Below are 50,891 nucleotides of genomic sequence, written 5' to 3' on the forward strand. Positions count from 1 at the left end.
GTCGCCTGACCTGCCCCATAAGACCGAGGCGGGCGTCGTGCGTTTGAACCTGTGCAGTCGCGCGGACTTGGAGCGCGCGTACGCCGAGGTGATGCAGAACGCGAACAAGGTTGTGCCGGCGCCGCGCATCAACGGCGTGCTTGTGCAACCTATGGTGGCGTCGGGCGTAGAGATCATGGTCGGCGGTCGCGTCGACCCACTCTTTGGGCCGCTAATCGTCGTCGGGATGGGCGGCATCCTTGTCGAGCTACTCCAGGATAGTGTGGTGCAGCAAGCGCCTGTCGATGCCGTTCAAGCGTTGCACATGCTTAAACGTCTCAGCGGTTATCGGCTGCTCCAGGGCTTCCGTGGCGCAGCAGCAGTCGACGAAGCCCAACTGTGCGCAATCATTCAACGCGTGTCGGAACTGATCTCTGACCACCGCGCAACCTTGTCTGAGGTCGATGTCAACCCGCTGATCTGCACTGCGGAGCGCATCCTGGCGGTCGATGCTCTGGTCGTAAAGTGCTGACCCCACAGCCGAGTTCGCTGCCACATCAAATCGCGGGTTCCGCGGCGTGGCATGGCCTGCACGCAGGTGATCCAGGTATCGGCACTGGCGGGTAGATCCTGGGTGTCCGTGTCGATGATGTGCGGAGCGGCGGCGCGCAGGCGCCATTCTCGACCACCGCGTCGTGGTACCGGCGCCCGAAACGCTCGGCGAGCCACGCTACCAGCGACCTTGTTGACCTGGACGTTGGGCGTGCTGCAATCCATCATGCGTCTTCGAAAATGCTCGAGCGGTAGGCAGGGCGCGGCTGCGCTGATACCCGACGCGGATGGAACCGCTGGGTATGGAGCCTGCCGGGCTTTATTTCTGGCTGGAAGGCGTTCATGCGGCGAGCGCGGCTGCGCCCGAGGGTTTCCAAAGGTTGATGATCTTCGTGGGGGCAGGGCGTGCCTGGCGCTCCCTGTAAGCCGACGAGGGAAGGTTCTGAAAATGGAAAGCGGGGCGATCGTCCAGGATGGCGTAGCTGGCGGCGAGGTTGGACGGATCCGGAGCAAGCCACTGAGCGACGTTATCCCGCTTGATCGCGACGGGGCACCAGTCTTGGCCGGCCGCGCGTATTTCCGGCGGCGCCTGGTCGATGATCATGGCAAAGGAGTGCAGATCTTCTTGCCCCGGGCGTTGCCAATGCGACCAAAGGCACGGTACATAGAGCGTTTGCTCGGGGACAGGAAAAAACTCCAGTTCAAGCGCGGAGAGGCCTTCGCCAGCAACCAGCGTGCGCTGCCGCAGACGATGTAGCGACACCGATTCGAAGAACGACTCGACAGCAATGACACCGTGCGTGTGACCAAACTCGCGCTGCCACAGTCCCTCGAGTTTGTCGCGCCGCGCGTGATGCGGGCTTTCTAACAAGGCTGCCATGCGGCGCTCGATGTGCGCCGGGCGGCACTTGTAGCGCATCGGCTTGACCTCCAACTTTCCCTCTTGCAACGTCAACAGCGGCACGAAGTGCCCCGGGAACATGCGCCCGAGCTGCGATTGGTCTGCGCCTTCCACCAGAACTTCTCGGCGCCGCCGCGCCGCGCAGATCTTCTGCTTGGCTATTCGAATGCTGTGACTTGCAGCCTTGGAAGGCTTGCTGCCCAGGCGTTGCTGCGCGTCGGCCAGGCGTGCCGACTGCGACACGATCTCTGCCTCGGCTGCCCGCAACTGCGCAAGTCGATGGCTCATCACCATGTCTCGGATCGGTTCGAGTGCTGGCCCGCGCGTTTCAAGAAGTGCCTGGTCCAGCTCGAACGGGACGACTGTGCCGTCTCCAGCAGCGCGTCGCCGAAGTACCTGCAGGAACGCCCCGTGGTGAACATCGCCGCCGAAATGCGACGCATAGAGGGTGGGGTCGGTCCAGACCGTGGCTGAGTACATGTGGGGAAACTACTGCGCGGCTGAGACCGCAATCCGGGACTGGCTCCCAAGGCCCCAAAGAATACCGCTCTCCGGTGCGCGTAGCCTCTTGGAGGCCTGCGAAGCGAAAGGTGCCAGCGATGCGGTGGGAGGTGCTTGAAGCACGATGTCAGGCCGGTTCCAAGTGCTCCACCCATGGCTTGTCCCGAGCCTCAATCCAATGTGCGTTTTCCCATGCACGGAGGCGCCCGCATTCTGGGAAACTGTGCCAGTATGGCCGGCAGAGTTGCCGAGGGCCTTTCGGGCGTTTGCGCCGCGCCCGGCACACGGAGGGGGTAGGTCGGCTTTGCACGTGTCGCCGACCAGTTCGAATGCCACGCCGGTTGACGCGGGCCGCTCGCCTTGGCAGTTTGCCCGGAACGAACCAGGGGCCTGCTCCCTGATGAGCTCGGCGGCCGAATGGCCGCTGCTGCCGCAAAGTTGCCATCACGTTCGAATCGCATCCCTTTTGGCCCTGCGCTTGCGCAGCCAGATGACCACCCCGGTGCAGGACAGGACCGCCACGGCCACGCCAAACAGGCCTATGGCGGCCTTCATGGGCCGGCCACCGACCGCTGCCATGTGCAGCTGGGTCAGCCAGGTCGTCACGGTGTCGCCCGCTGCGGCGGCGGTGGGGAGCCAGATGCCGACCAGGCCGCCCGTGTCGGCGTCCAGGAAGATGCGAGTGCTGCCACCCTTGTCCTTGACGTCCAGGCTGCTTCGCACGTCGTAGCGGTACAGCCCGCGCCGGAAGTCATACGACAGCGAACTCTCTTGCCTCACGACAAAGCCCCGTCGCGTTGCTTCCTCTCCCATGAGCGCGCGGGCCCGGACGTGCGCCTGCTCCCATCCCAACCCGGGTTGCCCGAGGGGGGGGCGCGCGGGCAGCGCCTCGGTGCTCGGCTGGCGCGCGGCCAGGCGCTGGATCACGGGGTCGTAGACCTGGGGTAGATTGAGCGCCACGCTGCTAAGGGCCATGGCCAGCAGCGCCACCCACAGCCACAGGCCGCCCGCGCGATGGACATCGAACACCATGCGAAAGCGCGAGCGCATGCTCAGCTTCCAGGCTGGAGACCAGCGTGCCCAGAAGGATCGCCCTGCTGCCGCGGCATGGCGCCGACGAGCCGGCAGCGTGAGGTACAAGCCCACCATGCAGTCCAGCGTCCACAGCACGGCGGCGATGCCAAGCACCGCCGTTCCCACCGGCCCAAGCGCAAGCGAGTAGTGCAGGCGGTACACGAAGGGCATGAGGTTGTGAACGCCCTGGGTGAGATCGCCCCACCGCCGCGTCCCGAGGATCCGGCCGGTGTACGGATCTATGAAGACTTGGTCGTCGGCCAGAGGCGGGCTGCCCGGCTTGCGCCGCAGCAGGAACGAGGCGGCTTTCCCCTGCTCCTGAGCCAGCGGCACCCGTGCCACCAGTGCGTGCGGGAAGCGCTGCTGCACCGCAGCGCGCAGCGCCAGCGGCGACCACATGGCAGCGTCGAGTGCGGGCGGCACGGCCCGCAACAGGCCTGGATTGAGCGCCTCGTCCAGCTCCGCATTCCAGGCCAGCATGGCGCCGGTCAGTCCTGTCAGAACCAGGAAGCCCGCCAGCAGCAAGCCGACGTAGCGGTGCATGCGCAGCAAGCCGCTGCGCAAGCTCACCACCGGTAGCTCAGGGTGCCGAGGGCTTGCCGTTCATCACCGTAGCGGCAGATCGCGAACTCGCAGTGGGTGACCTTCTTGTTGGCCAGGTTGGCCACGTTCAGGCTGAAATCCCAGTGCGGGTCGATGCGGTAGCGGATCAGGGCGTCGAGCAGGGCGTAGGCTGGCAGCGCCGTGGCGATGCCGGACGCCCGGGTCGTGCCCTTGTAGCGCGCGCCCAGTCCGACCGTTAGCCCCGGCAGGCCCCAGGGCGCGAAGCCGTAGTCCAGCCACAGCGCGGTCTGGTGGTAGGGCGTGTCCTCGCTGCGCTGGCCGATCTCGGCGGCCACCGTGCTGCGCGTGATGCGGGCATCGATGTAGGCGTAGGAGCCGATCAGGTTCAGGCCGCGCGCCAGCTCGGCCTTGGCTTCGAGCTCCAACCCGCGCGAGCGCACCTCGCCGGCCTGCCGGTACACGTCGCGGCCCGCGTCGTACTTCAGCACATCGGTCTGGGTGAGTTCGAACACGGCCGCGCTGAGCAGCATGTTGCGGCCCTGCGGCTGGTAGCGCACGCCGGCCTCGAACTGCTTGCCACCGGTCGGTTTGAACTGCTGGCCGTTGGCATCGGCGGCCGACACGGGGTAGAAGGACTCGCTGTAGCTCAGGTACGGCGCCCAGCCGTTGGCGAACTTGTAGACCAGGCCCGCGCGCCAGGTCGTGGCCTCGTTGTCCTGCGTCAGCCTGGCCTGGTTGCGGTGCAGCGTTTGGTCCTGCTCGGCCCAGTCATGGCGCAGGCCGACCAGCACGGTCCAGTGCTCGCCCAGGTTGACCTGGTCCTGCAGGTACAGGCCGGCCTGCTGCGTGTCGATGCGCGAGCCGCGGTCCAGGGCCGGATCGCGCACCACGTTCACGGGCTGGCCGTAGGCATAGGTGGCCAGGTTGAGCGACGGCGCGCTGGCGCGGAAGTTGGTCGAGTCCCACTCGGTCTTGTACGCGTCCAGGCCCAGCAGCACGCGGTGCTCGACCGCGCCGTGCTGGACCGTCCATTCCAGCCGCGTGTCGGTCGCCAGGCCTTCGGGGCGTTCGCGGCGGTCGCTGTACTGGCGCTGCAGCACGCCCGTGGTGGCGGCCGCTCGGATCGCCGCCGCGGAGGTCTGCGCCTGCAGGTAATTCCAGTTCACATCGGACTTGAAGTAGCGCGCGCGGTGGCTCAGCTTGAGGTTGTTGCTGAAGGCGTGCTCCAGCTCGTAGCCCAGCGCGTACATCTCGCCGCGCATCTCGTCGTAGCCGGGCTCGCCGATGAAGGCGCCGCGGCCGATGCGGAAGGGGCCCGTACCGAATCCCTCCACGAGCTGGTAGGGCAGCGGCGCGGCGAAGCGCGTGCTGGTCTTCTGGTAGAAGGACAGCAAGGTCAGGGACGTTGCCTCACTGGGGCGCCAGGTCAGGGACGGCGCGATGTAGACCTTGTTGTCGAGGATGTAGCTCTGCGCGCTGTCGCTGTCGCGGCCCAGGAAGGTCAGGCGGTAGTCCACCGTCTCGCTGAGCGGCCCGCTGAAGTCCGCCGTGAGCTGCTTGCGACTGTTGCTGCCGAGCTGTATGCCGATCTCGCGCAAGGGCGTGGCGGTCGGGCGCTTGCTGACCGCGTTGACAAGCCCGCCCGGCGAGAGCTGGCCGTAGAGCACGGAGGCCGCGCCGCGCACCACCTCCACGCGCTCCAGGCCATAGGGTTCCTGCACACCGTCGTAGGAGTTGCTCTGCAGCCGCAGGCCATCGCGCAGCGAACCGCCCGTGGCGGCCTCGACATCCATGCCGCGGATGCGGAAGCGGTCGGCCGTGCGGTTGAAGCTGGTCGGCTCGCTCGTCACGCCGGGCGTGTAGCCGAGGGCCTGGGACAGCGTCTCGACCTGGCGGCTGCGCAGTTCGTCCTGGGTCACGACCGACACGGACTGGGGGATCTCCACGAGCAGGGAGTCGGTCTTGCTGCCGGCGGTGCTGCGCTTGGCCACGTAGCCTGCCACGGGGCCGGTGGCGCTTTCCGTGTCCGCCTGGGCCGTCACCGTCACCGCGGGCAACGCCACGCTCGAGCCGACCGGTGGCCGCGCCTGCACGGAGATGGCCGATGGCCCGCTGCCGATCGCCATGAGCCCGGTGCCGGCGAGCACCTGGTCGAGCGCTTCCTGCAGCGTGATGCCGGCGCTCACGGCGGGCGCCGCCTTGCCGGACAACAGGGCGGCATCCGCTCCGATCGCAATGCCGGCTTGGCGCGACAAGGCATTGAGCGACTGGGCCAGCGACTGGGAGGGAACGGCTGCCTGCAGCCGGGCGCCGGCCTGGGGCAGTTGCACCTGGGCGTGCGCGCCGAGCGCCATCGCGGTGGTCAGCACGGATGCGCTCAGCACATGAGCGCAATGGAAGAAGGGTCGGGTCATGGACGTTGTTCTGGGGTTGGTTTCCTGCGGAAGACCAGCCAGGCGGCTCAAACCTGACAACTCATTTGTAACTTAATGCATCCAAAGGGCGGCTACCTTGTGGCGCCGCTTCATCTGGCCTCGATGACGGTCGTGCCGTGATCGCCACGCCGCAGCCGGACCGGCAGCATGTCCGGCAGCCCACGCAGGAAGGCCTGCGGTTGCCGCAACGGGAAGCTGCCGCTCAGGCGCATCGTGCGCAGCCTTTCCTGCGGCCCGAGTTGCAGGCGCTGGGGCACGTAGTCGTTCCAACGGTCGACCACCTCTGGCAATGGGGTGTCGTCGAACACCAGCCAGCCACGGCGCCAGGCGCCGACATCGTCCGGCTGCACCGCGACGCGCCGGCCCAGGCCCCGGCTGTCCGTGCGCACGCTTTCACCGGCTTGCAGGACCAGGGCAGGAGGCGCATCGAGGGCCCGGTCCCTGTGCCAGACACCGACCCGTCCTTCAGCGACCGCGACCTGCATGCCCGTGGCACGCGCGCTCACGGTGAAAACAGTGCCCAGGACGCGCACCAGGCCCCAGTCGGTGTGGACGGTGAACGGCGAGGCCGCATCGGGCGCAACCTTGAGGCGAACCTCGCCCTGGATGAGGCGCACCTCGCGGCGGTCTCGGTAGTAGCGCACCGACAAGGCCGTGCGCGCGGCGAGGCCGAGCTCCGTGCCGTCGGACAGCACTTGTTCACGCAATTGGCCATGGCCCGTTGCCAGCGCCAGTTCGAGCGTGGGCCGCTGCCACCACCAGCGCGCGCCTCCAGCGGTGAGCAAGGCCACACCGGTCCCACCCAGCAGCTGCATCGCGCGTCGGCGGGCTTCAGGGTCGGTGCGGCCGGGGATCGGGATTTCCTCGCGCAGCGCGCTGCCATCGGTGGCGTCCCAGAGCCGCTGGGCCATGTCGATCGCATCGGCATGCCGCTGGTCGACCGCACGCCATTGCTGCAGGCGTGCGCGTGCGGCGTCGGCGCTGGCGGCGTCGCCCTTGTGCGCGCGGCCGACGAGCAACAGCGCCTGCTCCACCAGAGGTAACGGGAGGGAGGATGGATACCGAGACATGTTTGTTCAGCGCCTGGATGGTGCCAGCCCGGCGCAGTCGAGGATGCCACGCATCACATGCCGTTCGATGGCCTCGACCCTGAGCCCCATGTAGGCGGCGGCCTCCGCGTAGCTGCAGCCATGGATGCGTACGAGGATGAAGGCATCCCGCCGCTTCCTTGGCATGACAGACAGGCGCCGCACCAGTGCGTCCAGCTGCTGGCGCGCGATGACGGTGCGCTCGACGGACGGTGCGGCGTCTGCTGTGACCAGGCCCAGGGTGTCGAGCATGCGCTGCTCGGCCGCGCGCCGTGTGGCCTGCGTGGCCGCGACGTTGCGGCCGACGTGGTACAGCAGCGCGCGTGGATCGAGGATCGCATTGCCCTTGCGCTGCAGCGCGAAGATGCGCACGTACGCCTCCTGGACCACATCGGCCGCGGTGTCGCGGTCGCCGAAGGAACGGGTGAAATAGCGCAGCAGTTCGCGGTAATAGCGCTCGGGCAAAAGCACACCTCGGCCAGGAATGACACGCTCCCGAGGTGGCTGAGACGGTGCCCTAGGGGCACGAGACTGTGGCGTTGGGAGTAGTAAGGAATTGTAGGGCCTCGCCCGCAGACTCTCGCTCGCCCAAAATAGGAACTATTCTTATCTTGGCTCTGCCGCCCACCGGGTGAGGGGTCGGCCGTCGGCCCGCAAAGGGGGGCGCAAATGGCCGATGTGAGCAAGCAGTTCTACGGGCCGCGACACTCGACCAAGCATATTCTTGGGGCACGACTCGACGCTCATGGCTAACGGCCTCATGCAGATTGAGGAGATGTCGGCGTTTCGTCATCTTCCATGGCTATTCTTTTTACCGCTGGGTTTACGCCCCCTGTCCACTAGGAAGTGTGGGCTGTCGGAAATCAGGCCTTTCCCGCCCGCCTCGGAGCGACATCCGGGCACCGATTCTCTGCGGCAGCGCAGCTTCGCGGGGCAAAATTGGTGCGTCGCTAAGAGACGCCCGGCGGCTCATCGAAGAGGATCCGCGGTCGGTGGCAGCAATGAGGCCGGCCGATCTGGTCACTTCGCTTCAATAGGAGCAACCGTTTTTGCTGGACCGCTTGTATGCATTGAAGCTGACCGACTTCCAACTGGCCGTCGAGGTCATCGCGGACTGGCGATTGGCCCGCTACTCCGCGAGAAAGGGACGCCGGTTGGACTTGGCCCTGCAGACCCGCAACCTGGACGCGCCCACTGAGGCGGCGTCGCGCCGAGGCGCTCAGTTCCGTGCGGGTCTTGCCGGCTCGGCCCGCCAGCATGAGGGGATTTTCTCGATCAGCACGTAATCGTCCTCGCCAGAGACATGCGCTTCCTTGGCGATGGCTTCGACCAACTTCGCTACCCGCAGCAGCCGTACGCAAACGATTTCTTCGAAATCGCCGTGGCGCAAAGGCAGCACTCCGGGTCATCAGACCCAACTCTTACGGAGACTTTATGAATACGGTGTTGGCTTTGAGTGGACCTAGCAATTGCGGGAAGAGCACGACCTTGAAGCTTGTGATCGACATGCTCAAGGATGCGTATCCACAGGCGGAGATTGACGAGCGGTCTTACAAGGTCGATCGCACGCTCGTCATGGACATCGACGGGTGCAAGGTGGGTATCGAAACGCAGGGTGACCCTGGCAGCCGGCTGCCCACCAGCTTGAAGCGGTTCGTGGATGCTGACTGCGAGATTATCGTTTGCGCTTGCCGCTCGTACGGAGCCACGAGGACATTGGTGGAGGACTTGTCCAAGAACGGATATGTCATCCAATGGTTCGACAAACACCGCAGCATTGAGTTCGCCCACCAAGCTCGCGATAACGAAAGCGTCGCACGGAGGGTTCTGGCCGCGATCGGGGAGGCGTTGAAGGCACGAGAGGCGCCAGCCGCGTGAGCGGGTCGCTCGGCCAAGTGTTCGCCGTGGGCCTCAACCGCCACCATGACCAGCACCATGCTTGCGAGCACAGCGCCGTGTCTCGCCGGATCAGCGTGCGGGCAGCGTCCTCGTCCACTTCCACACGCTTGCTGGCGAGCGCGACCACCTTGTCGATCGCGGCGCCGTGCGCCTCGTACGCCGCGTCCAGCCGCGGGCATCCTCATCAGCCCAGAGGCCCGGTATCTGGTTTGTCTACTCATATGCGGTGCAGACGGAACCAGCGGCATCGTGACGCAAGAGAGTTGCACTGGCCCTTGGAGAAGGGCAAGGATGAGCGGGGAACGTGAGACAGGTATCCGATCGCACCTGTTTTCGTTCGAGGCCTGGGACTGAGAGGAGGGCATTCCCGCCGCCGATCGCGCGCCCATGGCGAGAACGCCGTTTGGCCATACGAAGCGTGGTCAGGCAGCGTCTTCAGGGCGGCGATACGCCAGTTCCCGGCTCGTCAGCTCATTCCGTTTCCAGATCACATGGCAAACTGGGCACTCCGATGGAGCATCGTTTGGGCCCTCAAGTCGCTGGTGCGTGAGCTGATCGATGCTGGCGTGGGTTGCATCTTGAGTGGTGTCCGCAAATGCAACGGTGCCGTTGCAGCCGGATGTGGGGCAGCTGAATGAAAGCATAGGACTTGGGAGAGGGTCAGATCGGCGGGAGTTCACCAGGAAAAGTGCTTCATGGCGAGTGGTGGCACACCACCGAGCAGGCACATCAGCTCCTGCTGAGAGCGAACTCCTAGCTTCGCGTACAAAGAGGCGATCTGTGTCCTCACCGTAGCGATGGTGACCTGGCGCTCATGAGCGATGCGCGAGGGCTTACGCTGTGCCGCCATATCGGCGAGCACTTGTCGCTCGGCGGACGTGAGCCCGGCGTTGATGCCAAGGAGCTCGATGCTCAGCTCTGAGGAGGATGATCGTCGACCAAGCAACACGATGACAATACGCTCGCCAGTGCTGGATCGCAGCGGGCTGACCACCGCATGCAGCCGGTCGTCGCCGGTGCGAAGTTCGACGATGTGTCTCGTCCCTTTCGCTGCGGCTGCTGTCAGAGCACTACCAAGTCCGCTGGTTCCCACGCCATCAAGCTTCGCGTTCACCATGCGCAGCAGTCTTCCCGAAGAGACCTCCTGCCGAGCGGCGAGGTTGGAGAACAGAACGTGGCCCTGGGAGGAGCAGATGATCACTCCGGCGTCGATAGCATCCAGAATTGCGTCGCGCAGTCTTCGGTCGAGGAAGCCAGCCTCACGGACTGAGACGGCTCCTGCCGTCACGGCGGTGGTTTCGGTTTCGACGAACATGGCGGTCCTTAGAAGTCGCGGTGTGCCACCACTTTCGCGTGGGTGGCCCGGCATGTTCCTAAACGTTGTTAATAGAAACCTTAAATTGCCTGAAGGGCGCGAACGGCCGGTTTCACTGGCCCACCGCCGAGAACGTGTTGGTAAGCATGTGCACCAGTTCGGCTTCCCCAACATCTGAGCCTTGGCGACCCCAGTGCTGACGGTCGTCATCCGGCATGCCGGCTTCGATCAGTTCGAGGGCTCGGACACGGGCCAACGCCGAAATAGGGTCCCGTTCCGTTTCCGAGCTCCGCAGGAACGATTCGCCGACCCCTAATAGGATCGCTGCGGTCGCCATGTCTCCTAAAGCGGCTGCCAGCCAGGCGAACACCTCGCTGCGCGAGCGCAGCAGGTTGGCTTGTTGCAAAGTCCGCACGGCACGCAACGCGGCGTGCGAGGCGTCGTCGATCCGGCCCGCTGCAATCAAGGCGACGGTAAGGCCACAGGTCGCATGCGCACGGGCCAGACCCTGACGGACCGTGTCATCCAAATGAAAAAGGAGGTCATGGAACGACGTTACCGCCGTTTCCGCTCTGCCCATCTGATGGGTCCAAGCCATGTCGGACATGATCAGAAGCCGATAGCGATCCACCGCACTCGCTTCGGCAAGGGTGAGCGCCATCTGGCAATGCCTCAGCGCGGCCTGATGCTTGCCTTGAGCGTCGGCAACAAGGGCCTCCACACGCATGCGCCGCATGCGGTCGGCGGAGGGCGTTGCCGAGTGCTCCAGCGCTCGAGCCTGGGCAAGGTGGTCCTCGGCGGCTGCCAGGTGGCCTGAGCGCAGCTCGGCTTCTGCCAGATGCCGCTGACAGGCATGCCGGTGACGTGACTCTCCCATGTCCCCTGTTCGGCTTTGGCGACAAAGGTCAAGCAATCCAATTCTTGTCAGTGTTGACAATAAGTCGCGAGGTCATTTCGAGACGACGCAGGGCCGACGCGCTGACGTCCGCTCCGCCGAGGGATCCGGCAGGATGGCTTGGGCGCTCAAGCGGGCCGTACCATGCCGGGACTTGCTGCCGTTTGCGGCGAGCCAGCATTTGACGACCAACGTGACGACAGAACTACTTCCCTTCTTCCGACGCAGATCCGAGATTGCCGGCGTGCGCGCCTGGCGGCACTGCTTGGCGCATCCGATCAAGGTTGGAGCACAAGTCACGTCGATCTTCGGCGTGCTCCTGTTGGCGATGGTCTTCTGGGAGATCGGTGAGATGCCTCAAGTGGACGTCGCCAGCATCGGGCCGCTTCTTGGAACCATCGCCCTCGGAGGGTTGGCGATGACGGTGGCCCTGTCGGTGTTCGCCATCGTAGGTGGCGCAGTTGCTCGCTTCGCGTTCACCGTGCCAGAGTCGATCGGCGACCGGTGGGTGCTGGTGACCTACCTTTTGCCAGCGTCCCTTGTGGCAGCGAGCCTTAGCATCTTCGCGTTGGCCTATCCCGCATGGCCGAAGTACCACGGTTCGATCCCAGGATGGCTGACGGCGACGGGGCCGGTGTTGGCAGCAGTTGTTGTGGCTCTTCGGTGGAAGGCCCTGGCCAGTTGGAAGCAGGCGGCCGGGGCTTGGGTTGCGCTTAGCTGGAATTCGTCCGCGCTGACCGTCGTCGCAAGCCTCTTGCTCGTGAACGTGATGCCGGCAACAACGTACGAACGAAGCTCCATCCGGCTCGCGGGTGTCGCATTTGCGCTTTGGGCGATCTACTTTGCCATGTTCGTGGCTTTCGCGAGGCGCATCCAAAAACCGCGTCAGTTCGGAAACTTGATGGTTTGGGCCTTCGTTGCCGCCACGTTGGTCATGACGGCCAGCAATGGCTGGATGGCAGTGGCCCATTTGATGCTCAAGCGGATCGGATGGGGAAACTTGCCCGCAAAGATGTTCGTCACCGACCGCGGATGCGAGATCTTGAACAGAGGGCTTGGCAACGAGGTTTGTCGGCGCCAGCCGGGTTCGCTGGCCCACCTCGTCTGCCCGGTATGGGTCCGTTCGCGCATCGGAACGCCGGTGTTCGTGTCGGTGTCCGCGTTGTCGGCGTCGGGGTCATGGCCTGATCACGAGAACCTTCGGCACGTGTCTCTGCCCAAAGAAGACGTGATCGTGGTTCAGCGCATCGCAGCGAAGCCGCCGCAGTCGGAGGGGGAGCCGCAGCATGACGGGCTTTTGAAGTACTTGGATCAGCAAGCTAGCGCGAGCGGGCAATGGCTCCGCGTTCAATGCGGCGTGTGAACGCTGGCCCGGGTGCGCGCTCAGTCAACGTGAGCGCGCGTAACCTCGACCGGGGCGCTTCACTGGTCACCAACGACTGCGCCCCTTGTTTTTCTTAGAAACGGCGACGACCCTGAACAGCGAAAGCTCCTGTTGCAGCCGCATGCAATTCTCGATGTCTCCGTCAAAGCTAACGAGGGTGGTTTTGCCGGGTTGAAATCCGTAGGGCGAGTCGTAGGGACTTTGTATTCCTTGATGTTTTGGGCCCTGCCTAGCCGTCGTTCAGGGTGGTTCTCAAGAAATGGGCAGGGAACCAGAAGGCGTCGGATCAACAGGGCGAGCGGCCCAAACTGGCATGACCTATCTGCGCTTTGCGAGACGTGATGAGCTGTCCTCCCGCGCAGCCAGATCCGCCCTGGCGAGCCTTGGCCCCGCCGCTGGTCTCTTTGATGGGCATCCTCAATATGAACGATGCCGGCGCACCTGCTCGCCGATACCTTCGGAGCGCGCAATGTGCACACGACCTACAAACCGTTCGGAGGCTCCATGCGAGACGAATCGACCTTGCTCAGGACAGCGCTGCTGTTGCTCCTGCCAGTCGTAGGGGGATGTGCGTCCTGGCGAGCCTCGTTCAATGAGGCTGTGACGGCCGAGGCAAGCGAACAGTACGAATCCGTGGACCGTCACAGCTCTTACCCTGCTTTGCGGCGTAAGAATTTCGAGCAAGTGAACCTGCTTGAGCTGATCGATCCGAAACACGAACTTGTGGCTAGCGGAATGAAGACTTGGGACGTAGATGACACGGAAACGAACTACGGTCGCAAGTACGATCTGGCTTTTGCCTGGTTTCGAACCAACGGTCATCCGCCTGAGGCCAAGCGCCTGCAGCGCAACAGCGTTCAGGATCGGATCCTGGCCGTCTCCACCTCTCGGTGCAACGTCTACAAGACGTTTCTCCGTCGCCAGCAAAGCGATGTCAACTTCGGTCTCGGGTCCTTGACGACGTTTGCAGGGGTGCTTGGTGCAATCCTTCCGGGCGCTACCGCCGCTCGCAGTCTGGCTGGTACCGCAGGCTTGTTCAGCGGTGTGCAAGCCGAGTACAACCAAGCCTACTTCAGCAACCTTGCCGCGCACGTTGTGGTCCAGGCAATCGAGCTGCGGCAGAACCGGCTCCGCAAGGAACTCGTCGAAGCAAGGCAAGGCAAGGGGATCGATGACTACTCGCTGGAGGCAGCGATCAGCGACGCCATAGCCATCGACGGCAACTGCTCCGCCCTTGCCGGGCTGATCGAGGCGCAGGACTCGATCAAGGAAGTTGAGACGCCGGGCTTGAGAATGGCCGCGCGTGCCATCACAGGCGCTCGTGCCTTGCAGGAACTTGGGGGGAGCAGCGTCAGCGACCTGCAAAAGAACGGAACTTACGAAGCGCTAATGTCGGTTGCGAGTGGGAGCGTACCGTCTTTGCTTGTGACGTCGGTGCAGACCGGGGGCGTGTCAGGTTCCTTGGGGGTGACCGTCACTGGCGCCGCCAACGTCGTGGACGCCGTGGCGGCTCAGGCCGACTTGCAGGGTGGCTTCCTCGCGAAGGCGTTCGACTTGCGAAACAAAGCTTCCGATGAAGACAAGCGTAGCAAGCTGATGCCCGCCGAAGTGGGCGATGCCCTTCGGAGCAAGCTGGTTGAAAAGCTTGATCTGTCGAACGCCAAGGAACCTTTCAAGACGTGCGCAGCGAAGCTGAAAGCAGCTGCATCCGATCTGGGCGCGAAAAACGCGAACCTCATGGTTTCGCAGGGCGACAAGGTGGAGTCGGCAAAAGCGTTGCAGGAGGTCGAGGTTGCGCAGTCCAACGTGCGTCTGGCCATGACACGGTTGGACTTGGTAAGGGACGAGGCCAGATCTCGGGTGTTGGCTTTGGGAACCGCTGCGCAGAAATCGCTTTCGCATGCCGACCTTGCGGTGCTCGACAAGAGCGCACTGACGGCACTCATCGCCAACTTGCCATTCGATCAGAACAAGGTCAGCAGCAGCTGCGTCTGATCGCCAAAGTTCGGTATGCGCAACTTGAGAGCTTTGCATGCGAACCGCGATTCCGGGCGCGAAGCGCCCAGACCGATGGAATCGTGCGCCGCTGAGTGCGCGTTTCGACCCATGCACGGTTGGCCGACAGGCCACGCGTCGGATGAGGCGCTGGGGTTGCTGTGGCGTTGGTCGCACTGCCAAGCGAGGGCGCTGCCACTCGATTGCTCGACGTGCGCCGATGGCGCAAGGCGTAGCCGTGCGCCCTGGAGGGCCCTACCAAGAGGCATTCGCATGACCGGGTCCATCCCATAAACGTTTCACTTCGGTTGGAGACCGCATGCCATCTCTCAGATTGAACCAAAGCGGACCGCTCGCTGCCTTCTTCAATCGTTTTCTTGTCGAGCGCGGCTTTCCGGCTGGCGGCGGCGACGTCTTCGACGCCGTGTCGCACGAGGGTACGAAGCAGCTTCAACGCTGGATCAGGGATCAAACAAAGTCCAAGGCCGTGCAGGTCGACGGGCTCCCTGGAAACCAGACGTTCGGCTACGCATGCGCAATCAGCGACTCCGATGATTTTTATCCGGCGGGCATCGCTGCGGCATTGGGCATCGCGTACCCCGAGCGTCTGCTTGGATTGCCACAGCCCCCCACGGTCGACACCCAGAAGACGACGTTCGGCGCGATCGTCTTCGATCGTGCACCGACGGTTTCGAATCCGGAACGGATTGTCATCACCAACACGTTTGCCACCAACATCGTCGCCGTGACGATCCCTCAGCTTGTCGGAAAGGTGGGGGCTCCGGCGTCTGGCCAAGTGAAGGCGCACAAACTGATCGTGCCGCAACTGCTCGCGCTCTGGAAGGCGTGGGAGCAGGCGGGAGTGCTTGGGCTGATCACCGACTTCGGTGGTCTTTGGGTACCCCGACTTGTGCGCGGGAGCACCACGACCCTCAGCAACCACGCGTGGGGCACGGCCTTCGACGTAAACGTCAGCGCGAACTGGCTAAATCATCTCCCCGCCTTTCCAGGAGAGAACGGGAGCTTGTTCAAGCATGTGCCCATCGCACAAGACTACGGCTTCGGGTGGGGCGGCCACTACAAGCGCCGGCTTGACGGCATGCATTTTGAAGTCGTAAAGGTACTGCCAGCTGTGGAGTTGGTGAACGTGAACGAAAAATACGGCGTCGGTTGATGACCTGATGCTTCATCTGGAACCGCGGATTAGGAGCGGCCAATCTATAGCGCTCACTTCGCTGCCGCATGGCGCAAGCACACATCCATTTGGAGATGAATCGCTGTGGCCTGCTGGGGTAGTGAACAGATTGGGGAGAAGTGCATGAAAGCGAACTGCACTTGGTGAAGTGCGTGGCGATCGCGTCTTGAATAGAGAAAATGGTAAGTCTCGCCTTGCCGCTTTTCACCTGAAAACACGGGGGGGGATTTCTCATGAATCGGTTACGTTGGCAGAGAATGCGCACGGCACTCCTTGTGGCACTTGCCGTGCCGGCCGTTTGGGGTTGCGCAGCCAACCGGAGCCAACCCGCACCGGTGCCAACGGAAGCAGCGATAGCCTGGAATGGGGAGCAGGCCTTGGCCCGCTTCTACTGGCCTTACGCCGCGATGGCCGCAAACGTCTATCAGTCGCAAGGATTGACGCACGCAGAGATCGCTCCTGTCGTTTCATCTCCCATTTTGCAAGGCCTAGCAGAACGAGCAGCTGAAGACGGTCGAGGGGACACGCTCATCGGCCATGCCGAGTCCTTCTACCGTCAGCGTGTCGCGCAGCTGTGCATGCATGAGCTTGCTCAGGCCGGATCGTCTTCGCCGAAGGACGCAGCAAAGGACGGGGCGGCGTCAGCCAACTGCGAGCAGAGCTGGCGGCTGTGCGTACTTGCTTCTACCGAAGCCGCCTGGACCGGAGACACCGACAACAAGCACCCCGCTTGCCTCGTGACCCGCGAGATGTGCCTGGGCGGTCATCGGGGTGCCTGCTCCAGCGCCGACGCTGCGGGCATCATGAAGAATGAGGAGTTTCCCAAGTTTGATATGCCCATCCGTACCACGTTTGAGGCGAATTTCCTCGGCGGGGACCAGCGGCAGAAAGACGACGAGAAGCCGCTGTTTGTTTTCAAAAGGCCCGTCGATGACGATGACTGCAAATACAAGTCAGGGCAGGGCGAACCTAAGGTACCTGTCCAGCTGATTGGAGACGGATGGCAAGCGGTGCCAGAACTGCACAAGCAGACGCATCCAAGTGCCTGGCGGCTGTTTGTCCCGGAGTTGGCCATCGACGTCTGGCGCCGGCAGTCGAGCGCACGAGGCGATGGACAAGGAAAGGATTCATTCGAGTACGCGATTGTCTTCAGAGGAACTGCTGGCGGCGGGGGATTGCTCTCGAATTTGCGCGGACTCTTGTTCGTAATGCAGCCGTTGTTCTGGGACCACTACCGTCAAGTTCGACGCGCAGTCGGATCCATCTTCGAGCAGATCGACCGGCTGCATAAGGTGGCAGACGTCTTGCACCTTCGATCGCCTGAAGAGTCGACCGAGCTTCAGTTCACGGCGGTTGGGCATTCGTTGGGAGGAGGACTTGCTACCTATCTGTACCTGAGAGATCCACGCGTAACACGAGCCGTCGTATTTAATGCCTCACCAGTGGATGGCTCTGGAACTGTTTCGCTCAAGGACCGGCAGAGCGATTTCAATGCTGCAGCGCGGATTACCAGTACAGGCTCGTTCGCGCCCGCCGCCGCGGTCTACAGCCTTTTTGAACGAGGCGAGATTCTGACAGGCGCTTTCCCCTGCCAGACCGGGCGCATGTGGGGCGCCGAAGGTGGGCCTCAGGTGCAGTGCGATCGCGTCGACCTGAGCAATGGCAGCGTGGTGGACCAGCACAACATGGCGCAGCTGGCGTGCAAGCTGTTTTTGCGTAGAGGCAGCTCATCGTAAGGGGCTTTTCAAAACGGAGGTCTTGAATGTTGGTTAAGAGAAAAAGTGCAGTCGCCACTATTCTGGCCGGCGTAACTGCCGTTGTCTCCGCTGCGATGCTCGTCGGTTGTGCAGGCCGACCAACTGGATACTTGTCGATCGAGGAACGCATCACCGCAAGAGGCGGTGTAGGAGAGAACGGTGTGTTCCACGACGCGCTATACAACCCTGAGGCCATCGCTCTTCAATTTCCAGGATACATCGTTGGGCTGGACAAAGGACGTCGTGCCTCCGTTCTCAACGGCGCCGAGCTCCCTCCAGACGATCCGAGCGACTCGGAAGGTCTGAAAAAGGTAAAGAGCAGGGTGAAAGGGGACCCGAAGGTCCATTATGTATCTCACGTGCTGCGGAGCAGCGGGCAGCCTTTCGGTCAAGGGAACTGCACGCTTTACTCGATGTACGGAAAGTGGGGCAACGCGGCGGATGCGGACCCGTCCGATCTCAGCGAGACGCCTGGAGAGCCCTGCAAGTCGCGGTACGTCGTCGGAAGCGCTGACCGCGCATTTCAGGACTCCCGCTTGGCGATCGGCGCTTTGCAAGAGGAGATCGGGCAGCAGCTCGCGTCGGGAAAGGCCAATTACACCCACCTGCTCGTGGTGGTGATGGGGTGGAACACGGAGCAGATCGAAGCGGTGCGCAATTTCAACTCCGTCGTTTCCCACATCAAGACCGCCTCGCGCGAGGCCGATTTCAGGCCGCTGTTCATCGGAGTCACCTGGTCGAGTTCTTGGAGCGCGAACTGGTTTGAGCCTGCGGTCAAGGGCATAAGCTACGTCGCGAAGGCTCACGACGCCGACGAGGTCGGAGCGACTTGGATCGCGGAGATTCTCGACGCCGTGCGGCCTCATGTGCCGTTGAACATGCCGATGATTGCCATCGGTCACTCGTTTGGATCCCGCACTTTGGTGTCTGCCTTGTGTGCTGGGTCCGCATTCAAGTCGGCAAAGGATCGCCAACCACGTCGTTCATGGGACCTGTTCATTGCCTGGCAGGGGGCTTTCTCGATCCATCGCATGGAAAAAGACGGCTCTGGCGACGGCTTCAGCTACCAAGAGAACTGTCAGAACGATGTCCGTTCGATCGTCATGACCGCAAGCCAGCATGACAAAGCCAACGATCAGGCGTTTTGGGCCGATATGGCCGGCTCCATCAAATCCTGGCGGGAGACGTGTCCGCCCGAGGGAGGGCTTGCAGGCAACGGATTCCACTGCATCAGTTCGCGCAGTGTGCGCAACACGTCCATTGCAGCACTGCCGCTTGACGGTCATGCCGTCACGTATTTGGACGCGTCAAACGTTGTTTTCTTCAATCAGCCGAATACGGGGGGCGGCGCGCACAGCGACATCTACAGAGCAGTGCACGGGCGCTTGAACTGGCAGCTCATCCAGAGCGCTACACTCAAGAATCAGGCGACGCCATGACCTGTAGCGATCCATCGGAACTGGCGATGCGGGCAATGCTTCAAGAGCACGCGCTGCTGCGCGCAGAGATCAACGATCGACTGAAAACGGCTTTCTCGTACGTGGCCTATGCGGGCGCGCTGCTGGCGTTCGCGATGCCAATGATCGAGAAGTGTTGATTTCCGGGGGGTGCGGCAGAAAACTTGGACGGTTTAAGCAACGAGCCCAAGGTCGCGCCTGTACTCGATGGGGCTGCGCGCTCCCAGCGAGATCTTGATCCGATCCTCGTTGTACCAAAGGATGTACGCGTTCAACGCTGCGATGAAGTCCTCGATCGTCGTCGGCAGCCAGTTGCGCGCATAGAACAGCTCGATCTTCAGGCGGCCGAAGAAGCCTTCACACGCGGCGTTGTCCGGCGAGCATGCCTTGCGAGACATCGAGCGCGCAAGCTTTGCTTCAGCGATCCGAGACAGCCATCCAGGCCATCGGTAGTGAGCGCCGCGATCGGAGTGCACAACGGGCCGCTCGTTGCTGGCTGTGACGGTCTCGATGGCCGCGTCCAACATCGTGTTGACAAGCTCTGCGTCCGGGCGCGTTCCGATCGTCCAGCTGACGACCATGCCATCGAAACAGTCGATCATGGGCGACAGGTACACCTTGCCCGCTGGGATCTGGAATTCCGTGATGTCGGTGAGCCACTTCTCGTTCGGCGTAGCTGCGCCGAAGTCGCGCTGCAAGAGGTTGTCCGGCGCAGGGCTGATCTCGCCCATGTAGGAGCCCCGTATCGCCGGCGTTTGGGCGTGGCGGCAACCAGGCATTCCTGCTTCATCAGCCGCTGCACGACCTTCTCCGAGATGTTCAGGCATTGCCAGGTCAACGAGGCCTGCATTCGACGGTAGCCGTAGCAGTGGGAGCCGGGTTGAGCACGCCTTCATGTGCCCGAGTTCCGTGCAGCCGTCGAGCCGACCTAAAGTTGACACAGGCGTGAGCCCCATTTTCAACGCGGTACGCAAGGGCAAGTGCGAGTCGCCGAGCGCGCGTCAACTTAAGACGATGGCGGCGCCCTTGTAGATCCACGCGGGCCAGCCTTGGACGGCGTGGCATGCTCGCCAATCGAGAATGGGGGCGTCGGGTTCATTCCGGCTCGCCCCGTCAAGGTCAACTTGCTACCTGCTCTTTCGGAGCTGGGGCCAGATCCTCTTGCAGCCAAGCCGAGCCCGCGAGGTCCGTTGGTGCTCTGCAAGTCGGGCAGAGAACTGCCAAGTAGTCCAAATCTAGAACTGAATGGCCACCATCGATGTCGACCTCGGCTTGCAGGTAGGCCCAGTGCGGTTGCGCCATATCCACGGGACTGGAGCATCGAGCGCAGGCCTCGAAAGGTCTAATACCTGGTGCTTCGTTAGGCAGATCGAACTTCTCTGGTTCCAGCAGAACTGGCATGTGGTTCGCCCGACATCGAGGCGAACAGTAGGTGCCAAGCCCCTCTCCCCAGCGGGTGGAGACTTCGATTTTCAGCCCGTGGGGATTTCCGCTGTCGTCTCCCTCGATCACTTGCTCGACGCCCCTCGATACCTCGAAGAGGCGGCGCTCGATCGGCTTTTCGCAACAGTAGCAGTAGTATCGGTCGTCAACAGGTTCACTCATTTTTAAATCCAGATTAAGGGGGGTCAACTTTATTCCAGTCGCCATGTTCGCTCAATGATGTTGTGCGTGAGTTGAATGCCGATAAGAGGGCTAAAACTCTGCTTCTTCGGTTTCTCTGGCGAAGGCGTGTGGATAATGGATGCCTTTTGGGAGGATGGGGCCGGGTTATAGGACCAGTCGGAAGCGGATTCGAGCCTGACATCTCAAGACTTCGCCATGGAAAAAAAGCCCGCCGGCCTAAGGCTGCGGGCTGCACCAGCAATTCAAAAATAGAATTGACTAGTCTGGCCAAAGGGTGACGGCAAGCAGTCGCTGGTACTCCATCGCGCCTCCGAACTCGGTCATGAACGTTTCCAGTGCTGGCGTCAAGCGGATCAAGGCCTCAGGCGGATCATCAAGTTCATCGGGCATCCATGCCAAATCAAAAAACTTTCTTCCGCGCTCGGGCCAGACGGTCATCATGTTCGAGAGCGACGGATCGGTAGGACGTCTTTGGCAACCCGACGCCACGAGAACATTGATGCCGTCGAACTGCAGCACCCAATGTTCCGGGGCGCCATGCCTGCTCGGCACGTGCTTGCCTTGCGCTTTCACCCGTTCCGGCACGGTGCGAATGGCCCAGTTCGCGATGTCCTGCACCGCCATCTGTTTTTTGATTTTCGTTTTTGGTTGGGCACGAGGTGGCTTAGGTCGAATCACCTTGATCCCGTCGAGTGTCACCATGTGAATAGTCGGGCCGCTCATGGATGGCTTCCTTCCACCACGCGCAACCCGCCGCGACGCTCGTGTACCGCGACAAGGCGCATCAACTCCAAACTGTAAAAGTCTCGGCCTCCGTCGGCGATGACAGTGCGATTGACGGACCCGTGGCGTCGTACGTACTCGCGCAGAAGGCGCATTTGCTGAGTGCCGAGAGGGTCCGGGCTTGATACGACAAGCTTGAGGGGCCCGCTTCTTGCGTTGCGGGGAGCGGGCTCTTTGGGGCGCCCGCTCATTGCTCACCCCTCAGGGTGAGCTGGCTTCGTGGCCGGTGGGTGGCAGGCGACGAGTTCCGCATGGGCAACTGCGCTTGCTCGGCAGTAGCCGTACGCTTGCGGACGAGGATGATCGGGGTTGCGTGCTTGTCGTACAGCGCGTGCAGCTCCGAGGGAGACTTGTCTGAGGTGGTGACAGGGGGAGCGGGCCAATCGATTTCAAAATTCTCAGGTTCGCGGGCGCGCTCGTTGGACGGCGCCGTTGAATGAAAATCAGATTTTGTGCTGCGACCAACCGTCGTACTCCGCCGAAGAGCTGAGCCTTGCCGTCCAACCATCCCGCGTCGGATTGCCCCACCCCGAAACTCCAATGCGCCGTAGTGGAGAGGATCGGGCTCAAAGGGGTGTGCATTGGAAAAATGGATCAAAGATTGCCAATCGGCGAATCCCTCCTCTCTTGCGATCGAATCCAATGCGTGGGAGTGGATCATGCCACCTTCGCGGCGGATGGCTTTGGCGCGGGAGCGAAACTCACGCAATTCGGTTACTGAAAACATCCTCATGGTTGAGTCCTGGTTTCGGCGGCAGCCCCAAGCCGGGAGCTGCATCGACCGTCCCGATGCGAATGCATTTCCGGGAAGTTTTAAGTATAAAACTGTTTTCACGGTAAATGCAAGAAGAAACTGACGGCCAGAGTTGGAGAGAAGCGGCGTAAGCGAGTGGACGGCCCATTCTCATCAATGCATTCTTTGCAAAACCGAACGTTGGTGAATTCGAGGGGGCGAAATGGCGCAAGCAGGAGGAATCTGGATGCCGCGCCTCCTCATTTCGTGTGGGTGGTATCACAGCGTTATTCCAGCGCCGTTCTCGGAGATTTGGATGCTCATCGCCAGCGCGAACCGGACTGGTGTTGTGAAAATGACGAACAAGGCCCCTTAACTTCCAAATCGACAAAAAAACTTCCGAAATTCGCGGATAACGCCCCTATACTTCCAACCGCTCTTTAACAATTTCAATGACTTGCAGCGCTCTGCAAATTCGGCGCGGATGTGGCTATCCGCGTGCAAGTGCGGAGCATATGTGGTTCACGACCGTCTTCAAATGGCGGTTATTTTCTGGAAGTGGCGGCAGTTATGTGGCTCACTTCCAGCATTTCTTTGTTTAACTTCTCACCAGCACTTGGGCTCGGGCAGGCCCTTCTTCTTGAGCAACTCGGTGTTGTAGCCAAAGCCGATGGTGCTGGTGTAGAAGCCGCCGACCTGGTTGCCGCTCATGGCGTACTGGCGCACGGCCCATTCGTGCAGGTCGTTGATGTAGGCGGGGCGGTAGGCGTCGAGCAGGCCGGCCTCGGCGGCCTGCAGGAAAGGGTCGCCCGTGCCACCCCACCAGATGTCGGTCTTGGGGTTCTGCGCCTCGGCGCGCAGCTGGGCCCCGATCTCGCCCGTGCCCTTGTGCGCCTGGTTGACCTTGATGCCGGTCTGGCGCGTGAACGCGGCGGCCGCGGCCTCGCACCAGGGGGCGTCGGTGCTGCACAGCGCATTGACCACGCCTTGGGCCCGGGCCCCACCGGTGGTTGCGGCGAGCGCGGCGATGGCCAGGGCGTGGAGGGAGCGGGTGAAGACGGGCATGCGATCTCCTGTTGTTGTGTCGGTGCGGGCCATTGTGGGATGGCCCGGCCGCGCATGCCCTTCGGGTTTTCAGCCAGCCCTCAGCCCGCCTGCGGCACCAGGTCGAGGAAGCCGCTGACCTCGGCCAGCCGGCCGTCGCCCGCGAGCACCGCGAAGTCCGTGCCCTTGGCGACGGCGGTGGCCGCGTCGGGCCCCAGCGTCCAGCGAAAGCGCAGGCGCTCGCCATGGCCGTCGGCCTGGCCGTCGAGGTGGAAGCGCAGGCCGCCGAACTGCTGCTGTGCGGCGCCGATCATCTGGTCCAGTGCCGCGTGGCCCTGGGCCTGCATGAGCGGGTCGGTGTAGCGCGCATCGGGCGCGAAGGCCTGGGCGATGGCGTGGGCGCGCTCGGTGCCACTGGCGTTCCAGGCGGCGATGTACTGCTGGGCGATGGCCTGGTAGTCGTTGACGGTGTTCATGGACAAGTTCTCCTAGGTTGCAGCGTTCCCCTGTGGAACGCATGGCGCAAGAGTAGGGCGCGGCCTGCGCGCGGGCCATGACCTGGCAGGTCATGGCGGCGTGGCTACATGGCCCAGATGCGCGGCGGCGTGGCCGGCAGCTGCCAGCAGGCACCGCGCCAGGCGGCCCAGATCTGCTGTAGGAGGCCCATGGCCGGCTCGACCACGGGCGCCAGCGCGCGCACCACGACGACCTGCGCGTTCGGGCACGTGGCGCCGGCCGTGGCGCGCAGTGCGTGGCCTTCGATCACGGCGCGCGCCGCGTCCAGCACCTGCTCGCGCCGGCCACGTGTGAGCTTGTCGCCGCAGGCGAAGAACAGCGTGGCGATGCAGCGCTGGCCGGCCATGCCGAGCGGGCTGTCCATCAGCAGCGCATCGTCGGCCGCGATGCGCGCGCGCTCCAGCCAGACGCCGGGCAGTTCCAGGTGCTGGCGCAGCGCGCCCTGCGTGAAGGGCTTGCCGGCATGCGGCAGGCCGAAGGCCGTGATGTCCCAGCCGATGACTTCGGCGCCGGGCGCCAGCTGCAGGCCGAGCCGGTTCTCGGCCTGGCACTGGTCGTAGCAGAGCGTCTCGGCGGGCAGCCATTCGAAGCGCGCGCCCGGCGCCAGCGACAGCTGGGTGTGCTGCGCGGCCGCCTCTCCCGCGCTGCGGTAAAAGCGCGCGGCGCCGGGCGTGGTCACGAGGCCGTGCGCGCCTTCGCCCACGTCGACTCGGATGTCCAGCAGGTCGCCGCCCACGAGCCCGCCGGGCGGGTGCACGAGCACGTTGTGGCAGATGTTCTCGCGCTCGGGGTACAGGCTCTGCAGCACGCGCAGCGGCCCCTGGTGGCGGTGCCGCGCGACGCTGCGGCCCGCTTCGAGACGGTAGTCCAGCGCCAGGCTGGCATGCCAGGCCATCGTGCTAGGCGAGCAGTTGGTACAGCCAGGTCTCGGACAAGGTCTGGTCGCCGAGCTTGAGGAACAGCCGCAGGTCCACCGGTCCATTGCCCTCGGGCGTGTAGTCGAACTGGGCGCGCCAGTGGCCCGCCACGTTGTTCGGCACGGCCTCGGTGAACACGTAGGAGAAGCTGCCGCGCGCGGCGCTCAGCACGGCCTCGGGTTTCACGCCGAAGGGCACCTTGGCCAGCGGCCCGCCCAGGAATTCGACCATGAACTTGCGCACGCCCTGCGGCCGCGGCTGGCCCGGCACGCCGCCGCGGCCGATGCGCGTGGCCACGCAGCGCGCCAGCGGCGAGGGGAAGGGTTCGTCGGCCACCCAGTGCAGGCGGTAGCGCATGTCGTAGCTGCTGCCGGCCACGGCCTTGGCCTTGGGCACCCAGAAGGCGCCGATGTTGTCGTGGATCTCGTCGTCGGTCGGGATCTCGACGAGCTCGACCGCGCCCTCGCCGAAGTCCGACAGCGGCTCCACCCACAGGCTGGGCCGCTTGTCGTAGTTCACGCCGTCCAGGTAGTGGTCGAAGTTGCGGTCGCGCTGCATCAGGCCGAAGCCCTTGGGCGACCTGTCGCCGAAGGCCGAGATGCCGGTGGACGCGGGGTTGTTGAGCGGGCGCCAGATGCGCTCGCCGCCGCCGGTCCACAGCGCCAGGCCGTCGGAGTCGTGCACCTCGGGGCGCCAGTCGATGCCGGTGGGCTTGAGCTTGTCCGAGTACCAGTACATCGAGGTCAGCGGCACCAGGCCCAGGCGCGCGACGTCCTGGCGCAGGAACAGCTTGCTGTCGATGTCCATGGTGACGGCCTGGTCGCGCCGCATCTGGAAGCGGTAGGCGCCGGCGATGCTGGGGCCTTCCAGCAGTGCGTAGACCACCACCGTGTCGCTGCCGTCGGCCGGCGGCTCGAACCAGACCCGCGTGAAGGCGGGGAACTCCTCGTTCTTGCCGGGGACGGCCACGTCCAGCGCCACGCCGCGCGCCGACAGGCCGTACTGGTACAGCCCGCCGATGGCGCGGAAGTACGAGGCGCCCAGGAAGGCCACCCAGTCGTTGCCCTGCCAGGGCAGCTTGGCCTGGTCGCCGAGCCGGCTTTCCTGGAAGCGAAAGCCCGCGAAGCCTGCGCCCTGGGGCAGGGCCTTGGCCGGGCTGTCGGCCGGCATCTCGAAGTAGGCCGGGTCGTAGAGGATCTCGCGGCCCCGTGCGCCACTGCCGGCCTTGTCCAGCACATGCATGTGCACGGGCGTCTGGAAGTAGCGGCCCATGTGGAAGAAGGTCACCGGGAAGCGGCCGGGCCCGTCCTTGAACAGGGCGAAATCGGTCCTGTACTTGAGCTTGCCGTGCGCGTCGTAGTCGATGCGCTCGAGCACGTCGGCGGGCAACGGTGGCGGCGGTGCGTAGGGTTTGGCGGCCAGTGCGCGGGCCTGGGCGACGAGGGCGTCGAAGTCGAAAGGCTTGGCCGGTCCGAGCTTGAGGCCGGCTTGCGCCAGCGCCTCTGGAGACAGCCCCAGGGCGGCCAGCGCCGCCGCGGTGCCGCTTGCGGTCAGGAGGGTTCTGCGGTGCAACATCGGACCGAATGTACCGGAGCCGAAAGCCCCCGCTGAAGCGCCTGTTGCACTGGGGCCATTGGGCGACAGGCGGTGTCGGCCTTGGCCTACACCAGTGTGAACGGGCCCTGGACAGCGGGTGGTGGACGGTCCGCCACGCGGGCTTGCGGGCCGTCGTCGATGGTCGTCAACGGCAGCGCCGGCATGGGCCGGCCGTAGATGCGGCGCACGCGCTCGGCCAGCGGCGGGTGCGCGTCGAACCAGTTGGACCCGCGGCCGCCATCGCTGACCAGCAGCAGGTGGTGCAACGCCGGATGCAGCGGGCGCTGGCGCTCGCGCCGTTCGCGCGCCAGGCACTGCTCGGTCATGGCCTTGCGCAGCACGCCGCCCAGGCCGTCGCGGCTGCGCGTCCACTGTACGGTGCGCGCGTCGGCCAGGAACTCGCGCTGGCGCGACACGGCCGCCTGCAGCATGCGCCCGGCCAGCCAGCCGAACGAGCCCATCATCCGCACGGGCCAGCCCACCAGCAGCGCGAGCCCGCCGCGCTCGCTGAGCGTGATGCCGAAGTCGTGCACCAGCTCCAACCCGCTGACCATGCCGGCCAGCTGCATGTTCAGGTGCGTGTCGCCCTCGTGGATGTGGCTGCACTCGTGCGCCACCATGCCCTGCAGCTCCTCGCGCGTGAGCTTCTCCAGCGCACCCTGGGTCACGGCGACCACGGCATCGTCCTCGTGCCAGCCCGTGGCGAAGGCGTTGATGCCTTGCACGCGCGGGAGCACCATGGCCTGAGGCCGCGGCATGGCAGCAGCAATCGCGATCTCGTCGACCACGTTGCACAGGCGCTGCTCCGCATGCGAGAGGCCCGGCCGGGCCTCGCGTGCACCGGCGCGGTGTGCCAGGCGCTGGGCTGCGCCGGCGTGCAGGGCCGAGGTTTGGATCCACCAGCCGCCCAGCACCAGCAGCAGCGTGACGCCCACGTTGACGCTGAAAAAGTAAGCCGGGAAGGGCAGGTCGCCGCCGAACAGCACGCGCAGCACGAGCCAGCCCAGCGCGAGCGCGGTGTGCACGCCGGCCACGGTGGCCAGCACCGCGAGCACGAAGCCGGCGACCAGCTTGCGCGTGGCGCGCCGCGCCTGGTCCTGGTACTCGAAGAAGCGCACGCGCGCAGAGGTTTAGAACGCCACCCTGGGCGCAGCGCGCTCGGCGGCCGACTGGGTGGACTGCAGCATGGCCGCCGGCGCAAAGCCCGCCAGCCGCGCCACCAGCAGGTCCGGAAAGCGCGTGGCCGCGTCGTTGAAGGCCAGCACCTGGTCGTTGTAGGCCTGGCGTGCGAAGCCGATGCGGTTCTCGGTGCTGGCCAGCTCCTCGCTGAGCGAGCGCATGCTGGCGTCGGCCTTGAGTTCGGGGTAGTCCTCGGCCACCACGAGCAGCCGGCCCAGGCTGCCGCCCAGGGCCTGCTCGGCGGCGGTCAGCGCACCGATGGTGGCGGCATGGGTGGGCGCGACGCGGGCCGCGTCGGCGGCGCCCAGCGCCGCACCACGGGCCTGCGTGACGGCCTGCAGCGTGGCGGCTTCATGGGCCAGGTAGCGCCTGGCCACTCGACGAGATTGGGCACGAGATCGTGGCGGCGCTTGAGCTGTACGTCGATCTGGCCGAAGGCGTTGGCGATGCGGTTGCGGTGCTGGACCAGCCGGTTGTAGACCCTGGCTGCCCACGCCGCCGCGACCACCAACAGGGCCACCACCACCCATCCTTCCACTGCCATGCATGCCTCCCGTGTTGGACCGGCCACACGGCCGGCGCCCGACTATGGCACAGGGGGTAGGTCAGTCGTCCAGGCTGTCGCGCCGGCCGCGCTGCAGTGGGGCCTCGGGCGGCGCCATCGCACCGCGCAAGGCCGACTCACCGCGTTCGGTGAGGCCGAAGATCACGGCCTCGCCCTCTTCGCCGAAGGCGGTGTTCAAGGGTCCCAGCGGCACCGATGCGGTGATGTATTCAGCGGCCTTGAGCACGCGCACCTTGTCGACATCGCTGGCCTTGCGCACCAGCAAAGGGAAGCGGGCCCGCTCGAGCCGGGCGAGATAGTCCAGCGGCATGGGTTACTCCGTAAGCACGACGTCAGCTGATTGTGGCGAGGCAGTCCCCGCACTGGGATTATTTTGTGTAACGACCCTGCCGGACACTTGGCTAAACCACGATGCAAATGCCGCAACGTTCGGCTCAGCGCTGCTGCCAGAATCCTTGGTGCGTGGCCACCATCTCGGCCGCGACCTCGGAGACCGGCCCGGTCACCACGACCGGGCGCTGCCCGCGCGCGAAGACCTCGCGGCAGGGCAGGGCCAGCGTGGGGTTCTCGGGATGGTCGCCGGTCAGTGCGAGCAGGTCGGTTTCCTCGGCGCCGTAGACCACGCTGCCGATGCCGGCCCAGTAGACCGTGCCCGCGCACATGGCGCAGGGCTCGAAGGTGGTGACCAGCGTGCACTGCGCGAGGTAGGCGCCGGGGTAGTTGGCCGCCGCGTGCCGCGCGAGCGTGGACTCGGCATGGTTCACGGTGTCGATGTTGCCCTGCTCGGCCAGCACGGTCTCACCGTCGGGCGCCACCAGCAGCGCGCCAAACGGATGCCGGCCCATGGCCATGGCGCGCCGCGCGACCTGGTCTGCGCGGCGCAGCTGGCGGACGACCTGGTCGTCGTTCATGCGTTCTGGCTGCCGCGGTGCGCCCAGCCTGTCGTGTGCTTCTCGACGAAGCTGAACAGCTCGTACATGACCATGGCCATCGCGCCCACCACGAGCAGGCCGGCGAAGGCCAGGCCCATCTGCATGGACGAGCCGGCCGAGATCAGCAGGTAGCCGATGCCCTCGTTGGCGGCCGTCATCTCCGACACCGTGGTGCCGACGAAGGCCAGCGTGATCGCGACCTTGAGCGAGGCGTAGAAGTAGGGCATGGAGCGCGGCAGGCCGACCTTCATGAGCACGTCCCAGCGCTTGGCGCCCAGCACGCGCAGCACGTCTTCCAGTTCCGGCTCCAGCGTGGCCAGGCCGGTGGCGATGTTGACCATGATGGGGAAGAAGCTGATCAGGAAGGCTGTCAGGATGGCCGGCCCGATGCCGATGCCGAACCACACCACGAGGATGGGCACGAAGGCGGCTTTGGGCAGCGCGTTGAAGGCCGTCATGAGCGGGTAGACCGCGGCATACGCCAGGCGCGAGGAGCCGATCACGAAGCCCAGCAGCACGCCGACCACGATGGCGATGCCGAAACCCGCCATCGTCACCCAGAAGGTGCGCCAGGCATGTCCCGCGATGATGGCCTTGAACTCCCAGAACTGCTCCCAGATCCGCAGCGGGCTCGGGAAGATGAACTCGGAGACGTTGAAGGCCGCGCACAGGATCTGCCACAGCGCGACGACGACGAACAACAGCAGCCAGGGCGACCAGGCTTCGACGACTTTCTTGTTCATTGCGGCAGTGCGTTCTCGGAGGGTTTGGCGGCGCTCCCCGCGTTGGGATTGCGGATCGCGCCGATGTGGCTGCGCAGTTCCAGCACGATGTCGGTGAACTCCTTGGTGTAGGTCACCTCGAGTTCGCGCGGGCGCGGCAGTTCGATCTCGCGCTTGACAACGAAGCGGCCCGGGCTCTTGCTCATCACGTAGACCGTGTCGGCCAGGAACACCGACTCGCGCAGGTCGTGCGTGACCAGGATCACGTTGAAACCCTGCTCGGCATGCAGGTCGCGCAGGATGCACCAGAGCTCCTCGCGCGTGAACGCGTCGAGCGCGCCGAAGGGTTCGTCGAGCAACAGCATCTTGGGCTCGTGGATCAGCGCGCGGCAGATGCTGGCGCGCTGCTGCATGCCGCCCGACAGCTGCCAGGGGAACTTGTCCTCGTACCCGGCCAGGCCGACCTTCTGCAGCAGCCGGCGCGCACGCTCCTCGTACTGCTTGCGGTTCTTCTGGAAGGTCGAGCGGTAGGGCTCGACGATCTCCAGCGGCAAGAGCACGTTGTCCACCGTGGTGCGCCAGGGCAGCAGCGAGGAGGCCTGGAAGGCCATGCCCGAGATCTTGAGCGGGCCCGTGACGGGTTGGCCGTCGATGAAGATCTTGCCCATGGAGGGCATCTTCAGGCCGGTGGTCAGCTTCATGAAGGTCGACTTGCCGCAGCCCGAGGGCCCGACGATGGCGATGAACTCGCCCTTGCGAACCTTCAGGTCGATGGCCTCGACGGCGAAGTGGTTCTCGCGCAGCAGTTGCTCGTTGTAGGCGAGCCAGACGTCTCTGAAGTCAACGAACGGGGTGTCGTCTGCCATCACTTCTTGGCCGGCGGCAGCACGTTGAGCTCGGCGGCGCTGGGCAGGAAGCTGGCGTTCCACACCGCTTCGGGGTTCACGCGGGTCTTGGTGGCGAAGGCGTCCGAGACCTGCGACGCCATCAGCGACAACCGGCCCGGGTTCACCTGGCCGAAGCCCTCGGCGCGCGCGTTGGGGCTGGCGACCACGGTGTCGATGGCCAACTGCAGGCGGCGCGTCTCCAGCGGCACGTTGACGATGCCGTCGCGCGCCTTCACGTGCTCGATGGCGGCGGACGGGTTGGCCATGACCTCCTTGGCTCCTTTGGCGAAGGCCGCGAGAAAGGCCTTGATGGCGGCCGGGTTCTCCTTGACCATTTTGGGCGAGGCGATGACGACGTTGCCGTACAGCTTCACGCCGTACTGCGGGTAGGGCAGGATCACCACGTCTTCGGTCTTCACGCCGCGTGCTTCCAGGTTCAGCAGCGAGGTGAACGTGAAGCCCGTGATGGCGTCGATGTCGCCGCGCACCAGCATGGTCTCGCGCAGCGGCGGGTCCATGGCCGTCCACTGCACGTTGCCGACGTTGTTGGCCTTGGCGAAGATCGGGAAGGCGCGGCGGCCGGCGTCGAACACCGGGGCGCCGAGCTTCTTGCCGGTCAGGTCGGCGGGGCTCTTGATGCCGCTCTTCTTGAGCGCCATGACCGAGGCTGGCGTGTCGTTGTAGACCATCATGACCGCGACCGGCTTGTTCGGTGCGTCGGGGTTGTTGGCGTGGAACTCCATGAGCGCGGCCAGGTCGGCGAAGCCCATGTCGTAGGCGCCCGAGGCCACGCGCGTGACCGTGCCGCCCGAGCCGTTGCCTGCGTCGATGGCCACGTCCAGTCCAGCGGCCTTGAAGTAACCCTTGGCGGCGGGCTGCAGGAACAGCGCTGCGGGGCCTTCGAAACGCCAGTCGAGCTGGAACTTGATCGGCGTGGTCTGCGCCTGCGCGGCCGGCAGGCCGAAGGCGAGGGCAGAGGCGGCGAGGAAGGACTGGAGCAGGTGGCGCTTGTTCATCGAAGTCTCGGAGTGAAAAGTCCGGGATTTAAGCAAGTTGGGTGCCTGCACGCCATTGGTGCGACTCCCGAGCCCGTCCATGAAAACGCCCCACCATGGTGTCCCATGGTGGGGCGTGCTGCGCGAAAGTGGTGCGTTATGCAGCGGTCACTTGGCGATGTTCGCGTCGGCCACCGCCAGCGCCGTCATGTTGACCACGCGGCGCACTGTGGCGGACGGCGTCAGCACATGGGCGGGCTTGGCGGCGCCCAGCAGGATCGGGCCCACCGTCACACCGTTGGCGCCCGTCATCTTGAGCACGTTGAACAGGATGTTGGCCGCGTCCAGGTTGGGGCAGATCAACAGGTTGGCTTCGCCAGTCATCGTGCTGCCCGGCAGCGTGCTGCGGCGCACTTCCTCGGACAGCGCCGAGTCGCCGTGCATCTCGCCTTCGGACTCGATGTCGGGCGCCAGCTGGGCGAACAGCTCGCGGGCCTCGCGCATCTTGCGGGCCGAGGCGCGCTCGGAGGTGCCGAAGTTCGAGTGCGAAAGAAAGGCCACCTTGGGCGGCAGGCCGAAGCGGCGCACCTCCTCGGCCGCCATCAGCGCGATGTGGGCCAGTTGCTCGGCCGTGGGGTCGTCGTGCACGCTGGTGTCCGCCACGAACAGCGTGTACTTGTCCAGCGTGAGCGCGTTGACGGTGGCAAAGCCGGGGCCGCCCTTCTGCGTGCCCAGCAGCTGGTCCAGGATCTTCAGGTGGCTGTCGAAGCGGCCGACCAGGCCGCACAGCATGGCATCGGCATCGCCCAGGTGGACCATGAGCGCGGCAATGGTGGTGTTGGAGCGGCGCACCATGGCCTTGGCGGCCTCGGGCGTGATGCCGCGCCGGCCCATCAGCTGGTGGTAGGCCTCCCAGTACTGGCGGAAGCGCGGGTCGTTCTCGGGGTCGACCACCTCGGCGTCGATGCCGGGGCGCAGGTGCAGACCGGCCTTCTTGACGCGCGCGGCGATGATGTCCGGGCGGCCGATCAGGATGGGCTGGGCCAGGCCTTCGTCCACCGCCAGCTGGGCCGCGCGCAGCACGCGGTCGTCTTCGCCTTCGGCGTAGGCCACGCGCTTCTTGGTCGCCAGCTTGGCGGCCGTGAACACCGGGCGCATGAACATGCCCGTGTGGTAGACGAAGCGCTGCAGGTGCTGGGCGTAGGCTTCGAGGTCCTCGATGGGCCGCGTGGCCACGCCGGAGGCGGCGGCGGCCTTGGCCACGGCCGGCGCGATGCGCAGGATCAGGCGCGAGTCGAACGGCGTGGGGATGATGTAGTCCGGGCCGAACGAGAGTTCCTTGCCGGCGTAGGCGGTGGCCACTTCCTCGCTGATGTCGGCCTTGGCCAGCTCGGCGATCTCGCGCACGCAGGCCAGCTTCATCTCCTCGGTGATCTTGGTCGCGCCGCAATCGAGCGCGCCGCGGAAGATGTAGGGGAAACACAGCACGTTGTTGACCTGGTTCGGGTAGTCCGAACGGCCGGTGGCGATGATCACGTCGGGCCGCACGGCCTTGGCCAGCTCGGGCCGGATCTCGGGCTCGGGGTTGGCCAGCGCCAGGATGATGGGCTTGTCGGCCATGGTCTTGACCATGTCCTGCGTGAGCACGCCCGCGGCCGAGCAACCCAGGAACACGTCGGCACCGGCGACCACGTCGGCCAGCGTGCGGGCGGAGGTGTCCTGCGCGTAGGCGGCCTTGGAGGCATCGAAGCCGCCCGGGCGGCCCTGGTAGATCACGCCCTTGGAGTCGACCGCGTAGACGTTCTCGCGCTTGACACCCAGGCCGACCATCACGTCCAGGCAGGCGATGGCCGCGGCCCCGGCGCCCGACACGGCGATCTTGACCTTGCCGATGTCCTTGCCCACCAGCTCCAGGCCATTGATGAGCGCGGCGGCCGAGATGATGGCCGTGCCGTGCTGGTCGTCGTGGAACACCGGGATGTTCATGCGCTCGCGCAGCTTCTTCTCGATGTAGAAGCACTCCGGCGCCTTGATATCCTCCAGGTTCACGCCGCCCAGCGTGGGCTCCAGCGCGGCGACGATCTCGACGATCTTGTCGGGGTCGCGCTCGGCCAGCTCGATGTCGAACACGTCGACGCCGGCGAACTTCTTGAACAGGCAGCCCTTGCCTTCCATGACCGGCTTGGAGGCCAGCGGGCCGATGTCGCCCAGGCCGAGCACGGCGGTGCCGTTGGTGATCACGCCGACCAGGTTGCCGCGCGAGGTGTACTCGGCCGCCAGGCTCGGGTCGGCCTCGATGTCCAGGCAGGGGTAGGCCACACCGGGCGAGTAGGCCAGCGAGAGGTCGCGCTGGTTCAGTAGCGGCTTGGTGGGCGTGACCGAGATCTTGCCCTTGCTCGGGAAACGGTGGTAGTCACGCGCGGCGTCGCGCAGGGCCTGCTCGGCAGGGGACAGTTCTTTGCTCACGGGGAACTCCTCGGTATGTAACGCTGGCCGGCGGCGGCAGGCCCGGTGTCCTGCCGCAACGCGGGGCGCTAGCCTACCCCAAGCGCGTGGTGCCTCCGGCGCGGCGTTATAGGGAATTACCAGTTGCCCCTATACGAAATGGATGATGTTGCGGCGCCGGCGCCGGCGCAGAATGGCCCGCATGACGCTGCTCTCCGCGCTCGACGACTGCCTGGACCGCCTCGCCCGCGAGGACGGCGTGCTCGTGCAGGTCGAGGCCACGCAGGGCTCGGCCCCGCGCGAAGCCGGCACCTGGATGGCGGTCTGGCGCAACGCGCTGACCGGCACCGTCGGTGGCGGCCAGCTGGAGTACCAGGCCATCGCGGCCGCCCGCGCGCTGCTGCAGGGCCAGGCCGGCTCGGTCGCCCAGAACGCCGTGGTGCGCTATCCGCTCGGCCCCACGCTGGGCCAGTGCTGCGGTGGCGTGGTGTTCCTGCGCTACCGGCGCATCGGTACGGCCGACGCGCCGGCGCTGCGCAGCGCGCTGACCGACCGGCTGGCACCGGTGGCGCTGTTCGGCGGCGGGCATGTGGGCGGCGCGATCGTGCGCCTGCTGGCCGGGCTGCCGTATGCCGTGCGCTGGATCGACAGCCGCGACGGGGTCTTCCCGCCCGCCCTGCCAACCCAGGTCGAGACCGAGCACAGCGAGCCCGTGCAGGACGCCGTCGCCACACTGCCCGCCGGGTCGCGCGTGCTGATCATGAGCTTCAGCCACGCCGAGGACCTGGACATCGTGATCGCCTGCCTGCAGCGCCTGCGCGCGCGCGGCGACCTGCCGTTCGTGGGCCTGATCGGCAGCAAGACCAAGTGGGCCACGTTCCGGCACCGGCTCGAGGCGCGCGGCTTCACGCCCGGGGAGATCGCGCGCATCACCTGCCCGATCGGCGTGCCCGGCATCACGGGCAAGGAGCCCGAGGTGATCGCGGTTGCCGTGGCGGCGCAGCTGCTGCAGCTGGCGCCGCCCCAGGCCGTGCCGGCCGCGGCCCCGTTTCAGGCGGCCGGCGCGCGGTAGGCCAGCACCTTGAGGCTGCGCTCTTCGTCGGCATCGGCGAAGGCCGGCGGGTTGGCGACACGCTCCACGAACTGCAGGTCCGGCGCCTGCTCGGCCATGTGGCCGGTCAGGAAGTCCACGCCCAGTTCCGGTGCGTTCAGGCACAGCAAGGCGTGCCCGCCCGGCATCAGCAGGTCGGGCAGCCGGCGCATCACGCGCGCGTAGTCCTTGGTCGCGACGAAGCTGCCCTTCTGGTAGCTGGGCGGGTCGACGACGATGAGGTCGTAGGCGCCGCCGCGGTTGATCTTGCCCCAGCTGCTGAACACGTCGTGCGCCGCGAAGCTGGCGCCGGCCGCCACGCCGTTGAGCTGGTGGTTCTGCTGACCCGTGGCCAGCGCGGCGCGGCTCATGTCCATGTTGAGCACCTGGCCGGCGCCGGCCAGGCGCGCGACGACCGAGAACGCACAGGTGTAGGCGAACAGGTTCAGCACGCGCATGCGCTGCGGCTGCGGGTGTGCCGCCACGGTGCGGCGCACCCAGGCGCGGCCCGCGGCCATGTCGGGAAACAGGCCGTGGTTCTGCCCGCGCAGCAGGTGCACGCCGTAGCGCACGCCTTGCTCCGTCACCACATGCGGATCGGGCACGCTGCCGGCCATCAGCCGGGTCTCGGCCGGGCCGCTGGACGGCCGCGTCTGCAGCACCCAGTTGAGCGGCTGCCCGGGCGCGATGGCGTGCCAGCGTTGGGCCAATGCCGCGCCGATGGCCGCCACCTCGGGCTCCGGCAGGGGCGCGAAGCTGGTCAGCAGCAGCACGGGCGGAAAGGCGTCGAGTACCAGGTGCTCGCAGCCCGGGTGGCGGCCGCCGCGGCCGTGGAAGATGCGCTGGACATCGGTGCAGGGCGCCATCGCTGCGATGGCCTCGAGAAGTGCTTGCATGGTCGTGAAAAGGTGGGCGCCAGACCGGTTTCGGCGGTGGCACAAGTGTTGCTGCGGACGCTTGCGGGTTTACCCGGGGCATTCATAACGCGCTCCGCATATGCACTATGGTGATGTTGGTATGCCGCAAAGCGTATGAACCGTGACCATCCCGTACCGGGCGAGACCAGCGAGGATCGCCGCCGAAACCATCCCACGAACATGCACATGAACAGCCCCCACAGCGCGCAGGAAGCCGCCAGCCAGCCGATCCGCTTCTACCACCGCGGCGAGGTCGTCGCGGTCGAGGGCGTGCGCACCACGCGCTCGGTGCTGGACTGGCTGCGCGAGGACGCGCACTGTACAGGCACCAAGGAGGGCTGCAACGAAGGCGATTGCGGCGCGTGCACGGTGGTCGTCGGCGAACTCGATGCACAGGGCGTGCTGCAGCTGGAAAGCCGCAACGCCTGCATCCAGTTCCTGCCCACGCTGGACGGCAAGGCGCTGTTCACGGTGGAAGACCTGCAGCCCCAGTGTGCAGGGGCCTGCGCCGCGCCGGCACATGGCGAGGCCGAGCCGCTGCACCCCGTGCAGCAGGCCATGGTGGAGTGCCACGGCTCGCAGTGCGGCTTCTGCACGCCGGGCTTCGTGATGTCGCTGTGGCAGAGCTACGAGCTGCACCAGCAGGCTGGCACCCGGCCTTCGCGCCAGCAACTGGCCGACGACCTCTCGGGCAACCTGTGCCGCTGCACCGGCTACCGGCCGATCCTGGACGCCGGCCAGCGCATGTTCGATCTGCCGGCCGTGCGGCTGGACCGCGCGGCCGTGGCGCAGGCGCTGCAGGGCCTGCGCCGTGACCAGGGCCTGACCTACGCCGCGCCCCAGGCACTGCCCGAGGGCCAGCGGCTGGACCAGTTCCATGCGCCCACCACGCTGGACGCACTGGCCGCGCTGCGCGAGGCGAAGCCGCAGGCGCGCCTGCTGGCCGGCTCTACCGACATCGGGCTGTGGGTCAACAAGCAGTTCCGCGATGTCGGCGAACTGATCTACCTGGGCAACGTGTCCGAACTCCAGTGCGTGGGGCAGCGCGGCGACATGCTCTACATCGGCGCCGGCGCGTCGCTGGAGTCGGCCTGGCGCGCCCTCGTGCAGCGTGCGCCGACCTTGGCCGATGTCTGGCTGCGCTTCGCCTCGCCGCCGATCCGCCATGCCGGCACCATGGGCGGCAACGTGGCCAACGGTTCGCCGATCGGCGATGCGCCGCCCATCCTGATGGCGCTGGACACCGAGATCGAGCTGCGCCGTGGCGCGCGCGTGCGGCGCATGCCGCTCACCGACTTCTACCTCGACTACATGAAGAACGCGCTGGAGCCCGGCGAGTTCGTGCAGGGCCTGGCGGTACCACTGGCCGCCTTCGCGCGCCAGGTGCGCGGCTACAAGATCAGCAAGCGTTTCGACTGCGACATCTCGGCCCTGTGCGCCGGCATGGCCGTGGCACTGGACGGCGACACGGTGGCCAGCGTGCGCCTGGCCTACGGCGGCATGGCCGCCACCGTCAAGCGGGCCGCCCAGGCCGAGGCCGCGCTGCTGGGCAAGCCCTGGACCCAGGCCTCCGTGCGGGCTGCGCAGGCGGCGCTGGCGCTGGACTTCAAGCCGCTGTCGGACATGCGCGCGAGCGCGGCCTTCCGCCTGCAGGTCGCCCAGAACCTGCTGCAGCGCCTGTGGCTGGAAACCCGGCCCGGCGACCCGCTGCCGGCCAGTGCCACCAGCGTCTTCAGCGTGCTGCCGCACGCCATGGCTTGAGCGCGACCAGGAGTCCACGATGAACAAACCCATTGCCGAGCATCTGCTGGGACCGGCCACGGCCTTCGCCAGCTACCAGGACAACACCGCCGCGCGCATCGATCCGCAGGCCGAGGCGCGCGCCCAGGACGCCGGCGCCCGCGTGGGCATCAGCCGCGCGCACGAATCGGCTGCGCTGCATGTGGCGGGTGCCGCCACCTACATCGACGACATCCCCGAACTGGCCGGCACCTTGCACTGCGCGCTGGGCCTGTCGCCCGTGGCGGCGGGCCGGCTGCTGGGCATCGACCTGGCGGCCGTGCAGGCCATGCCGGGCGTGGTGCGCGTGCTGGTGGCGGCCGACATTCCGGGCACGAACGACTGCGGCTCCATCGTGCACGACGACCCCATCCTGTGCGATGGCGAGATCCGCTACCTGGGCCAGCCCGTGTTCGCCGTAGTGGCCACCACGCGTGACGCCGCACGCCGTGCCGCGGCATTGGCCAAGAAGGTGCTGCAGGTCGAGCCGGCCAAGCCGGTGCTGACGCCGCGCGACGCCCATGCCGGCGGCCACTACGTGGTGCCGCCCATGCACCTGGTGCGCAGCACGAGCGGCCGCAATGCCGAGGGCATCCGCGACGCCATCGCGGCCGCGCCGCACCGTCTCACCGACAGCCTGGACGTGGGCGGCCAGGAGCAGTTCTACCTGGAAGGCCAGATCAGCTACGCGATCCCGAAGGAGGGCGGGGCCGTGCACGTGCACTGCTCCACCCAGCACCCGAGCGAGATGCAGCACCTGGTGGCGCATGCGCTGCACCTGCCGGCCCATGCCGTGCACGTGGAGTGCCGGCGCATGGGCGGCGGCTTCGGCGGCAAGGAATCGCAGTCGGGCCTGTTCGCCTGCGTTGCGGCGGTGGCGACGCGCGCGCTGCGCAAGCCGGTCAAGCTGCGGCTGGACCGCGACGACGACTTCATGGTCACGGGCCGGCGCCACTGCTTCTGGTACGAGTACGACATCGGCTACGACGACGAAGGCCGCATCCTGGGCGCGGAGATCAGCATGGTCTCGCGCGCCGGCCATTCGGCCGACCTGTCGGCGCCCGTGATGACGCGCGCGCTGTGCCACTTCGACAACGCCTACTGGCTGCCCGAGGTGGCCATGCACGGCTACTCGGGCCGCACCAACACGCAGAGCAACACCGCCTTCCGCGGCTTCGGCGGTCCGCAGGGCGCCATCGCCATCGAGAACATCCTGGACAGCATCGCGCGCCGGCTCGGCCGCGACCCGCTGGCCGTGCGCCGCGCCAACTTCTACGGCGTCAAAGAGCGCAATGTCACGCCCTACCAGCAGACGGTGCAGGACAACATCCTGGAAGACCTGGTCGGCCAGTTGGAAGCCAGCAGCGACTACGCCGCGCGCCGCGCGGCCGTGGCGGCCTTCAATGCCACGAGCCCGGTGCTCAAGCGCGGGCTGGCGCTGACGCCGCTCAAGTTCGGCATCAGCTTCAACGTCAAGCACTTCAACCAGGCCGGTGCGCTGGTCCATGTCTACACCGACGGTTCCATCCTCGTGAACCATGGCGGCACCGAGATGGGCCAGGGCCTGAACACCAAGGTCTGCCAGGTCGTCGCGCACGAGTTGGGCGTGGCCTTCGAACGCGTACGCGCCACGGCCACCGACACCACCAAGGTGGCCAACACCTCGGCCACAGCGGCATCGACCGGCGCCGACCTGAACGGCAAGGCCGCGCAGGACGCGGCGCGCCAGATCCGCGAGCGCCTGGCCGCCTGCGCCGCCGCGCGCCATGGCGGCACCGCCGAGCAGGTGCGCTTTGCCAACGACAAGGTCTTCGTGAATGGCCGCGAGCTCGGTTTCGACGTGCTGGTGGGCGAGGCCTACCTGGACCGCGTGCAGCTGTGGTCCGACGGCTTCTACGCCACGCCCGGCCTGTCCTGGGACCGCGAGACCATGACCGGCCGGCCGTTCTACTACTTCGCGTACGGCGCAGCCGTCAGCGAGGTCGTCATCGACACGCTCACGGGCGAGTGGAAGCTGCTGCGCGCCGACATCCTGCAGGACGCTGGCACGTCGCTGAACCCGGCGGTGGACATCGGCCAGGTGGAAGGCGCCTTCATCCAGGGCATGGGCTGGCTCACGACCGAGGAGCTGGTCTGGCATCCCGAGAGCGGCAAGCTGACCACGCACGCGCCCAGCACCTACAAGATCCCCACGGCCAACGACTGCCCGCCCGTGTTCAACGTGCGGCTGTTCGACCGCGCGAACGTGGAGGACTCCATCCACCGCAGCAAGGCCGTGGGCGAGCCGCCGCTGCTGTTGCCGTTCTCGGTGTTCTTCGCGATCCGCGATGCGGTCTCGGCCGCGGGCGACCACCGCGTGGACCCGCCGCTGACGGCACCCGCCACCGGCGAATCCATCCTGCGTGCGCTCAGTGCGGTGCAGGCCGGCTGACGCGTGGCCCACCGGAGCAGGCCATGGCCAATGTCGTCCCGATCCAGAGGACCGTTGCATCCGGTGCCACGGCCAAGAGCGCATCCGCGCCCGGCCAGGCGCTGTTCGACCGCATCGACCTGCACCTGATCCGCGTGCTGCACGTGGTGCTGACCGAGCGCAGCGTGTCGCGTGCGGCGATCCGGCTGGGCATGCACCAGCCGGCGGTGTCGGCCGCGCTCAAGCGGCTGCGCGTGCTGTCCGGCGATCCGCTGCTGGTGCGCACCGGCGGGCGCATGGTGCCCACCGATGCCGCGCTGCGCATGGTGGAGCCGGCGGCCAGCATCCTGCGTGCGGCCGAGATGCTGTTCGCCGATGCGCGCAGCTTCGATCCGCAGACCGCCACCGACACCTTCCGCATCGCCGCCAGCGATTACCTGGACCCGCTGTTCCTGCCCACGCTGGTGGCCGACATCAAGCGCCAGGCGCCCGGCGTGCAGATCGAGATCCACCCGCTGTCGTCCGATTCCGACTACCAGGCGCATCTGGCCCAGGGCGATGTGGACCTCGTGATCGGCAACTGGATGGAGCCGCCCGAGGACCTGCACATGGCGCGGCTGCTCGGCGACGAGGTGGTGTCCATGGTCAGCCGCGACCATCCCGCCGCCCGGCGCGGCTGGGACCTGGACACCTGGCTGGCGGCCGAGCACATCGCGCCCATGCCCACGCACCCGGGTGCGCGCGGCATCATCGACCAGATGCTGGACCGCCAGGGGCATCGGCGCAACGTGGTGGCGCGCTGCGCCTACTTCGGCCTGATTCCCGACATGGTGGCCAACAGCCTGCTGGTGCTGACCACCGGCCGCCAGTACTGCGAGCGCGTGGCCGAGCGGCTGCCGCTGACCATCCTCGAATGTCCGGCCGGCCTGCCGCGCCTGCTGTACTACCAGCTGTGGCACGCACGCAGCCACAGTTCGATCGCCGCACGCTGGCTGCGCGAACGCACCAAGGACGTTGCCGCCGCGCTGCGCACGTCCAGCGACCGCTGAATTTCACACACACACACACAACATTTCCAACGGAGCGGAGACCCCATGAACTGGACAGAACGCGTGTTCAAGCTGAAAGAACACGAGACCACGGTGCGCACCGAGCTGATGGCCGGCCTCACCACCTTCCTGACGATGGCCTACATCATCTTCGTCAACCCCTCGATCCTGGGCGATGCCGGCATGCCCAAGGACGCGGTGTTCGTCGCCACTTGCCTGATCGCGGCACTGGGCACCACCATCATGGGCCTGTACGCCAACTACCCGATCGCGCTGGCGCCGGGCATGGGGCTGAACGCCTACTTCGCCTACGTGGTCGTGCTCAAGATGGGTTTCACCTGGCAGGCCGCACTCGGGGCCGTGTTCGTTTCGGGCTGCCTGTTCCTGCTGGTCACGCTGTTCGGCCTGCGCGGGCTCATCATCCGCGGCATCCCGCTGTCGCTGCGCTATGCGATCACGGTGGGCATCGGGTTGTTCCTGGCGCTGATCGCGCTCAAGAGCGCAGGCATCGTGGCGGCTTCGCCGGCCACCTTCGTGACGCTGGGCGACCTGCACACGGCGCCTGTGGTGCTGGCCGTGCTGGGCTTCGTGTTGATCGTGGTGCTGGACAAGCTCAAGGTGCCTGGGGCCATCCTGATCGGCATCGTGGCCGTGACCATCGCCTCGTTCTTCTTCGGCGGCAACCAGTTCCGCGGCGTCTTCTCGGCACCGCCCTCGATCGCGCCGACCTTCCTGCAGCTGGACATCAAGGGCGCGTTGACGGGTGGCCTGCTCAACGTGGTCATGGTGTTCTTCCTGGTCGAGCTGTTCGACGCCACCGGCACGCTGATGGGCGTGGCCAAGCGCGCCGGCCTCTTGGTGCCGGGCAAGATGGACCGCCTCAACAAGTCGCTGTTGGCCGACAGTGGCGCCATCTTCGCGGGCTCGCTGCTGGGCACCTCCAGCACCACGGCCTATGTGGAGAGCGCGGCCGGCGTGCAGGCCGGTGGCCGCACCGGCCTCACGGCGCTCACCGTGGCCGTGCTGTTCCTGGCCTGTTTGTTCATCGCGCCGCTGGCCGGCGTGGTGCCGGCCTACGCCACGGCACCGGCGCTGTTCTTCGTCGCCTGCCTGATGCTGCGCGACCTCACCGAACTCGACTGGGACGACACCACCGAGGTGATCCCGGCCGCCGTGACGGCGCTGACCATGCCCTTCACCTATTCCATCGCCAACGGCCTGGCCTTCGGCTTCATCACCTATGCGGCGCTCAAGCTGTTCACCGGCAAGGTGCGGGAGGTGCACTGGATGGTCTGGGTCATCGGCGGCGTGTTCCTGTTCAAGTTCATCTACATCGGAGGCCACTGAGCCACATGACTGCGTCCACGAAAGCCTACCGCGCGCGCCTGCTGCGCTTCTCGCCCCAGGGCGAAGCCCTGTTCGAGGAGGACGGCCTGCTGGTCGTCGGCCTGGATGCCGACGGCGTGCAGCGCGTGCGCGATGCCGGCCCGTACCGTGAGCTCATCGCGCGCCATGCGCAGGTGCCGCTCACGTACTGGCCCGACCGCATCATCGCGCCCGGCTTTCTGGACATGCATGTGCATTTCCCGCAGACCGACATCATCGGCGCGCCAGCCGAGGGCCTGTTGCCCTGGCTGGAGAACTACACCTTTCCGGCCGAGACGCGCTTCGCCGACGCTGCGCATGCGGGCGAGGTCGCAGGCTTTTTCTTCGACGAACTGCGGCGCAACGGCGTGACCACGGCGCTGACCTTCTGCACCTCGCACCCCACCTCCGTCGATGCCTTCTTCGGCGAGGCGCAGCGCCGCGGCTTGCGCATGATGGGCGGCAAGGTGCTGCAGGACCGGCACTCGCCCGACGGCGTGCGCGACGAGACGGAGCAAAGCCTCATCGACACCGAGGCGTTGATCCACCGATGGCACAACCAGGGGCGGCTCGGCTACGCGATCACGCCGCGCTTCGCGCCGACCAGCACCGACGCCCAGCTGCGCGGTGCCGGCGAGCTGGCGGCCCGGTACCCCGACACCTGGATCCATTCGCACGTGGCCGAGAACAAGGACGAGGTGCAGTGGGCGCGCGAACTGTTTCCCAAGGCGCGCTCGTACCTGGACGTCTACACTGGCTTCGGCCTGATGCGCGAGCGCGCGGTCTATGCGCATTGCATCCACTTCGACGACGCCGACCGCGCGCTGATGCGCGAGACCGGGACGGCTGCGGCCGTGAGCCCGACCAGCAACCTGTTCCTGGGCAGCGGCTTCTTCGACTACCAGGGCGCAGACCGCATCGGCATGCGCCATGGCCTGGCCAGCGACGTCGGTGGTGGCACCAGCTTCAGCCCCTTCCACACCATGCTGGCGGCCTACTACGTGGGGCGCGAGGGCCAGACCAAGCCCGGCCTCAGCCTGGCGCCCTCGCGGCTGTGGTGGAACCACACTGGCGGTGCGGCGCAGGCCTTGGGGTTGCAGGGCGTGGTGGGCACGCTGCAGGTCGGCACCGAAGCGGATTTCGTGGTGCTCCATCCCGCGGCCACGCCACTGATGGCCCGCAAGACCGCGCTGGCCGACAGCCTGGAGGAGTTGCTGTTCGCGCTGATCGTGCTGGGTGACGACCGGCTGGTGGAGCATGTCGTCACCGCCTGAGAGGCGGCCCCTCGGGCCGTCAGGCCAGCGCCATCGAGATGTCGTTGCTGGGGATCTTGCGGTCGAAGGTCAGCGAGGACTCCAGCCGCTGCAGGTGCTGGTCCATCAGCTGCACGGCACGGTCTTCCTCGCGTGCGGAGATCGCGTCGAGCAGGGTCTCGTGCTCGTCGTCGGCGAACTCCGGGCCGGTGTCCTTCTGGTACATCAGCGTGATCAGCGAGCAGCGCGACAGCAGCTCCACCATCATCTGCACCAGCACCTCGTTGTCGAGCAGGCGCGCCATCTGCAAATGGAAGTCGCCGGCCAGTTCGATGCGCTGCGCGGCATCCTTGCTGTCCTTGATCACGGCCTTCTGACGGGCCAGGTGCTCGCGCAGCGACTTGATGCGGGACGGCGTGGCCTCGCGCACGAAGGCGCGTGTCATCTCGGCCTCCAGCATGCGGCGCACCGCGAAGACCTGGCGCGCCTCGTTGACCGAGGGCGCGGCGACGAAGGCACCGCGCGCGGGCTCGAGCCGGATCAGTCGGTTCTGCGACAGCTGGAACAGCGCTTGGCGCACCAGGGTGCGCGAGACGCCGAAGTGGTCAGCCAGTTTCTGCTCCGCCAACTTGGTGCCGGGATGCAGTCGGTGTTCGACGATGGCCTTGGTGAGCGCGTCGACGATGGTTGTGGTGTTGGTGCCGGTGTTGTCCATTGCACGATCATAGCTGCATTCGTATTCGTATACACGAATGTTTCATTTGTAAGCGCGCCTGGATCAATCCTGGCCTTCGGACAAGGTGTCGAGCTGGAAGCGCCCGCTGCGGTGCCACAGCCAAGTGTCCACATAGCGCACGCGGCCCATCCGGGACGGCAGCGGGAACGGTGCGGCGGCGCGCACGGTGCGCTCGATCTCGCGCACCACCTCGGGCGCATGGTTGGGCGCGCGCATCCAGTGCAGGCGTTGCACCTGCCCCTGGCGGTCCAGTTCGACCTCCAGCACGCCGATGGCGTACAGGTTGGGTGGCAAGCGGCCGGCGTAGATGCGCTCGGCATTGGCCGCGTACAGGTGTGTGGCCGCGTCCTGGCGGTACTCGCGCGGCGTGCCGGCGTTGGACACACGCGGCGCGGCAGGTCGGCTGGCGGGGCCGGGCGCGCTGCCCGACGGGTCGGGGCGGCTGCCATCGGGCGCTCCGGGCAGCGCGGCCGGCGATGCACCCGGCGACTGGCCCAGCGGCGCGCAGCCGATCAACAGGGCGGCCGAACCGCCGACGAGGGCGCTCGTCCACAAACGGCGCTGCAGGGTGGACAAGGGCATAGGGGCTCGCGAAGCTGGAAACAGCGGCGGAGTCTACCGAAGCCCCAACCCGCCACCGCGGTGGCTGCGCCGCTGCTGTTTTCCGGGCGCGTGGCCACGCGACGACAACCACAAGAAAGCCATGACATGTTCGATTCTTTTTGCCTAAAATCCCGCCCGGTCGCAGCGGCGCGGTGCCCGGTTCACGGACACCTCAGCGCGGCCCCCCGCTTGCTCAGAGCGCCCGCAGTGGTGAGCAGCTTTCCCCACGGTGCCATCGCGCACCCCGAGGTTTGAGATGGAAAGCTATTACCTGGACTGGGCCAACCTGCTGCTGCGTTGGCTGCACGTCATCACCGCGATCGCCTGGATCGGCGCTTCGTTCTACTTCGTGATGCTGGACAGCAGCCTCGAAAAGCCCAAGGACCAAGAATCGCTGGACAAGGGCGTCGGCGGCGAACAATGGGCCGTGCACGGCGGCGGCTTCTACAACGCGCAGAAGTACACGGTCTCCCCCAAGAAGCTGCCCGACCACCTGCACTGGTCGTACTGGGAGAGCTATTCCACCTGGCTCAGCGGCTTCGCGCTGTTCTCGGTCTCCTACCTCTGGAACGCCAGCACCTATTTGATCGACAAGTCCAAGATGGACTGGTCGCCCGGCGCTGCCATCGGCGTGGCGCTGGCCTTCTTCGTCGTGTTCTGGATGGTCTACGACGCCATCTGCCAGGTGTTCGGCAAGCGCAAGAACGGCGACGCCATCGTCGGCTTCCTGCTGTTCGTGTTCATCTGCTTCGCGGCCTGGCTGGCCTGCCACTGGTTCGCCGGCCGCGCCGCGTTCCTGCTGGTCGGCGCCATGCTGGCCACCACGATGAGCGCCAACGTGTTCTTCTGGATCATCCCGGGCCAGCGCAAGAACGTCGCCAACCTGCGCGCCGGCCTGCCGGTCGATCCGATCCATGGCATCCGCGGCAAGCAGCGCAGCGTGCACAACACCTACTTCACGCTGCCGGTGCTGTTCGCGATGCTGAGCGGGCACTACAGCTTCACCTACACGCATCCGCAGAACTGGCTGGTGCTGGTCGCGATCATGCTGGGCGGTGCGCTGATCCGCCAGTTCTTCGTCATGCGCCACCACTGGAAGCTGGGACGGGCCTCGCATCCGCTGCCGTATGCGCTGGTCGGTGTGGCGATTCTGGTCGGTGTCATCGTGCTGCTCAAGCCGCAGCCGGCCGCGCCCGTCGAGGCAGCCGCCGCTGCGCCGGCCGTGAGCTTCGCGCAGGTGCAGCCGCTGGTGCAGCAGCACTGCCTGGCCTGTCACGGTGCGCAGGTGCAGATGAAGAACGTGCGGCTGGATTCGCCCGAGCTGATCGCCAAGAACGCCCAGGCGATCTACCAGCAGGTCACGGTGACCAAGATCATGCCCATGGGCAACGCCACCGGCATGACCGAGGCCGACCGCGCGCTGATCGGCCGCTGGTTCCAGGAAGGTGCCAAGACCAACTGAGCCGCCAGCGCGCCGGCGGGCTTTGGCGTATCGTCGCGCTCCCCCAGTCCGGAGCGAGACGTCCCATGCCCCTTTCGATGTACCAGGCCTCGGTGCCGGTGTTCCAGCGCCAGCTCGGCGTGCTGTCGCAGTTGCTGCACAAGGGATTGGCCCATGTGCAGGCCCAGGGTGCCGACCCGGCCACGCTGGTGCAGGCGCGGCTGGCGCCCGACATGTTCACGCTGGCCGGCCAGGTGCAAAGCGCCAGCGATGCCGCCAAGTTCGGCGCCGCACGGCTCGCCGGCGTCGCGCCGCCGCGCTTTGAGGACAACGAGGCCACGTTCGAGGAGCTGCAGGCCCGCATCGCCAGGACGCTGGAGTTCCTGGCCACGGTGCAACCCGCGCAGATCGACGGCAGCGAGGGCAAGTCCATCGTGCTCAAGGTCGGCGGCCGTGAAATGCCGTTCGAAGGCCAGCCCTATCTGCTGGGCTTCGTGCTGCCCAACTTCTTCTTCCACGTGACCACGGCCTACGCCATCCTGCGCCACCAGGGCGTGGCGATCGGCAAGCGGGACTTTCTCGGCCAGGTCTGAGGTGCCGCAGTCGCCGGTGGCGGCACGAACGGGGCGTCCGGCCGCTGGCGCAGCGGCAGCCCCGCCTGGCCTGCCAAGGTCCGGCAAGCGATGAGATTTTCTACAATTGTGCGTTCCAGCATGGCCGGAATGCTAGGGAGACATCGCGTGCCCGACCATCGAGCTTTTTTGCTTCAACCATGAGCTCATCTCATGGGTCGGCGATCGCCCCGCGGCGCCTGCCTTCGCTGAACATGCTGCGTGCGTTCGAGGCCGCCGCGCGGCTGGGCAGCGTGACGCGTGCCGCCGAGGAACTGCATGTCACGCAAAGCGCCGTGAGCCACCAGATCAAGCAGCTGGAGGCCTGGCTGGGCGTGTCCCTGGTCACGCGCGAGGGCCGCCGGCTGGCGCTCACGGCGCAGGGCGCGGCCTATCTGCCCAGCCTCAGCACCGCCTTCGACGTGCTGGCGCAGGCCACGGCCGGCATCGAGCGACAGGCGCACCGTGCGCGCCTGACCGTCAATGCGCTGCCCACGCTGACCGCGCAATGGCTCATTGCGCAACTGCCGCGCTTTTGCGCGCAGGTGCCGGATGTGGACGTGCAACTCGTCACCACGGCCAGCGTGCTCGACTTCGATCCCGCAGCCTTCGAGGTCTCGCTGCGCTGCCTGTCCACCGCTGAGCTGGCGGCCTTGCAGGCCCGGCCAGCCTGGCGCGGCGTGGCGGTCGGCCGCTTTCTGCCGGATGCGGTCACGCCGGTGTGCAGCCGCGACTGGCTGGTGCGCTCAGGGGCATTGGCGCGCCCCGCAGACCTGCGCCGGCACACGCTGCTGCACAGCCGTTCCACGCCGCAGCTGTGGCGCCAGTGGCTGGCGTTGGCCGGCGCGGACAAGCTGCGGCCAGCCGGCGAGCTGGTGTTCGACCACGCCCACCTGGCGGTGCAGGCCGCCGCGCAAGGCCTGGGCGTGGCGCTGGGCAGCCCCGAACTGGTGGCCGACGCGCTGGCCGGTGGCCTGCTGGTGGCGCCGTTCCCCGGCCTGCTGCTGCACGAGAAGGATTTCTACTGGATCCGCTCGCCGCGCGCGGCCGACGATGCGCACGCCCAGGCCTTCTGTGCCTGGCTGCAGGCCGCCGGTGCGGCGGTGGGGTAGCGCCGGGCCAGTGTGCCGGGTTGTTGCCACTGTGGCCGGGGGCTCCTGGGCACTAGAGTGGGCACCGACCCTCGCCGGTCGATCCACCAACACCAAGGAGACACGACATGCACGCATGCTGGAAATCCGGGGCGGCCGCCCTGGCCTGTGCCCTGTTCGCATCCGCCAGCCTGGCACAGGCTTCCGGCTGTCCGGACAAGAACCTGCTGTACTGGCTGGCCTTCCCGCCTGGCGGCGAGACCGATCTGGCGGCGCGGCACCAGCAGGTCGTGCTCAAGAAGCGCTGTCCGGCCATCGACACCATCGTGCAGTACAAGCCGGGCGCTGGCGGCGGCCTGCTCTGGGGCCAGATGAACCAGATGCCTGGCGACGGCCTCAACATCGTGGGCATCAATCTGCCGCACATCGTGTTCCAGCCCCTCGAGGGACAGGTGCAGTACAAGACCGAGGACATCACGCCGGTGTTCTGGTTCCACTACACGCCCGACATCCTGGTCGTGCCAGAGCAGAGCCCGATCAAGACCTTCGCCGACTTCGTGCAGGCGGCCAAGGTCGATCCCGGCAAGCTGAGCCTGGGCGGCTCGGGTCTGAACTCGGCCAACCACGCGGCGCACGAACGCATGAACGCGGCCTTCGGTGTGAAGACCACCTACATCCCCTACAAGGGCACCGGCGACATGTCGGTCGCGCTGCTCGGCGCGCAGATCGGCGGTGCCATGACCTACACGGCCTGGACCATCAACAACAAGGGCAAGGTGCGCGGTCTGGCCGTGGCCATGGAGCAGCGCCATCCGCTGCTGCCCGATGTGCCCACTTTTCGCGAACTGGGCGTGGACTGGGTCGATGGCGCCTACCGCGGCATCGGCGTGCCCAGGTCCACGCCACCGGAGGCGCGCAAGCGGCTCGCGGAACTTTGGGCTGCCATCAACCAGGACCCCGAGATGAAGGAACTGGCGGCCCGCAACGGCCTGGAGCTGGTGCAGGTCGGCAGCGAGCAGATGCCGTCCTTCATGCAGGACAAGACGCGGCTCTACACCGAAAGCGCACTGCGGCTGGGCCTGGGCAGAAAGTAGCCGGCCGGGGCGGCACAATGCGCGGCGGAGACCCCCGCCGATGACCGCCACCACCGCTTCCACCGCCCCCGATCCCGTGCAGGCACCGCGCGACTTCCTGCTGCACCTGTACCGTGCCGCGGTGGAGCGCGCCTTGCCGCTGCACAGCATGGCCGCGCACCTGCCTCCGCCGCCGCGCGGCCGCACGCTGGTGCTGGGCGCGGGCAAGGCCGGCGGCGCCATGGCGCAGGCGCTGGAAGCCCTGTGGCCGGCCGATGCGCCGCTGGAAGGCCTGGTCGTCACGCGTTACCACCACATTCCGCCGCGGCCCGCGGGCCTGGCGCAGCGCATCGAGGTCGTGGAGGCCGCGCATCCCGTGCCGGATGCGGCCGGCCTCGCGGCTGCGCAGCGCATGCTGGCGCTGACCGAAGGCCTCACGGCCGACGACCTGGTGCTGTGCCTGATGTCTGGCGGCGCCTCGGCGCTGCTGACCTTGCCGGCCGATGGATTGACCTTGGAAGACAAGCAGCGCATCAACCGCGAACTGCTGGCCTCGGGCGCTGGCATCCACGAGATGAACTGCGTGCGCAAGCACCTGTCGCGCATCAAGGGCGGCCGGCTGGCGGCTGCCTGCGCACCGGCCCAGGTGCTCACGCTCACCATCAGCGATGTGCCGGGCGATGATCCGTCGGTCATCGGCAGCGGCCCGACCGTGCCCGACACGACGACCTGCGCCGATGCGCTGGCGATCCTCGCGCGCTATGGCATCGCGGTGCCTGCGGTGATCGACACAGCGCTGCGCTCTGGTGCACTGGAGACCCCCAAGTCCGGCGACGCGCGCTTCGAGGGCCATGCCGTGCGCATGATCGCCACGCCGCAGCAGTCGCTGGAGGCCGCGGCCGCAGCCGCGCGCGCGGCCGGCATCACACCGCACATCCTGTCCGACGAGATCGAGGGCGAGTCGCGCGAGGTCGGCAAGGTGCACGCGGCGCTGGCGCGCGCCGTGGCGCAGCGCGGCCAGCCGTTCGCGCGGCCCTGCGTGATCCTGTCGGGTGGCGAGACCACGGTCACCATGCGGCGCCAGCCCGAGGGCACGCCGCGCGGCCGGGGCGGGCGCGCCGGCGAGTTCTGCCTGGGCCTGGCCCAGGCCTTGCAGGGGCAGCCGGGGGTGTTCGCACTGGCGGCCGACACCGACGGCATCGACGGCGTGGAAGACAACGCCGGTGCCAGCGTGCGACCCGACACCTTGGCGCGCGCCGAGGCTGCCGGCCTCAAGGTGGCGGCTTACCTCGACCGCAACGACGCCTATGGCTACTTCGACGCGCTGGGCGACCTGGTCATGACCGGGCCCACGCACACCAATGTCAACGACTTCCGCGCCTTGCTGGTTTTGTAGGCGCTTGCTGGACGATCCATGGATGCTGCTTCCCCCGGGCTGATCAAGCCCACCGTGCTGGTGGTGGACGACACGCCGGACAACCTCTCGCTCATGAGCGCGCTGCTCAAGGACCTGTACAAGGTCAAGGTGGCCAACCACGGCGA

General features: G+C 66.4%; 42 protein-coding genes and 4 pseudogenes (1 of these 46 cut by a window edge). 21 read left to right on the forward strand and 25 right to left on the reverse strand.

Going from position 1 to position 50,891, the window contains the following annotated elements; all coding sequences use genetic code 11:
• A protein-coding gene (locus ASF45_RS08290) for an acetate--CoA ligase family protein (RefSeq protein ID WP_056659835.1) crosses the window boundary here: on the forward strand, positions 1–511 show its 3' portion. 1,634 nt of this gene lie to the left of the window's left edge; only the last 511 of its 2,145 coding nucleotides appear in the window; the start codon falls outside the window, past its left edge; the stop codon is at positions 509–511.
• A 360-nt stretch (positions 512–871) separates the two neighbouring features.
• On the opposite strand, the gene ASF45_RS08295 is transcribed toward ASF45_RS08290, so the two are convergent.
• The 5 genes from ASF45_RS08295 to ASF45_RS08315 all read right to left on the reverse strand — a co-directional run bounded on the left by ASF45_RS08295 (position 872) and on the right by ASF45_RS08315 (position 7,559).
• A complete protein-coding gene (locus tag ASF45_RS08295; protein ID WP_082550896.1) occupies positions 872–1,912 on the reverse strand; it encodes an SOS response-associated peptidase family protein in 1,041 nt (346 codons plus the stop codon).
• A gap of 465 nt (positions 1,913–2,377) precedes the next feature.
• A complete protein-coding gene (locus tag ASF45_RS08300) occupies positions 2,378–3,577 on the reverse strand; it encodes a PepSY domain-containing protein (RefSeq protein WP_156472898.1) in 1,200 nt (399 codons plus the stop codon).
• Positions 3,574–5,985, reverse strand: a complete 2,412-nt coding sequence (locus tag ASF45_RS08305; protein WP_056659840.1) for a TonB-dependent siderophore receptor — start codon at positions 5,983–5,985, stop codon at positions 3,574–3,576. The genes ASF45_RS08300 and ASF45_RS08305 overlap by 4 nt, the downstream gene beginning before the upstream one ends.
• Before the next feature lie 110 nt (positions 5,986–6,095).
• Positions 6,096–7,040, reverse strand: coding sequence for a FecR family protein (locus ASF45_RS08310; protein ID WP_056659843.1), 945 nt, complete (start codon positions 7,038–7,040; stop codon positions 6,096–6,098).
• Between the two features lie 42 nt (positions 7,041–7,082).
• Positions 7,083–7,559 carry an RNA polymerase sigma factor gene (locus tag ASF45_RS08315; RefSeq protein ID WP_056659846.1) on the reverse strand — a complete coding sequence of 159 codons (477 nt, stop codon included), beginning with the start codon at positions 7,557–7,559 and terminating at the stop codon, positions 7,083–7,085.
• A gap of 584 nt (positions 7,560–8,143) precedes the next feature.
• On the opposite strand from ASF45_RS08315, the gene ASF45_RS08320 reads away from it, so the two are divergent.
• Together ASF45_RS08320 and ASF45_RS08325 are read left to right on the forward strand one after the other, a co-directional pair.
• Entirely contained in the window at positions 8,144–8,380 is a 237-nt protein-coding gene (locus tag ASF45_RS08320) for a hypothetical protein (RefSeq protein WP_056659850.1), read from the forward strand.
• A gap of 202 nt (positions 8,381–8,582) precedes the next feature.
• Complete coding sequence (locus ASF45_RS08325) at positions 8,583–8,972, forward strand: hypothetical protein (RefSeq protein ID WP_056659854.1); 390 nt, start codon at positions 8,583–8,585, stop codon at positions 8,970–8,972.
• Between the two features lie 697 nt (positions 8,973–9,669).
• On the opposite strand, the gene ASF45_RS08330 is transcribed toward ASF45_RS08325, so the two are convergent.
• Together ASF45_RS08330 and ASF45_RS08335 are read right to left on the reverse strand one after the other, a co-directional pair.
• Complete coding sequence (locus tag ASF45_RS08330) at positions 9,670–10,308, reverse strand: LuxR C-terminal-related transcriptional regulator (protein WP_056659858.1); 639 nt, start codon at positions 10,306–10,308, stop codon at positions 9,670–9,672.
• A 112-nt stretch (positions 10,309–10,420) separates the two neighbouring features.
• Positions 10,421–11,044 (reverse strand): hypothetical protein, encoded by a 624-nt coding sequence (locus tag ASF45_RS08335; protein WP_056659861.1) that lies wholly within the window; start codon positions 11,042–11,044, stop codon positions 10,421–10,423.
• 274 nt (positions 11,045–11,318) lie between these two features.
• Here ASF45_RS08335 and ASF45_RS08340 point away from each other — a divergent pair, with 274 nt between their 5' ends.
• From ASF45_RS08340 to ASF45_RS35105, 6 genes are all read left to right on the forward strand, one after another.
• Entirely contained in the window at positions 11,319–12,566 is a 1,248-nt protein-coding gene (locus ASF45_RS08340; protein ID WP_162243975.1) for a hypothetical protein, read from the forward strand.
• Positions 12,567–13,016: 450 nt separating this feature from the next.
• Complete coding sequence (locus ASF45_RS08345) at positions 13,017–14,582, forward strand: hypothetical protein (RefSeq protein WP_056659868.1); 1,566 nt, start codon at positions 13,017–13,019, stop codon at positions 14,580–14,582.
• A 319-nt stretch (positions 14,583–14,901) separates the two neighbouring features.
• Positions 14,902–15,756: a M15 family metallopeptidase gene (locus ASF45_RS08350; protein ID WP_056659871.1), complete on the forward strand. Its 855-nt coding sequence runs from the start codon at positions 14,902–14,904 to the stop codon at positions 15,754–15,756.
• Positions 15,757–16,154: 398 nt separating this feature from the next.
• Positions 16,155–17,513, forward strand: a complete 1,359-nt coding sequence (locus ASF45_RS08355; RefSeq protein ID WP_156472901.1) for a hypothetical protein — start codon at positions 16,155–16,157, stop codon at positions 17,511–17,513.
• A gap of 26 nt (positions 17,514–17,539) precedes the next feature.
• Positions 17,540–18,973 carry a hypothetical protein gene (locus tag ASF45_RS08360; protein WP_156472902.1) on the forward strand — a complete coding sequence of 478 codons (1,434 nt, stop codon included), beginning with the start codon at positions 17,540–17,542 and terminating at the stop codon, positions 18,971–18,973.
• Complete coding sequence (locus ASF45_RS35105) at positions 18,970–19,131, forward strand: hypothetical protein (RefSeq protein ID WP_156472903.1); 162 nt, start codon at positions 18,970–18,972, stop codon at positions 19,129–19,131. The genes ASF45_RS08360 and ASF45_RS35105 overlap by 4 nt, the downstream gene beginning before the upstream one ends.
• A gap of 33 nt (positions 19,132–19,164) precedes the next feature.
• Here the strand turns inward: ASF45_RS35105 and ASF45_RS08365 are convergent.
• From ASF45_RS08365 to ASF45_RS08430, 15 genes and pseudogenes are all read right to left on the reverse strand, one after another.
• A pseudogene (locus tag ASF45_RS08365) lies at positions 19,165–19,859 on the reverse strand (IS3 family transposase); the annotation flags it as partial.
• Between the two features lie 1,016 nt (positions 19,860–20,875).
• Positions 20,876–21,340, reverse strand: coding sequence for a hypothetical protein (locus tag ASF45_RS08370; protein ID WP_156472904.1), 465 nt, complete (start codon positions 21,338–21,340; stop codon positions 20,876–20,878).
• Between the two features lie 247 nt (positions 21,341–21,587).
• Positions 21,588–22,133: a hypothetical protein gene (locus ASF45_RS35110; RefSeq protein ID WP_156472905.1), complete on the reverse strand. Its 546-nt coding sequence runs from the start codon at positions 22,131–22,133 to the stop codon at positions 21,588–21,590.
• Positions 22,134–22,742: 609 nt separating this feature from the next.
• Positions 22,743–23,198: pseudogene (locus ASF45_RS08375) on the reverse strand (extracellular solute-binding protein); the annotation flags it as partial.
• An 80-nt stretch (positions 23,199–23,278) separates the two neighbouring features.
• A complete protein-coding gene (locus ASF45_RS08380; RefSeq protein WP_056659883.1) occupies positions 23,279–23,653 on the reverse strand; it encodes a nuclear transport factor 2 family protein in 375 nt (124 codons plus the stop codon).
• A gap of 104 nt (positions 23,654–23,757) precedes the next feature.
• Positions 23,758–24,588, reverse strand: coding sequence for an urease accessory protein UreD (locus ASF45_RS08385; RefSeq protein WP_056659887.1), 831 nt, complete (start codon positions 24,586–24,588; stop codon positions 23,758–23,760).
• Between the two features lie 4 nt (positions 24,589–24,592).
• Positions 24,593–26,185, reverse strand: a complete 1,593-nt coding sequence (locus tag ASF45_RS08390) for a glucan biosynthesis protein (protein ID WP_056659890.1) — start codon at positions 26,183–26,185, stop codon at positions 24,593–24,595.
• A gap of 86 nt (positions 26,186–26,271) precedes the next feature.
• Positions 26,272–27,324 (reverse strand): M48 family metalloprotease, encoded by a 1,053-nt coding sequence (locus ASF45_RS08395; protein ID WP_056659893.1) that lies wholly within the window; start codon positions 27,322–27,324, stop codon positions 26,272–26,274.
• A gap of 12 nt (positions 27,325–27,336) precedes the next feature.
• Positions 27,337–27,929 (reverse strand): annotated as a pseudogene (locus ASF45_RS08400) (LemA family protein).
• Between the two features lie 61 nt (positions 27,930–27,990).
• Complete coding sequence (locus tag ASF45_RS08405) at positions 27,991–28,260, reverse strand: hypothetical protein (protein WP_056659896.1); 270 nt, start codon at positions 28,258–28,260, stop codon at positions 27,991–27,993.
• Positions 28,261–28,384: 124 nt separating this feature from the next.
• On the reverse strand, positions 28,385–28,861 hold the full coding sequence (locus ASF45_RS08410; RefSeq protein WP_056659898.1) for a nucleoside deaminase: 477 nt from the start codon (positions 28,859–28,861) through the stop codon (positions 28,385–28,387).
• A complete protein-coding gene (locus tag ASF45_RS08415; RefSeq protein ID WP_056659901.1) occupies positions 28,858–29,625 on the reverse strand; it encodes an ABC transporter permease in 768 nt (255 codons plus the stop codon). Before ASF45_RS08415 ends, ASF45_RS08410 begins: the two co-directional genes overlap by 4 nt.
• Positions 29,622–30,470 (reverse strand): ABC transporter ATP-binding protein, encoded by an 849-nt coding sequence (locus ASF45_RS08420; protein WP_056659904.1) that lies wholly within the window; start codon positions 30,468–30,470, stop codon positions 29,622–29,624. The genes ASF45_RS08415 and ASF45_RS08420 overlap by 4 nt, the downstream gene beginning before the upstream one ends.
• Positions 30,470–31,507 carry an ABC transporter substrate-binding protein gene (locus ASF45_RS08425; RefSeq protein WP_056659907.1) on the reverse strand — a complete coding sequence of 346 codons (1,038 nt, stop codon included), beginning with the start codon at positions 31,505–31,507 and terminating at the stop codon, positions 30,470–30,472. The genes ASF45_RS08420 and ASF45_RS08425 overlap by 1 nt, the downstream gene beginning before the upstream one ends.
• 147 nt (positions 31,508–31,654) lie before the next feature.
• Positions 31,655–33,952 carry an NADP-dependent malic enzyme gene (locus tag ASF45_RS08430; RefSeq protein ID WP_056659910.1) on the reverse strand — a complete coding sequence of 766 codons (2,298 nt, stop codon included), beginning with the start codon at positions 33,950–33,952 and terminating at the stop codon, positions 31,655–31,657.
• A gap of 181 nt (positions 33,953–34,133) precedes the next feature.
• Between ASF45_RS08430 and xdhC the strand changes: the two genes are divergently transcribed.
• Positions 34,134–35,003, forward strand: coding sequence for a xanthine dehydrogenase accessory protein XdhC (xdhC, locus tag ASF45_RS08435; protein ID WP_056659961.1), 870 nt, complete (start codon positions 34,134–34,136; stop codon positions 35,001–35,003).
• Here the strand turns inward: xdhC and ASF45_RS08440 are convergent.
• The gene (locus ASF45_RS08440) at positions 34,982–35,917 is read right to left on the reverse strand and encodes a class I SAM-dependent methyltransferase (protein ID WP_056659913.1); all 936 of its coding nucleotides are present in this window, start codon (positions 35,915–35,917) and stop codon (positions 34,982–34,984) included. The genes xdhC and ASF45_RS08440 overlap by 22 nt on opposite strands.
• Positions 35,918–36,124: 207 nt before the next feature.
• Here ASF45_RS08440 and xdhA point away from each other — a divergent pair, with 207 nt between their 5' ends.
• The 5 genes from xdhA to guaD are packed head-to-tail and all read left to right on the forward strand — an operon-like array spanning position 36,125 to position 43,815.
• Entirely contained in the window at positions 36,125–37,699 is a 1,575-nt protein-coding gene (gene xdhA / locus ASF45_RS08445; RefSeq protein WP_156472906.1) for a xanthine dehydrogenase small subunit, read from the forward strand.
• A 19-nt stretch (positions 37,700–37,718) separates the two neighbouring features.
• Positions 37,719–40,148: a xanthine dehydrogenase molybdopterin binding subunit gene (gene xdhB, locus ASF45_RS08450; protein WP_056659916.1), complete on the forward strand. Its 2,430-nt coding sequence runs from the start codon at positions 37,719–37,721 to the stop codon at positions 40,146–40,148.
• A 23-nt stretch (positions 40,149–40,171) separates the two neighbouring features.
• A complete protein-coding gene (locus ASF45_RS08455) occupies positions 40,172–41,176 on the forward strand; it encodes a LysR family transcriptional regulator (protein ID WP_082550899.1) in 1,005 nt (334 codons plus the stop codon).
• Positions 41,177–41,221: 45 nt separating this feature from the next.
• A complete protein-coding gene (locus ASF45_RS08460; RefSeq protein ID WP_056659919.1) occupies positions 41,222–42,523 on the forward strand; it encodes an NCS2 family permease in 1,302 nt (433 codons plus the stop codon).
• Positions 42,524–42,528: 5 nt separating this feature from the next.
• On the forward strand, positions 42,529–43,815 hold the full coding sequence (gene guaD, locus ASF45_RS08465; RefSeq protein WP_056659922.1) for a guanine deaminase: 1,287 nt from the start codon (positions 42,529–42,531) through the stop codon (positions 43,813–43,815).
• 19 nt (positions 43,816–43,834) lie between these two features.
• Here the strand turns inward: guaD and ASF45_RS08470 are convergent, their stop codons facing one another.
• Together ASF45_RS08470 and ASF45_RS08475 are read right to left on the reverse strand one after the other, a co-directional pair.
• Entirely contained in the window at positions 43,835–44,509 is a 675-nt protein-coding gene (locus ASF45_RS08470; protein ID WP_056659925.1) for a GntR family transcriptional regulator, read from the reverse strand.
• 63 nt (positions 44,510–44,572) lie between these two features.
• The gene (locus ASF45_RS08475; RefSeq protein WP_056659928.1) at positions 44,573–45,112 is read right to left on the reverse strand and encodes a hypothetical protein; all 540 of its coding nucleotides are present in this window, start codon (positions 45,110–45,112) and stop codon (positions 44,573–44,575) included.
• A 277-nt stretch (positions 45,113–45,389) separates the two neighbouring features.
• On the opposite strand from ASF45_RS08475, the gene ASF45_RS08480 reads away from it, so the two are divergent.
• The 6 genes and pseudogenes from ASF45_RS08480 to ASF45_RS35115 form a co-directional block, all read left to right on the forward strand.
• The gene (locus ASF45_RS08480; protein WP_056659931.1) at positions 45,390–46,595 is read left to right on the forward strand and encodes a urate hydroxylase PuuD; all 1,206 of its coding nucleotides are present in this window, start codon (positions 45,390–45,392) and stop codon (positions 46,593–46,595) included.
• A gap of 65 nt (positions 46,596–46,660) precedes the next feature.
• Complete coding sequence (locus ASF45_RS08485) at positions 46,661–47,167, forward strand: DUF1993 family protein (RefSeq protein ID WP_056659934.1); 507 nt, start codon at positions 46,661–46,663, stop codon at positions 47,165–47,167.
• Positions 47,168–47,400: 233 nt separating this feature from the next.
• Positions 47,401–48,297, forward strand: a complete 897-nt coding sequence (locus ASF45_RS08490; protein WP_056659937.1) for a LysR substrate-binding domain-containing protein — start codon at positions 47,401–47,403, stop codon at positions 48,295–48,297.
• A 107-nt stretch (positions 48,298–48,404) separates the two neighbouring features.
• On the forward strand, positions 48,405–49,370 hold the full coding sequence (locus tag ASF45_RS08495) for a tripartite tricarboxylate transporter substrate binding protein (protein ID WP_056659940.1): 966 nt from the start codon (positions 48,405–48,407) through the stop codon (positions 49,368–49,370).
• Between the two features lie 40 nt (positions 49,371–49,410).
• Positions 49,411–50,745 carry a glycerate kinase gene (locus ASF45_RS08500; RefSeq protein ID WP_056659943.1) on the forward strand — a complete coding sequence of 445 codons (1,335 nt, stop codon included), beginning with the start codon at positions 49,411–49,413 and terminating at the stop codon, positions 50,743–50,745.
• 18 nt (positions 50,746–50,763) lie between these two features.
• A pseudogene (locus tag ASF45_RS35115) lies at positions 50,764–50,891 on the forward strand (two-component system response regulator); the annotation flags it as partial.

Origin of the sequence: Pseudorhodoferax sp. Leaf265 (assembly GCF_001422365.1) — a bacterium.
Classification (GTDB): Bacteria; Pseudomonadota; Gammaproteobacteria; order Burkholderiales; family Burkholderiaceae_C; genus Pseudorhodoferax.

Coding starts and splice junctions, on each gene's coding strand:
- ASF45_RS08410 (WP_056659898.1), bottom strand. CDS start 28,861: ATGAACGACGACCAGGTCGTCCGCCAGCTGCGCCGCGCAGACCAGGTC.
- ASF45_RS08295 (WP_082550896.1), bottom strand. CDS start 1,912: ATGTACTCAGCCACGGTCTGGACCGACCCCACCCTCTATGCGTCGCAT.
- ASF45_RS08350 (WP_056659871.1), top strand. CDS start 14,902: ATGCCATCTCTCAGATTGAACCAAAGCGGACCGCTCGCTGCCTTCTTC.
- ASF45_RS08490 (WP_056659937.1), top strand. CDS start 47,401: ATGCTGCGTGCGTTCGAGGCCGCCGCGCGGCTGGGCAGCGTGACGCGT.
- guaD (WP_056659922.1), top strand. CDS start 42,529: ATGACTGCGTCCACGAAAGCCTACCGCGCGCGCCTGCTGCGCTTCTCG.
- ASF45_RS08460 (WP_056659919.1), top strand. CDS start 41,222: ATGAACTGGACAGAACGCGTGTTCAAGCTGAAAGAACACGAGACCACG.
- ASF45_RS08305 (WP_056659840.1), bottom strand. CDS start 5,985: ATGACCCGACCCTTCTTCCATTGCGCTCATGTGCTGAGCGCATCCGTG.
- ASF45_RS08380 (WP_056659883.1), bottom strand. CDS start 23,653: ATGAACACCGTCAACGACTACCAGGCCATCGCCCAGCAGTACATCGCC.
- ASF45_RS08385 (WP_056659887.1), bottom strand. CDS start 24,588: ATGGCCTGGCATGCCAGCCTGGCGCTGGACTACCGTCTCGAAGCGGGC.
- ASF45_RS08480 (WP_056659931.1), top strand. CDS start 45,390: ATGGAAAGCTATTACCTGGACTGGGCCAACCTGCTGCTGCGTTGGCTG.
- ASF45_RS08425 (WP_056659907.1), bottom strand. CDS start 31,507: ATGAACAAGCGCCACCTGCTCCAGTCCTTCCTCGCCGCCTCTGCCCTC.
- ASF45_RS08340 (WP_162243975.1), top strand. CDS start 11,319: ATGGCTTGGGCGCTCAAGCGGGCCGTACCATGCCGGGACTTGCTGCCG.
- ASF45_RS08370 (WP_156472904.1), bottom strand. CDS start 21,340: ATGAGCGGCCCGACTATTCACATGGTGACACTCGACGGGATCAAGGTG.
- ASF45_RS08415 (WP_056659901.1), bottom strand. CDS start 29,625: ATGAACAAGAAAGTCGTCGAAGCCTGGTCGCCCTGGCTGCTGTTGTTC.
- ASF45_RS08500 (WP_056659943.1), top strand. CDS start 49,411: ATGACCGCCACCACCGCTTCCACCGCCCCCGATCCCGTGCAGGCACCG.
- ASF45_RS35110 (WP_156472905.1), bottom strand. CDS start 22,133: ATGAGGATGTTTTCAGTAACCGAATTGCGTGAGTTTCGCTCCCGCGCC.
- xdhA (WP_156472906.1), top strand. CDS start 36,125: ATGAACAGCCCCCACAGCGCGCAGGAAGCCGCCAGCCAGCCGATCCGC.
- ASF45_RS08470 (WP_056659925.1), bottom strand. CDS start 44,509: ATGGACAACACCGGCACCAACACCACAACCATCGTCGACGCGCTCACC.
- ASF45_RS08495 (WP_056659940.1), top strand. CDS start 48,405: ATGCACGCATGCTGGAAATCCGGGGCGGCCGCCCTGGCCTGTGCCCTG.
- ASF45_RS08360 (WP_156472902.1), top strand. CDS start 17,540: ATGTTGGTTAAGAGAAAAAGTGCAGTCGCCACTATTCTGGCCGGCGTA.
- ASF45_RS08455 (WP_082550899.1), top strand. CDS start 40,172: ATGGCCAATGTCGTCCCGATCCAGAGGACCGTTGCATCCGGTGCCACG.
- ASF45_RS08440 (WP_056659913.1), bottom strand. CDS start 35,917: ATGCAAGCACTTCTCGAGGCCATCGCAGCGATGGCGCCCTGCACCGAT.
- ASF45_RS08485 (WP_056659934.1), top strand. CDS start 46,661: ATGCCCCTTTCGATGTACCAGGCCTCGGTGCCGGTGTTCCAGCGCCAG.
- ASF45_RS08345 (WP_056659868.1), top strand. CDS start 13,017: ATGCCGGCGCACCTGCTCGCCGATACCTTCGGAGCGCGCAATGTGCAC.
- ASF45_RS08335 (WP_056659861.1), bottom strand. CDS start 11,044: ATGCGGCGCATGCGTGTGGAGGCCCTTGTTGCCGACGCTCAAGGCAAG.
- ASF45_RS35105 (WP_156472903.1), top strand. CDS start 18,970: ATGACCTGTAGCGATCCATCGGAACTGGCGATGCGGGCAATGCTTCAA.
- xdhB (WP_056659916.1), top strand. CDS start 37,719: ATGAACAAACCCATTGCCGAGCATCTGCTGGGACCGGCCACGGCCTTC.
- ASF45_RS08475 (WP_056659928.1), bottom strand. CDS start 45,112: ATGCCCTTGTCCACCCTGCAGCGCCGTTTGTGGACGAGCGCCCTCGTC.
- ASF45_RS08420 (WP_056659904.1), bottom strand. CDS start 30,470: ATGGCAGACGACACCCCGTTCGTTGACTTCAGAGACGTCTGGCTCGCC.
- ASF45_RS08405 (WP_056659896.1), bottom strand. CDS start 28,260: ATGCCGCTGGACTATCTCGCCCGGCTCGAGCGGGCCCGCTTCCCTTTG.
- xdhC (WP_056659961.1), top strand. CDS start 34,134: ATGACGCTGCTCTCCGCGCTCGACGACTGCCTGGACCGCCTCGCCCGC.
- ASF45_RS08330 (WP_056659858.1), bottom strand. CDS start 10,308: ATGTTCGTCGAAACCGAAACCACCGCCGTGACGGCAGGAGCCGTCTCA.
- ASF45_RS08390 (WP_056659890.1), bottom strand. CDS start 26,185: ATGTTGCACCGCAGAACCCTCCTGACCGCAAGCGGCACCGCGGCGGCG.